This is a genomic window from Chitinivibrio alkaliphilus ACht1 (assembly GCF_000474745.1).
Lineage (GTDB): Bacteria > Fibrobacterota > Chitinivibrionia > Chitinivibrionales > Chitinivibrionaceae > Chitinivibrio > Chitinivibrio alkaliphilus.
Window position 1 is genome coordinate 57672 of sequence record NZ_ASJR01000001.1, and the last position, 57671, is coordinate 115342.

Here is a 57671-nt window from a genome sequence, read left to right on the forward strand (position 1 = left end):
ACAGCATCTTATAAATACGATTTTGAATTATACCCGCTTAAACAAAAAAGAAGTATTGTGTGAGAAAAGCACCCATGATATCACAGAAATTGTAAAAATCGTTACGCTTCTTACCTATGGCGCTGCAGCGGAGAAAAATATTGAGATAATCCTTGATGTAGACCCGCTTCTTCCCAATATTGTAGAAGTACCCTATGAAAATCTCTTACAGGTTCTTTCTCATCTTCTTGATAATGCTGTAAAGTTTACTCCAGAAGGCTTTGTTATGTTGAAAGTGCGGGGTAAAAAGCTAAAAAACAGAACCTGTGAATATGTTTTCTCTGTTGTAGACACTGGTATTGGAATTGATACGTCAAAAGAGCATTTGATATTCAATTCATTTACCCAAATTGACTCTTCATCCACTAAAAAATATGGAGGAAGTGGACTTGGCCTCTCCGTGGCAAAGCGCCTTACTGAGAAAATGCAGGGAACTCTTTCTTTTGTACGTAATCCGCGAAGGGGAGTCACGTTCTCGTGTACTCTGCAGCTTACCTACTTTGATACCAGTACGTACATCAATTTTCCACAAGAAATTGAAAACTGCCTTGTGCTCGGACAGTCAATTTTTGCACGATCTTTAACAAACACCTTACGCTTTTTTCAATTGGAAATTAATAGCATTACGGATCAGAAGGGGTTTAAGACCCATTTATGTAATAACATATACGATATGGCTCTCATTGATTATAATTATCTCTCAGAAGATGCTTTTGAAGAGATTTTGTCTCTGAAGGAAACGGATAAACAGAAATATCGCAATGTGCCCTTTGTGTTTGTGGCGCATTTGCAAAATTTTAATTATCTTAACAGGGTGCTTCGATCCCTTAAAAGCTGCTATGTTCTTGCAAAACCAATCACCTTATACTCCTTTCACAATTTGATTCATAATGCACCGAAAAATAAAACGTGTGAGAATATAAAAATACTCCTTGCAGATGATAGTTCTCTTATTCGTGACTTAACACGAGAGGTGTTGGAGCAGGCCTTTCCTCATGCAGATATCTATGAAGCCTGTGACGGGGCTGAGTTTGTGTCTCTGTTTAAGGAAACACGTCCCGATTTCTCATTTTTAGATATTCAAATGCCACGGGGAGATGGGTTTACAGTAATGAATGAAGTGGCTCCTTTACGTACTCCGGAGCAGCAGTTTTTTGCTCTTACAGCATATGAAGCAGGTTCTATCCGAGAAAAATGCACTTCCCTTGGCATCAAACATGTCTTAAAAAAGCCTCTGACCCTGAAAAAACTACAGGCCTTACGTGGCGAATATGAGAAGCATCGAATGATACTGTCGGATGACGGCCGAGAGGTCTATCATTTTAATAGAGCAACCTTGCTTAAACGACTTAGAAATAACCGTCTCCTGTATCATCAGATTATGGATACGTTTATCACCCAGTTTCAGCAGCAATGCCAAGAGATCCAACGAGCGGTACTTGCCAATGACCTCTGTCGGGCAAAGCAGATTGGACATGCCATGATTGGTGCTGCGGAAAGTCTTGAAATGCGACGTCTTGCAGCCCTATTACGCCAAGCAAACCAGAGTGAGAGCTGTGCCGATATGGAACGGCTTTGCTCCTTGGTTCAAGATGAGTATGACTTAGTTCGAAGCATCGTCCTGGAGGGAGAGTAACTCCTCCCATCGGCTCATGAGAGTGTGCAGTTCTTCTTTCTTTTTTGCGTAACTTTGGCTCATGCGGCCAAGATCTTTTCCTTCAGGGCTGACAAAGGCTGCCTCAAGCTCTTGAATCTCTTCCTCTACTGTATCAATTTGCTCTTCTGTTAAGGCCAGCTCGCGTTTTTGCTTAAACCCAAAACGTTTTTGCTTTGTTTTTTTTGCCACAGGAGATGATTTTTTCTGCTCTTTTCGGCGGTATTCTTCTTTCCAAAGGAGGTAGTCCGAATAACTCCCGGGAAAACCACTTATTAAGCCATCTCCTTCCATTACAAGAAGGTAGTCACAGAGTCGGTCGATAAAGTATCGGTCGTGAGAAATAATCAGGAGCACTCCGGGAAAATCAAGGAGGAAATTTTCCAGCACTGAAAGGGTTTCAATATCCAAATCATTTGTGGGTTCGTCAAGGATGAGGAAATTTGGATTTCTGATTAATACAGAGATCAGTTGGAGACGTCTCCGTTCTCCGCCGGATAAGAAGCCAATCTGTGTATGTTGTTGTTTTGGAGGGAAGAGAAATTGTTCTAAAAATTGACTTGCGGATATCTTTGTTCCGTCATGTTCGATATATTCTGCAATGGAACGGATGTATTTCAAGACACTTATGGAATCCGGCAGATGCGTATTAATTTGTTTAAAGATGCCAAAGGCTGTATGCATTCCTTGGTCTACCACACCGCTGTCGGGGGTAATGTCTCCGGTGAGAAGTTTGGTAAAGGTGGTTTTTCCTACGCCATTATTTCCCACAAGGGCAATTTTCTCACCTCCCTTGAAGGTATAACTGAAATTTTGGATAAGGGGTTGTGTGGGGGTGTACCCAAACTGTGCATTTTTGCAATTGACAATTTTTTTTCCGAGTTTTCGTCCTGAAGAGGAAAATGAGGCTTGGCTCTCCTGTGCAGCTTTGCCTGTTTTTAATTGTTCTTCTATGCGGGCAATGCGGGCTTTTTGTTTTGTACCACGTGCACTGGGAGAGCGGTGTAGCCACTGTATTTCTTGGGAGATACGTCCTTGTCTTTTTCGCTCTTTTCGTTGCTCATGGGCCAATTGCTCTTCTTTTTTTTCGAGATAGTAGGAGTAATTTCCTTCGTATGTATATATTCGCTGATCCCGAATTTCCCAAATATGAGTACAGACAGAGTCAAGAAAGTAGCGATCGTGCGTAACCATAATAAAGGGGTGGTGCCGTCGTTGCAAATACGATTCGAGCCAGAGAATTGTTTCAATATCAAGGTGGTTTGTCGGTTCATCCAGCATAAGGAGATTGGCATCGGAAAGAAGTCCCTGGGCAAGGGATATTTTCTTTATCATTCCACCGGAAAGTTCTTCCATGGTTCCTAAGAGACGGGTAATACCAAATTGGTGAAGAATAGAACGAACTTTTCCCTCAAAATCCCATGCGCCGTATTGATCCATCTGGGCAGAAAGCAGATCAAGACGCTCTTGTTTTTTTTCTGTCAACTTCTGGGCAATATCAAAGCTCACATATTCGTACTCTTTTAAAATATCGGTGTGCGGTAGGGAGAATGAGTGAAATATGTAGTCCAAAACAGTGTCCATAGGAGAAAAGTGAGGCATCTGCTCCATAAGAAAGGGGGTACAAATGCTGTTGTATACAAGGTCCCCTGAATCAACCTCTTTTTTTCCAGCAAGCGTTTTCAAGAAGTTGCTTTTCCCGCACCCATTCAGCCCCACAATACCAATACGTGCTGAGTCTTCTATGGAAAAAGAGGCAGTGTCAAGAAGGATTTTGTTTCCTGCCGAAAGGGTAATGGCATTTCCGCGTACATAATTCATACCGCATCTCTCTGAGTTGTCGTACCAGTAAGCTTCAATATACGTTGAGGTAGGAGGGTCTGAAAAGTGACGGTGCAGAATATCGAAATATACACCCTCTATCAGAGGATAAATTATATTTTCTCAGTAATTACCGAGGAGGACCTTTGAAATATATACTATGTATGGTGTGGGCACTGCTTCTCTGTGCTCAAATACTTTTTGCAAATGTTGGCCAGTCGTCCGTGGCGGTGTTGAACTTCCCCTGGGGGGCCCGTTCTACCGGTCTCGGTGAAACCTTTACGGGGATTGCCGATACGGAAGAGGCTCTTTTCTATAACCCTGCAGGGTTGGGTCAGGCTCCCTTGGCAAATGCGTGGGTCCATTATGATCAACACGATTTTGGCTACACTAAGATACATGGCGTTGGTTCGCAGCTATGGAGTGTGAACGAACATGGGGAAATACTTAGCTTTGTGGGTTCTTCCTGGAATCGGTATCATACTCATTTTGTTGATGATGGAGAAGAGCTTGAAGACGTTGTTGAGCGGTATCTTGATGTATCCGGTTCTGACCTGCGAGAGCGTGCAAAGGATATGGTTATCGCCAAAAATAATCTTCGTGATGAACTCCGTGATGAGCTCCATGCGGTTCTTGTGGAAGCAGGAGTGGATGGAAATGACGTAGATTCTTTAGTTGAGGTTCTCGTTCAGCTGCCCGCGCGGGAGCAGAATGAGACAGCTGTATTTGCAGAGTTAGCATACTACTTAGCAGATGATGATCTTCATACCCCGGGGGAAATTGTTGAGCTATTGCGGGCCCCCCTTGATATACGGGGACGATTTTCTCTCCGAATCCCCTATAATATAGGTCCTTCTGGAAGGGTTTATGATATTTTAGCACAGGAAAATGATGTTTTATGGGTTGCGACAGATGATGGGTTATGGCGGTTTTCCGCAGGGTGGACACAATATGGGAGTCTCGATGGAGTACCTTCGGAGACGGTCTATTCTTTGAACCAAGGAGAGAGTGGCGAAATATATATAGCTACTAAAGCTGGGCCTGCAAGATATATTGATGGAGATTTTTCCCGTATTGGAACGGGGGAAGAGGAGCATCTGTTGTCTCAGCCAGTTTATGCCATAGCTCGTGATGCTGAGGGGGTATGGTATTTTGCTCTGGAAGAGTCTCTTTTGGAGTATTATGATGATGAAGACTACACGTATATTGGCACAGAACAGGGCTTGTACGACTCTCGTGTGACGGCTTTGTTTATTGATTCTCGCGACCGTCTCTGGGTTGGGACCCGGGGTGGGGTTGTTCGTTTTGATGAAGAGGGGCGTCGTCGTTTCAATCTTGGTGAAAATACGGTTGTTAAAAGCTTTGGTGAAGAGGATAGTCATACACATTGGGTTGCCACAGATCGAGGAGCCTCACAAATTGTTGAAGAGGAACAGGAGTCCGGAAGCCCCGAGTATGTTATAACAATATTTCATGAACGCAACAGTTTACACTCTTCTCATATTACGGATGTTGTTATTGCACAAAATGGTGATATATGGTTAAGTACCGATAGTGGCATTGAGCGGTATCAACGTGGACAAATGCGTGCGTCTCTGTTCTTTGAGAATCTGCTCCCTTCCCTTGGTATTGATGATATGTGGCATGCGGCTGCAGCTGTTGTGTATCCTATTGGCGACTGGGGGTCGGTTGGGTTTTTCTGGAACCAACTCTATTTTGGAGAAATAGAAACAGGAGGGGTGAGTGGAACAGGTCAAGCAGGGTCGCAAGAGTCTGCCTTTGAGTTTGAGACAGGCCTTTCCTATGGGTTTCCCGTGACCTCTGATTTTTCCCTCGGTTTAAACTTGAAATATGCCTACAGTCGACTTGAACGAGATCGGGCAGAGGCTACAACTGTAGCTGTAGATGCAGGGTTACTCCGTCGTAATCTTTTTATCGATAATTTAGACTTGGGTTTTGTCTTGAAGAATATGGGACCTCCAGTCACATACTCTGAGAGCGAAGCTGCTGATCCTATTCCCTTTCTTGCTCGTTTAGGACTGAGCTACGCCCCCATAGATCGTCCCGGCTCCCGCTTAGTTGTAGCTGTGGATGCCAATAGAGAAATTGTCTATCGTGATGAAGATGGGGGGTATAATTTTATTCAGGCGATCTATTATGATCTTCTTCGTCGTGATGATGAAAAGTCATACATGGATAAGTTTCGTGAGATCATTTGGCACGGCGGTGTGGAGTACACTTATGCGGATTTTATCTCCTTTCGTTCTGGTATTCTGTATGATGATGCGGGGTCCCGTTCAGAGCTCTCTATTGGCATTGGCGCTGAGTTGAATAACATCCTTGCTGATATTTCGATTATTGTGAGTACCCTTGGGGACGACAATCAGGTCCGTGAAAATCAAACCCGATTTTCTGTTACCTACATCCCTTAATAGAATAAGGTCGTATCTATGCGATATTTCTGGTTTCTTTTTGTTCTTGTGTCCATAGCTGCTGGTGAGATAACCGTGGAAAGTCCGAGCTTTTCGCATCGTGAAGCAGCTCAGATTCAGCCGCAACGATCACACGCTAGCTCCGTGGTGCGGTCAGCTGCGTCACCAGATAGTGTAAAAATATACGCACTTTTGGTTGAGTTTCAGTCTGATAGCTCCTTAAGCACCACCGGTACCGGGCTTTTTGGATTTCGAACAGACAGTCTTCCCCTCACCCTTGCTGATGAAGAAGAGTTGGCATGGTATCGCTCCGATACGGTATATCGTTTTGATAATCTGCCACATAATGGACAGTATTTTCACGATCAACTTACCTTTGTACAAAATTATTTTGATCGGGTTTCTCAAGGTAATCTTCACGTTGATTTTGAACTCTTTCCTTCACAGGAACGCATGAGTTCTGAATATCCCGAGGCATTTCAAGTACCCTTACAGATGATGCGATATTCTCCGGGAGAGCCTCGTCCAGGTGAATCAGATCTTGAATTTTCGCGGCGTCGTACTACCAGCCTTCTCCGTTTTATTCGCGATGCTATTGTAGAAGCGGATACCACGGCGTCTCCTTTCTCATCCTTGGTGATGGATGATTCCGGTACTCTTTGGGAAGTTACTGAACAAGGGGATTCCACGAAGACATTTATCCTAATTTTTTACGCAGGGTCGAGTTATCTTACCGATGGAGCGGGAAATCCTCTTGCCTCGGACAGTCCATCAGATATGATTCACACCTTTATTAGTCGTGATTTTTTTGAAGAGTATTATTCGCCCGAAAATGACACGGTGTTTGCCGGTGCAGTGAGTGAAAAGGATGGAGTAGTGGGGCTTTCCGTACAGGGCCAGCATGAGGATATTCGTATCAGCGAAGTAATGATGAGCCCCGAAACGTCAAATCAAGATAGTTTAAACTGGGGGATTAACGGGATATTAGTGAATCAGCTTGCACGTCAACTTGGCGCTCCAACCCTTAATACTGCTGGATTTCCCGCTATTGGAGCTTTTGGAATTATGGATTATGCAGGGTATTCTGCAGGAAAAGGGTTTATTCCACCGTATCCTTCAGCCTTTACCCGCTATTTTATGGGGTGGGATACTCCGTTGCTTTTTGATGAGGGAGAAGAGCGTTTGGCTGCAGTCAGCGCCTCTGGAACATCCTCTGAACGGATGCTGAAGGTGCCCCTCAATGAGACAGAGTATTATCTTATTGAGAATCGGCAACGGAATCTTTCTACAAAAGACCCCTTTGTCTACGACACTACGGATAGTGAGGTGCATATCTCGTCAACAGTGGATAATTTCTATTTCGATAGTCTCGACCTCACCACTTCTACAACGGGAAGTAATACGATTATTGATGTTGATAATTTTGATATTGGGCTTCCCGGATCAGGTCTTTTGGTATGGCATGTAGATGAAAAAATTATTCAGGCCCGTCTTGAGGATGACCGTCTTAATATGGATTCTTCTTATCGTGCTGTTTCCCTAAAAGAAGCCGATGGTGTCATGGATATCGGTGTTGAGTTTGTTAATGCCTTGGGGCAACGAATTGATGATTATGGCGGTGCCGAAGACTTCTTTCCTCACTATAGTTCCCGAACATCCCGAGCTATCGGAAGTATGGGCCCCTTTACGGCTCCATCAACACGAACAAATGACGGTGGGCAAAGTTTCCTTGATCTCTCCTTTACTCCTGTTTCTCCACATGGACGGGAGCGATATTATTTGAGAAAAGGAAGTGATGACGGTTTTGATGGATATATTGTTGAAAACTTTATCGACACCTTTTTTACGGTCACTGCCGAGGTTGGTAAGACGATTCCTCAGTTTCACCGTTCTCGCCAAAAATCACTCGGTGCACGGGGCGCCCATGAATTTCTTCCGGGGAACTTCTTGGTTGATACAACAGGAACGGAAATTTTTCTTCTCGATACAACGGGAGTGTACTTTCTTCTCACCGCTTCTAATACCGTTGTTACAGATTCAGCACACCTGCATCATTTTGAATCAGTGGACGGTTCTCAAGATTCGATTTTCGTGAGCGGGGTGCTTCCTCGATCAATGCCGCACATGCCTTCTGCTCTTGATAGTACCGGAATCCTTATTCCTTCCGAAGAAACTCTTTACCTGTTTACTACGGGGGAGTATCCCTTTACTCTCGACTCTCTTGCTCTTCCTCTTTCTGCAACAACTGCTGTTTCTGTATCAGAATCTTCTTTTTGGGCTGTTGGAGGTGATGCGGGGGTTGTCCTTGGGTATAAGGATAGCTTGCTTACCTCTTTTATGCCCGAAGGTTTTGAAGCTCCTGTTGCGGCAGTGGCCTGTATTGATCTTTCCCAACCGCTCTTTGCCGGTATTGATACGCTGGGTAATATTGCCGTTATGGATACAGGGGGCGTTCGCGCAGAGTATTCCGTAGATAGTCGTGATATTCATCCGGGGCCTTTTGCTCTGGCAGCTGCTGATCTTGGTGCTGAAGAAGGTGTTGTTTTAGTTGTGACTGATCGTAAGAACGGGCTGTATATCACTCGTCTCTCCTCATCGCATTCGAGCTTCTCCCCAGACGCGTATGTCACTACGGATGCTCAACATTTCACGGACATCTATCGTGGCTATGCTGCACCTGACAATCCTTCACCTCCTGTGTTTGCTGATATTGATGGTACGGGAACACCGGACATTTTAGTGGGAGGAACAAATGGCGTATACGCCTTTGATCTTCGTGGTGTTCTGAAACGTGGGTGGCCAGCCATACTTGATGAGCGATTTTCTTCCGTACGACGTTCGATTACCACATCTCCCATAGTTGGAGCCCAAGGTGGATCAACACGTACTCTTTTTTCAACGGGAACGGGAGAGAATGTTACTACATATATCACCAAAATAGATTCGGTTCGTTCCTACGACTTTCATGGCGAGACGCAATATGCCTTGTATTTCACCACTGAAGATTCACGGGTGGATAGTAGCTTAGGGCATCGTCCCGGTTTTGTTGATACGGTTTTAACACAAAATGACTCCCTTGTTCCGGCAAATTTTGCTCCCGGTGGTATTATTGATTTTCGCGATCAACGGGGCGAACGTCTTGATACGGTGGTTACAACAAATGCAGGGCGTCAACGAACGTCCATATGGCCTGTTTCTATGGGTGGTGCTGCGCAAACCTCTCCTCTTATAACACGATTTACAGAGGATGAGACAAAAACAGATCTTGTTGCGGTAACGGAGTCTGGAACCTATGTGAGATGGTCCATGGATACAACCTACCTCAACTTTACCCAAGCATCGTGGCGAATGGTGGGAAATACTCCTGGGCGCTCCTTTTTTACGACGGCATCTCCAGCATCAACAGAAAAAGAAGAAGAACTTGATGGTTTTTATTCCTATCCAAATCCGCGTACCATACGTCGAGGAGAAGAGGCATCGGTGCGATTTCGCTACGACTTAGGAGCTTTTGCCGAGGATGTCCGTTTAACCATATTTACAATGGATGGCATGCCAGTATATCGTTCTGAAGACTTAACCGGGTACGCAGGAAGTAACGAGTATCTTCTTGCAGATCTTTCACCCTTTGGCTCTGCAGTATACCGTGCGATCCTTCGGGTCCGTTTTGATTCAGGTACAGAGGTTCGTTCTTCATGGAACATGGCAATTATTAGGGATGGTGCTGAATGAAATTTGCAATACTTCTATTTCTTTTTACAATAATTGTTTATGGGGAATCGCCGTGGGTGTATGCGCATAAGACTCTCTCTCTTGAAAATTTCTCTATTCACTACCCAAAAGAGTATGAACGGTATGCCCATGAAGTGGGGAAGATCCTTGAGGATATTTATCCTATTTTTACTGAAAAGTACGGTCTTGTACTTCCTAATAAGACCGATGTTATTATCAGTCGGGATAATCACAACTCCTGGGCCGCAGCAGTACAGAACACTATCAGTATCGGTGTTGAACCAATGGATTTTAATCTTCGGGGAACGTCCCAGTGGTTAGAAAATGTCGTGACCCACGAGTTTTCTCACATCGCTTCTATTAGTACAGGGTTTAAATTTCCTGCGTGGATGCCCTACATTCAAGCAGGTACATTCTCTCATCCGAATGAGCAAAATCAAGTGAACGGGCTCTATATATATCCTTCTGATATCCTCCCACCATGGTTTTTTGAAGGGATTGCTCAGTATGACAGTAAACTGTACGGGACGGAATCATGGGATAGCCACCGTGATATGATTCTTCGTGCAAAGATACGGGAAGATTCCCTCATGAGCTGGGATGACTTGTCGGTCTTTCGTGGAAGGGCAGATGCCTATGAAATGGTGTATAACCATGGGTTTTCTCTTGTTTCATATATTAATGAAATGTATGGCGATGGAAAAGTTCAGGCTATCCTGCGAGCTTCTTCACGGGTAGGGAGGGGCAATTTTGATCGATCTATTGAAGAGGTGTTGGGTATTTCAGGGCGTGAACTGTATGATGAATGGAAAAGTTCTTTGCAGAAACGGTATGAACAGCAAGTCGCTCAACTGGGAGATACCACGGAAGCTCGGGCCATTTCAAACCACGGATTCAATAATTTTTCCCCTCGTTTTAGCGAGGACGGCAGTCGTCTTTTCTATCTTTCAAATGCAGAAAGTGCGACCTTTGGCCAACAACTTTACAGCTATAATCTAGACTCATTTTATGAGATCTCCTACGACGACACTGTTCGGTCTCGCCTTGAAAATCATTTTGTGACCGGATCGTATGATATTCTTAATGATACCTTAGTTACATTTTCCAGTACACACTCGCCCCAGTCTCGAATTCCTCATTCTGAAGGAGGCGGGCGGTATCGAACATTGTATCGAGGGGGTATTTCTCCAACCGACAGTGCTGTCTCTCGCCAAAGACGGCGATCCTTGGTACAGATGAGTGAAAATGGTAATTTCACCGCTCCATCCTTTTCTCCCACTGGAGACACTGTGGCTGCGGCGTTTTCGCGTCGAGGCGTAGCAACCTTAGCTCTTTTGGATACGACGGGCTCTATTCTACGTGAAATTCCTGATTTTTTGGAAGATAATAATCCCATTACTGCTCTTTTTTCAACGCATTGGGCGCCGCAAAAAGATCGGATTGCCTTTGATTTTCTTGATCGTGAAAGCCGTTCCGTTGCCTGGTATGATCTTCGTAAAGATAGTTTGGTCGTGCTTGAGTCACCGGGAGTGGATGCGCGGGATCCGTTCTTTTCACATACAGGAGATGCTCTGTATTTTGCATCAGACCAAAGTGGGATTTTCAATATTTACCGACATTGTCTTGAGACGAATAGGACCGTTCAGGTAACGAATGTTACAACGGGCGCCTTTTCCCCCGCCGTAGATTCAGCCGAAAACCGCTTGGCCTATACTGGCTATACTGCTGGGGGGTATCACATCTTTTTGAAAGAGAGCCTTCCTGACTCTCTTTTTACAACGCCCTCATCGGCTCAGTTAGAGGATCGATCTCCCGCTTTTTCTCAAGATGATCTTTTCGACGCACAGAGAACTCTCTCTGGTTCGGTAGAACCATATCGCGCTTTACCTCGTCGTCCGCTTATTGTACCAACCCTCATGCATGAGAGTATTCTTTCCCGGGAAGATGATCTGAGCAGAGGTATTTCACACCTAAAATATGGCGTTGTCGCAAATATTCTGGATCCCTTGAGTTGGAATGATCAAGGAAATGCTTTTACCGCCTTTTACCTAACGGAATCGCTTTGGCAGCAATTTCGAAATGCAGTATTTTTTGATAGCTATAATCGATCAGATAATAAAAAAATAGCCTATGATCTCGGTCTTGCCTTTCATACAGGAATGTTTCCTGTAGATATGGACCTCTTTTTCTTCTTTCGGAATGTTCCCGCAACCAATGAGTTTGTTCATGATTACTCAGGCGAGGATGTTTTGGAAGAGAGTGATGTATCCATACAGCCAAGTATGCTGGAGCTAAAGCTTTCCCATGCCTTAGGTAATAGCTTTCGTGGAACCTTTTTTACCAGTTATCTGAATCAGAATAATCAAATAAACATTTCTCCTTTTGAAGATGGTAGTCAATATTTACGATTACAGGTGGGGAGTATTTTCCGGCAAGGCTTTCTTGTATCTCTTCTTCAGCAGCCCTATACGGAACGACGAGAGATTTCTCCCTATGGGCTTGCCCTCCGTCTCCAATATGATTACTCTCTTGGTAGATTTGTCGATGAAGAACGTATATTGACCATTGAAAATGGACGTATTCAATCGAACTTAAATAGATATAATTTCCATACCTTCAGTGGAGAGATGAAGTATGGGAGCCCCTCTTTTCTTCTTCCTGACTTTGACACGGAGATTAATGTCGGAGCAACCTATATACGTATTCCTCAAGGAACACGTGATCGGATTGATTCTCTTCGAGAGGGGGCAACCAGCAAGGATAATTATATTGGAGGATTTCCATCTTTCTTCCAACCCTCTCTGATTCTTCCAGGATATTCTCTTTCCTATCGGGCTGATTCAACTCTCTATGAGTTACGTGATGAATATGGGAATGTTACTGATACCATGGTGTATTATGAGGATAGTCTTCTCGTATCGGACAATATTATTCTTGATGCATCGTTGTCGTATCGTGTGCCGCTTTGGCCGGGGGAAACCATTGACCGTACACTTGGCTTTCTCTATTTTGACCGCCTCTTTGGTGGGGTTAATTTTGGGGGCGCCTTAACTGCGGAAAATGTTGAAGATCTTACGAATAAGTCACATAAAGATATTTTACTCTATTTTGGTACGGAGCTGCGCCTTCAAACCATTGCCTTTAATGGCTTTCCCCTGTCCATGTCATTTCGCTGGGACAGAGGACTTGATAAACCCGCGCCAGTTGGGGGAGATCGTTTTACCTTTATGTTTGGGTTTGCCTTTGATAATTGGAATATTATTGCAGAACCAGCCGGGCATCGTCATTTCGATGGGGTGCGTCATATTCCCACTGCAATGGGGCCGTGATGGCTTTGACCGTTTTTTTGCAAGGGGCCTTTCTTCTTTTTTTGCTGTATCTTGGTGCACGACTTCTAAGACCTAGAAAAGTGAGCCGTGGAGAACCACCGGCGTTTTTCTCCGTGATAATACCGTTTAAAAATGAAGCGAACAATTTGTATGCCCTTCTTAGCTCACTTGCGGAGCAGCGCTGTTCTATTCCATACGAGATTATCCTCGTGAATGACCACTCCAATGATGCCTACGAAACGGTGCTTACAGAGATTCGTGGTGCCTTTGCTGAGATCCCTCTCCGGGTATATCATGCCCCCGATCCATCAGAAGAGTGTACCTCAAAACAAAATGCCATGGAATACGGCGTTGCTTTTGCTGAGGGAGACTGGCTTATTTTCACAGATGCTGATATGGTATTTTTTCCGTCGTGGCTCGAACAGTACTATGCTGCTTGCTGTGAGAAAAAGAGTGATTTCTTTTTTGGTCGAACAGCCATGGTGGTCTCAAAGAATATTTTCTCCTGTCTTCAGGCCACGCAACTGGATCTACTCTTTGTTTCTGCATGGATACTGGCTCGTGCAGGTTTTGATAGCTCCTGTATGGGTAATAACATGGCTATTCGCAAGACCGTATATGATGAACTTGGTGGTCAACCAGGTTTAGGCTATTCCATGGTAGAAGATAAAAAACTTATGACCGTTCTTCGCAGACGGGGGTATGGTATATCTCCAACGCCTAATTTTTCTTCCTGTGCCTATACGTATCCTGAAAAAAGTATGAAGGGGATGTATTTGCAGCTTCTGAGATGGTTTAAGGGTGGGGGAAAAGAGTCACCTTTTTTATGCGGTCTTGGAGTGCTTTTGTTGAGCAATATGGGGGTTACCCTCTATGGATTCGTATCCGGAGACTTGTATTTTCCCATACTGCACGGTGCTGTGTGGGCAGTGCTTCTTTTTCTCTATTTCTACGCCGTGGTGGTCACCAAAATACACCTTTCTATACCAAATCTTCTCATTTACATACTCTGTTTTCCTGTGATATGCCTGTGTCTTGGGTGTTCCATGCCTTTTACTGGGGTGGTATGGAAGGGCGAAAAGGTTTCTTAGGAAGAACTCAATTGCTCTTCTATCAAGTGGGTATAATTTTTGCCTAAAGCGTATATTTTGGAGTGCAATTTTCGTGAAAACTCTTTTACCGTAGTGAACTCATTGGTACGTAAGGATTCTTTGAGCAATTCAAGACTTTTTGTATTAAGAATCTCATTGAGGCAGTGCTCAAACTCAACAGTGTTGTCTTTCCGTATTCGGTGTAGCGTATCCTGAATAGAAAGAAGCAGAAGTTTCTTAAGTTCCCGATTATGCACTTGCTGCGTAAAGATAGTGAGACGACGTGAAAAGTAGAGACCATTAAATATTTTCTTGGAACCGCTGTTTTTTGTATATAGTAATGTGAAAGGATTTGTCCAGAAGGGGCTTTTACAGCAACAACGGGAAGAGAAGCGTTATGGTGTATTACGGGGAATACATCGAGAGGCTTTTCTGGTACTGTTTCACGAAAGAAGCTGTCTGTATCTTCAAGGGCCGACTCACCCATGTCATCCGTGGGATGCACAACTTCATACAGTCCGTTTACCACGCGTTTATTATTTAAAATGAGCTCTTTTTCAATTTGGCTGGTAATTAGTTCTAGCTCTGCTTCTTTATGTTCAAGCTCTTCCTTTTTTGTCTGAAGTGTCTGAATACCTTCAGTACATTTTTGTATACCTCCACGTATCCGACGAAGCTCACGTTGAGACTGTTCTTGTTCATCCATGAGGTTTTTGCTATCTTCAGTTACAGAAAGAAGGGTAATTCGTTGATCACGAAGCAGGTCAATTTTGTTTTGATAATGTTCTATGAGCATCGATATGGTTTCATCACCTCCGCCATGATCACCCATGGACGACTTTAGTCTCCAAAGATGTCCCAGAGCATTTTTTGCATTTTTCTCTTCCTGCTCCAGCAAGTTTTCCGCAAGCTCATAGGCTGTCCGCGGAACCTCATCTTGCTCATCCTTATGAAAGGGGAAGATTCGCTCAGGCTGCTTTTGTGTATCAGATGTGATTGTATCCATAGGTACTCCTTTCCGAAAATTATACGGAAAAATCGCCAAACATGGCGTCAATGTATGATTTTGGATCAAAATCCTGCAGATCATGCAGGCCTTCGCCCACTCCAATTTTTTTTACGGGAATATTGAATGTTCGTGTGAGAGAAAGGGCTATTCCTCCCTTAGATGTCCCATCAAGTTTAGTGATGATGAAGCCAGTTATCTCAATGAGTTCATTAAACACCTCTGCTTGCTTGATGGCATTTTGACCGGTGGTTGCATCTACTACAAGGAATACTTCGTTGGGAGTCCATGGATTTGATTTTTTTAAGACGCGAACAATTTTTCCAAGCTCCTTCATGAGCTCTCCCTTATTGTGTAAGCGTCCCGCAGTATCAATAAGCATCACATCAGCACCACGTTTTTTGGCTGCTTCCATACTGTCATACACAACCGAAGCAGCATCAGCCCCTTCACCTTGAGTAATAATTTCACACTCGGCACGTTCGGCCCACAACTGTAACTGTTCAATGGCACCAGCACGAAACGTGTCTGCAGCGGAAAGGAGTACCCGACTGCCTCGTTGGCGATATTCATGGGCAAGCTTTCCAATGGTGGTGGTTTTTCCCACGCCATTTACCCCTATTACCAAGGTTGTCCAAGGTTTTGGAGGAAATTCGTCTGGCTCTTTTTGAATTGCCATATCAAGGGAGAGTAAATGTTTCAGGGTTTCATATGCCTCGGCACATCCAGTGATACCTTCTAGTTCAACTTCACTCCGAAGTTTGTCAAGTATCTCCATGGTGATATCAGCTCCAACATCTGCAGCGATGAGAGCGTCTTCGAGGGATTCGTAAAACTCCTCCGTGATCTTCGTATCGTGTTCCACGATTTCGGAGATTTGATTGCGGGTCTTACTTAACCCATCCTTTAGTCTGGCAAATAATTTCATATATACCTTACGAATAAAACTTTGGTATTACACCGGTCATGCCTGTGCCGTGAATCTCAGACAAGGTGACAGGATACACCTGGTTTTTCACCACATCCTCGTGGGAGGGCACCTTAACAGAAATATAATTACCGGTAACACCTTGTAATATACCTTTTTTTCACTGATAATGAACTCTGTTTTTCCCTGTTGCTTCTCTAAAAATTGAGTGCGAAGAGATTCCAAAATTTTTCGTATGTGGCGGCTTCGTTCTGTACTGATATGCGATGGTGGCGCATCGTTCATCTCTGCAGCTGCTGTCTGAGGACGAGGAGAGTAACGAAATACGTGTCCATATGAGATGCCGTATTCTTCCAGACGTGCGCACGTGTGAGAAAAGGCGTCGCTGCTTTCCCCAGGGTGACCAACGATAAAATCACCTCCAATGGAAAAATCGGGGAATTGGGTACAAAGTTTTGCCAGGGTTGGTTGCAGTGTCTCTACAGCCCGAACTGAGCGGTTCATTCTCTTAAGGACATCACTACTGAGGGATTGGAAGCTAATATGAAGATGATGGCAGAGGTTGTTATGTTCGGTAAAAAGAGCTATGAGGTCCGGGGTAATATCTTCGGGATTCATGGAACTAAGACGGATGCGGAGTGACGTATCAAGGCTCAGAAGGTTGTGAAGAATATCCAGATATTTCGCTGTTCCATCTCGGTACTGGCCTATGTGAGTACCCGTGAGGATAATTTCCCGATATCCAAGCCGTAGGGCATGCTTTGCTGTACGTAGAACCTCTGCAGCGGAAATGCTCCGTGCTGGTCCGCGCAAGCGCGGCACAATACAATAGCTGCACGCCTTATTACACCCTTCCTGTATTTTCAAAGAGAGGCGGGTTCTCTGAGCATTTTCCGGATGAGGAATCTGGAAAAACTGACTTACGGCACTTTTTTCCGAGAGAGTTCCCGTGAATGTTCCTCCCGTTTCCGATGTTACTACAGAAACAATATCTTTTTTTCGCGTATTATCTATGAGCCATGTAATGCCATGTACCCGGGGAAGATCCTGCCATTGTTGCGCAAGGCACCCCGTAAGGGCTATCTCTATGAAAGGATATTTTTCGTGTATTGATGCAATATAGCGACGTATTTTTTGTTCTGTCTGATTTGTAACAGAGCAGCCGTTAATAACAATAATATCAGCCTCTTCCGGTGTGGCTACCCGTGAATAACCATGAGAGAGGAATTCTGTGGCATAGGCGTTGGTTTCTTCGCTGTTTGTACGACAGCCGAAGGTTTTAAAGTAGAGCTGTTTCATTTATCGAAGAAACCTTTTGTTGAGTTCGTCAAGACTCATTTTGGTAATAGTGGGACGCCCATGGGGACAGATATGCGGGTTTTCTGCGGTGAAAAGGGCATTCATAAGACTACTCATTTCCTCCTGTCGCAGCTCCCGTCCAAATTTTATCGCTGCTCCACACGCATAGGATGCGGCAAAACGTTTGTGTAAAGAGGTAAGAATGGACGCATCCCGTTCTTCTTTGAAGGCGGTGAGCATTTCCTGTATTGCATCCTGTATCTCTGTTGATTTTACAAACCCCTGGGCGGGAACAGCAGAAACGGCAATACTGTTGCCTCCAAAATCTTGTATCGTGAATCCGGTCTTCTCAAAGTAATTGCGTAACTCCATCACCTGGTTCTTTTCTTCCGATGTCAAGGTAATGGTTACAGGAAACATGAGTTGCTGTGAATCGGTGCCGCCCTCATAGAGTTCACGGAGTATTTTTTCATATAGAATTCGTTCATGGGCAGCATGTTGGTCGATAATAATAACTCCCTCTTTTACGGGGGATAGTATGAATCGCTTGTGAATTTGAAAACAAGGGATTCCTTCCACTGCCTGTCCTCTGCCAAGGTACGAGTGGTCTTCGGTGGTATCATGGACACGAGAGAGGAAAGAAAGAGCCGTTTGTCCCTGCTCGGTTGCTTTTGGTCGAACCCCCTGACGAATTTCTCGTACGGATGATTGGCCCGGCTCCATAGAGGAAGAGGAAAAACTGTGCAGGGTTGTCTTGGTTTCATGCAGTTCGGGAACGGCTGTGGCAGAGCCAGAAGGAGCAGATTCAGAAGCTGCTGGGGTAAGCTCTTGGCGCAAGTGCGTGTTTACCTCTGTTTCTACCCCATGGTATACAAAGGAGAATAATTGTTGTTCTGCATCAAACTTAATCTCTGCCTTAGTGGGGTGGACGTTCACATCTATTTTTTCCGGGTTTATGTCAAGATAGCAAAACCAATTTGGTTTTAAATGACCTGATATAAACCGGGTAAATGCCTTTGTAACAGCATGGGATATAGACCTGTTATCCACCCGGCGAAGGTTTACAAAGAGTGATTGATACCGCGGACGGGCCTGTACCTTGTGTGGCGGGCTGATATAGAGATCTATGGCGTAATCCTCTTCTTCACGACTCACATGAATGAGGTCTTCGGCCAATTCGCGCCCCGCTATTTGGGCGATGCGTAAGAGGGGAGAGTCCACGGAAGGTGTGTCGTACCGCTTTTTTCCATTGATTGTGGCAGAAAAATGAATCGCAGGAAAGGCTAATACTACCTGTTCGATGGTTTTTACCACGGCCATGGTTTCAGAACGAATCGACTTGGAAAACTTTTTTCGAGCGGGAAGGTTGTAAAAGAGATCTCGGCATTCAATGGTGGTTCCCTTAAGATGTTCCGTGGGCGCCATGGGAGAAATGCCATTCTCGTCTACAGAGAGACGCCACCCCATGCCATCACCGATATTACTGCTCTGTATTTCAAAGCGGCTTACGGCGGAGATACTTGCCAAGGCTTCTCCGCGAAAGCCGAGGGTGGTAATACGATAGAGATCTTCCGATTTGCGTATTTTACTTGTGGCATGGCGTTGGATGGCCAGGGGTAATTCTTCTTGTGGAATGCCCATACCGTTATCAGTAATGACAATACGTGAAAGGCCACCCTCTTCAATAGTGATGGTTATACGTGTTGCACCGGCATCAATACTGTTTTCAAGAAGTTCTTTTACAATTGACGCGGGGCGCTCAATCACTTCACCGGCAGCAATCTGTTCCACCACATCCGGTGTAAGAAGGGAGATCTGTTTCATAGTATACCCGCACCTTAAATACTCACTCGTATCGTAAAATAGATTATTGCTGACGAGAGAGCAAATCTTCCGGTGAGTGCTTAAAACAGCGTGCGGAGAAAAAATGAGCAAGATCATCCTTGGATATATCGTGTGAAATAAGGTCTAAGACCACATCGGCAAGTTGCTCTTCATAGGTTTCATCACAGGTATATCCATTAAAAAAAAGAAAGGTGAGTGCTGAAAGCAGGGCGGTTCGTTTGTTTCCATCGAGAAAGGGATGATGATAGACGATTGATTGAATATAGGTTGCGGCCATGGAAAATATGTCCATCAGGTACGTACCTCCAAAGGTTACCTTTGGGGCATCCAGGATTGCCGCAAGCTCCCGTGCATCCCGCAGGGCCGCAGTACCCCCGGAACGTTCTACTTCGATGCGGTGGAGATAGAGTATCTCTTCTCGACATAAAAAGCGTATCATAGTTACCGGGCAAGTTTGTCAAGAGATTTACGGTACTTTAGGGAGAAAAGAGGGTAGAGGTTCTCAACGCGCTGATTTTTCTGCGATCCCTCAGAATGCTCCGGTACAAAGGCAAATCCCTGGGTTTTATGGAGAGAGTGTGCCTCTGCAGATAGGTCGTTTTTTGTTTCATACTACAAACCTCCTCTCATATCTTAAGATACTCCATGAGTTTTTTTGTCAACCTTCTTATGCAATGTAGCGTTCATATTCATCAGGCGTGAGGAGATGTTTTGACACATCTTCCATGGAGAATTCATCCAATATGTAAATCCACGATGTCTCTGTATCATCTGTGTTAATAAGGGCAGGATGTTCTTCAAGCTCTGCATGTATGCGATGAATGCGGCCGCTCAGGGGAGCGTGTACATCGCTTGTTGCCTTTTGAGACTCCACAGTGGCAACGGCTTCGCCTGCAGTTACGTTTTTTTTCTCTTCGGGAAGGTCTGCGTATTGAATCTCTCCAAGAGTTTCCAAGGCATGGGAGCTTATCCCTACACGGGCCAATGTGCCGTCTATTACAACCCATTCATGTTGTTTTGTATACCACAGTGTTTCCATTTATTCCTCCTTTTTTGAAGATCTGTCACGGAATCGCAGGCGTACTCGGAGACGCGTTGCGTCTTTTTGAATTGTTTCAAGATCATCTTGTAGTTGTGTAAGCATCACGGACATATCTTCAGCGCTCAGTATACTATCGAGATCATCTAAGGCCATATGGAATGATGAGAGGTTCTCCAGAAGTTCCTCGTCAATGCTCTGTGAGACTATCTGGGAAAGGTTGATCAGATCATCTGCTACTTGGGTTGTTCGGGGAAGCTGGTGTGCTGCATGGCGAGATATACTAGACATCTGTTGCTGTAAGAGGTTACTTTGTTCTGTGCCATGCGGAAGCATCTTCTCTGCGGCAATACTGACCTCATACAGAAAATGATCGATCTCAGAAAGAAGAGTGTCGAAGCGTGTTATGGCGGAGAGAAATCGCGGGGTGAGGACATCGTCTTCGGTGAAATAGTCATACAACGTTTCTACGGTATTTCGAAAGCGCAGGTAGGCCTCCATAAATTGGTAGATATTACCAAGAATATCCATCATACCCTCATAATATTCTCCCGTAAGGGTATCTTCCGGCGAAAGCCTTTGTGCAGTGGAAGGGCCGTTTATTAAGGTGACCGTTCGTTTGCCGAATATCCCCTGATCCTCTACGTAGACCTGGTATCCTTCGTATACCTTAAGCGGACGGAAGAGATCTACCGTGAGCAATGCCTTGGCATCTTCTGTAACGTCAATGGCTCTGATAGTTCCATAGCCGGAGCCGCGCACCGTGAGGGTATCGTCTATATTAAGTGTTCCCGTACGGGGTAGTTGTATAACCAAGGTACCGGCAGTGCGTTGTTCGTGAAACAGGAACATACCCACAAGCCATATGAGGAGAAGAAGAACAGTTGCGAAAACCGCATAGCCAATGCGTCGATATTTTCTTTCGGACATTTTTCTCCCGCACGGTTAAACTTTTTCTTTGAGATACCGAAAATATAAATAGAGAACATCCTCGGTGGTGTTGTACTGCCGCAGATGAGTACATTTTTCAATGGAGCGTGACCATGAAACAGGGATACAGTACGTACAAATCGGCCAGTGTGGAAACAGCGGACAAGGGGAAACTCATTGTTATTTGTTATGATGTTGCCATAAAAGAAGGCAAGCAAGCCCTGCTTCTTGATGATTCGTACAAAAATATTGAACAAAGGAATCGTCATCTATACAAGATGCAGGATGCCGTAACAGAGCTCCTTATTGCCTTAGATTTGAAGGTCGGTGAGGTGGCAAAAAATCTCTACAGCCTCTATGAATACATGTTGCATCGTATTACCACCGCTATCACAGATCGTGATAATGCCCCCGTAGAAGAAATTCTTGCCTACTTAACGGATTTGCGTGAGGCATGGAAAGTGGCCATTCAGGATGTGAAAAGTCAAGGAGGGATTGATAAGGTTCGACAGGAGTATAAGAAGAAAACCGTTGCCGCCCGAGGGTAGATAAATATATTTTAGGGCAACTTTTTTTTGGAGGCGTGGCCATGGCCGTATATAGGGAGTACTTTTCTGGTGCATCCGTCGATTTTCTGACCTCTGCAGCAGATCTTTCAGGCTGTCCCGCCCACGAAAGAACAGAATTTGCCTTATTTGGTCGCTCAAATGTGGGGAAGTCATCTTTTCTCAATCATATCTTCGAGTCAAAAAAATTGGTTCGTGTGTCTCGAGAGCCGGGAAAGACACGTCTGTTAAATTTCTTTTCCTTCACAGATGAGATCTCCTTTGTTGATCTTCCCGGGTACGGCTATGCCCGTGTGTCAAAAAAAGATCGAGCTGACTGGTCTGGAATGATTGCGTCGTACTGTGAGCAACGGGAAAATCTTGCAGGTCTTATTTGGCTTCTTGATTATCGACGTGAAAGGGGTACGACCATCGATCGTGAGGCAGCAAACTGGCTTGCCACTCTTGGTATACCGGTGTTTGTTGTGCTTACAAAGAGTGATAAGCTCAACAGAAAAGAGCGACAAAAAAAATCTGCGTTCTCTGAAAGAGGCTTTTGATTTTCCGCCCGGCATGCCTCTTTTACCCTACTCTGTTCGCAATGGTACGGCTTGTAGAGAAACATTTTGGAAACGCTTTTCAGCGTGGATTCATCCGGAGGAGTAGTGGACCGTAAAGTACTTCGTGTGTTTACTCTCATACAAATTCTGCTTGATACTACCTACCCCCTCAGTCTTGACGATATGGAGTTACGTCTTGAAGAGCGGGGAATTGCCCTGCCCAGCAGGCGGACCATATTTCGCGATTTACAGGATATTCAGCGGTTAGGCTATACAATCACCTCTTCACGGCGCGGGAGTCTGTATCAGATACAAAACAAGGCAGACTTTGCCGGCAGTTTTTTTACTCACGATATGGTGCAAGCCCTGCACATGGGCAAGGGGCTTTTTCGCTATTTTGAAGGAACCATATTTAAGGAAACCCTTGATCGCGCCATTTCTATGATTACCGCCTCCACCAACCCCTATGGCGATACTCCCCAAGAGATAGACCGGGGGTTTTCTGTGCAGCTGGGACCGTGTCGGGACTATCGAGATAAGCGCGATGTTGTTGATGAAGTAATTTCTGCTCTATATGGTGGGTATCGATTACGCATTACCTATGTAAAAATGGGGGAGGTTCCCAAGACATTCTCCCTTTCGCCCTATCGCATGATTATCTATCATGACTCCCTGTATCTGCTTGGCTTGAAAGAGGGGGACTCCTTTCTGAAAATATTTCATATTACTCGAATTGATGAGGCTGAACAGGAAGAGAGGGTTGCACATTTTGATCCCGCTCTTTTGGAAGAGTATGAGGACAAGGCGGTGCACTCCTTCGGTATCATGACTTATGGATCCAAAGAGCGGGTTCGTCTGCGCTTTGCTGCGGAGAGTGCATCCTTTATTTATGAACGCGTCTGGCATGAGTCACAGAAAATTGAAGAGACTAAGTCTGGAGATATTATTCTCACCATGGACGTTTTCTGCAATGATGAGCTTGTTACATGGGTCTTGGGATTGAGTGGGGCTCTTCGTGATATTGCTCCACCGTGCTTGAAAGAGATGGTACAACGTCGGTGTTACGACCTCTGTAACTTATAAAAAAGTTCATCCAGGGCTCTTTCGAAATCTGCAAGACTACCTCTGTTGTTGACGGTAAAATCAAAGGGGAATGTTCCCAGCGAGTCTTCGCTTGGATGGTTGGATATATGTTCCTTTTCAGGGATCTCACGCTCTATTCGTATGGTATGAATGGTACAGGTTTTACCAAGTTCTGTCTTGAGTACTTGGTACTCGTTGGGGAAACGAAAATCAGTAATGATGTATACCTCTTCCTTTCCGGCGGTGATCGCAGGAATAATCTGTCGAGGCCAAAAATCTGCATCCATGGCATCACGTACAAGGCGCGTTCCCACATCTTGTAGTATGAGACGGGTGGAATCGTTCTTTTCCTCATACCAATTTTTTTGATGAATCATAAGATTCTCTGCAATTTCCCGAATCACAGGGTCATCACTGCGGGAAACTATTTTGGTGAGCTCATTTTGGAGATAGGTGCTGTAGCGCTCAAAGGTGTGGCAACAAAGGTCTTTGAGACGTTTTGCAAAAAAAAGATGTGCCGTGGGAATACCTTGATTGATATAGCGTTGTTCCAGAAAAGATCCAGCATGGTTTTTACCACTGTTTATTTTTCCAGCAAGGAGAATTATCTGTTTCTTCATATATCTAATTCCTTTTGGGGCAAAATACATCTTGTACAGATGTTTCAGTATTTTTCGTACAGAAATGAGAGGGGCGGCAACTCTGGGAAAAAGTGAAAGAGGGAGTTGGTTTTTGTATGAAAGCTTCGGCCTGCGTAAGACAGGTTTCACGTTTTGTTCCGGGAGGATATACCCGCAAATCAACAGTAAAGACGGATATGGTATTGAGTAACTCGATGTAGGACGTATAGGAGAGGGCCTTTTCGCCATAGAGACAGCTGTATTCCTCAGGTGTTTTTTCTATGCGAATTTTTTCTCCCTCTATACCATGGAGAACGTGTGATATGGTGCATCCTGCGTTTTGGGGGGAGGTACACGGATGGAGGCAGCTACGGGAACGTGCTGCCAAACACGCGCGGCTTTCCAAGAGAAAATCTCGCGTAAGCAGAGGATGCCAGAGAGGTATTCCTGGAGGAGGACGCAAGGATGAGACATCATGTGGGGATATTTCACGAGAAGGAACAACGCCACAGAGAGAGAGGGAGTGTGAGAATAGCTCTATACCGTAAGAGTTGGTAATGTTTGCTCTGCTACCGAGGATTACTTCCTTACCAAGCATGGATGCTGCCAGGGCAATCCCCGTATTTTCACAAAAGATGCGTTTTTGGGGAATCTTTTCTAAGAACACGCAAGCTGCAGTATAATCATGGCCTATGAGTATCGCTGGAAAGATCGGGAGTACCCTCGGCGAAGATTGAAAAAAGGCAGTTATTTTTTCAGAGATACGTCGAGGGACATCGCAGAAGACCAGTTTCTTTTGTTTTGCAAGCCGTGTTGCTTCCTGTGGAGAGTCTGTGATATACGCAAGGCGAGCACGATGATTTTTCCGAACAGGGGGAAGTGGTGGTATGGGGATGGAAGGGCTTTTCCTACGGTATGTACGTTGGACGGAGTCGCGAATAGTATTACGGATTTGTTTGAGGTCACCCACGGGAAGAAAGGGGTGCTCAGGAAGATTCATTTCTCCTATGACAACGGAGATGCCTGAGGAGTGCAGGGTGTCCAAGTGGTGTTTCAGCGTTTTGCGAGTCAATGCACGATTTTGTGCCCTTTCGAGGGTTCGTTTTGATACACAGAACTCATTGGATGAATCTATCACAAAGCGACAACGCAGGGGATTTCCATATTCACCGGAAAGGTGTACGGTTACACGTCGTTTCTTCTGTTCAATTTCTGTTATTTTCTGTTTGCGTGTATGAGCTGAAATGTCAGGAGGAGTAAAAAAGACATTCTGTGTTCGTTGAATTTTGCGGACCAGTTTATTTGTTATCGTAAAGGTATAGGTGTTATTCCTATGAACGTTATTAATAATGCCAGTACACACAAATTCACCTTTTGTAGTAAAAAGGGTGCAAAGCGCCCCTTTCGGAAGTATCCCCGTGGACAGGTGTAGTGTTTTCGTGTCTGCATGATATGCGCATACCGTACCACCTTCCTGTTGTGCCGCAGAACCGTCATGAGGAGAAAACATCTCTGGAGAGATGGCCCCTCGTGCATAGGCGTCGGTGAAGGTTCGGTTGAATACTCTATGCAGACGTGGATCATCCCCTTCAGATGTATCCCCTACACCGATGTTTCGAAGGTGCTCTCTCCATGCAGAGACAATCGTCCACACATAGGACGCATCTTTAATTCTTCCTTCAATTTTTACACTACCAGCTCCTATTTCAAGGAGTTTTGCTCCATGAGCAAAGAGAGAATTATCACGAAGATTAAAGGGGCGAAGGCCTTGCGAGTTTTCTGTACGTGTGTATTGACGGCGACATGGTTGCACACAGTCACCGCGGTTTCCCGCGTGTCCATACAAACTCATACTAAAATAGCACTGACCGGAGAAGGATGTGCATAGGGCTCCATGGACAAATATTTCAGGAACAATATGATGGCTGTGGCATGTCTTACAAAGGGAGTGCGCTTCTTCAAGCGAGAGTTCGCGGGAGAGATTGATCTGACCAATGCCGTGACGGCTGAGAAAGTGAATCTGTCCTTCATTATGTGTTGTCATTTGGGTTGAACTATGTATGGCGTCTGGAGAAAGGTTTTCTTTTAAAATACGAAGAAGGCCCCAATCTTGGATAATAACCGCGGAAAGCCCCATTTCAAAACACTTCTTGAGGAGATTCACGGCTGGGTGTATCTCATGATCGAGAAGAAGAGTATTCATGGTAAGGTAGGTACGAACCCCATGACGATGGGCTAATTCGAGTAGATCCGGCATCTCCTTAAGGGAAATGTTTTTTGCACGACTTCGTGCACTAAAGGCGGGGAGACCAAAAAATATAGCGTCTGCACCGGCAGCAATGGCTGCCTTAAATGATTCCGCATCACCCGCAGGGGCGAGTAGTTCCGGCAATGGTGCTGATTGAGCCATGTATATCCCAGGGAAAAGAAAAAATATATTATCTCTTCAACAGAGGAAAATAATTTTCGCCTTGCTATAATTGCATATATATTACATGTGTATTATAAGGTTTTGTAGACAGGAGTGATAATGGCTGTATTTAAAGACAATTCGGAGTCCATTGGTAATACCCCCTTGGTTGAACTTACTCATCTTACCAAGGGAGCATATGCACGGGTGCTTGCAAAAATAGAGGGGCGAAACCCCGCATTTTCTGTAAAATGCCGTGTAGGGGCAAATATGGTATGGGATGCAGAAAAAAAGGGGGTTCTTGTTCCGGGAGGAACCATCGTAGAACCAACCAGTGGGAATACGGGTATTGCCCTGGCATTTGTTGCGGCAGCACGGGGATATCGCCTTATTCTTACCATGCCGGATACCATGAGTATTGAGCGGCGCCGGGTTCTTGCTGCCTTTGGGGCCGAGGTCATTCTTACGCCGGGGCATCTCGGTATGAAAGGAGCCATAGAGCGTGCTGAAGAAATTGTGGCAGAAGGAGAAAACTTCTTTCTTCCACAGCAGTTCAAAAACCCGGCAAATCCCGAAATCCATTTTACTACAACCGGCCCTGAAATATGGCGTGACACCGATGGTACTATTGATATTTTTGTTGCAGGGGTTGGTACGGGAGGTACTATTAGCGGCGTTTCTCGATATATCAAAGAGGTGCAGCAAAAAAAGATCCTCTCCATTGCCGTAGAACCTGAAGAGAGCCCGGTTATATCTCAAACTATAGAGGGAATCCCTCTCAAGCCAGGCCCTCATAAGATACAGGGTATTGGTGCGGGATTTATTCCCGATACGCTTGATCTGTCATGTATCGATGGAGTTGAAACCGTTTCAGGAGATGCGGCGTATGAAACTGCACGACGTCTTGCCCGGGAGGAAGGACTTCTCTCTGGTATTTCCTGTGGTGCCGCAGTTTCTGTAGCACTTCGTTTGGCCCAACGTGCGGAAAATGCTGGTAAAACCATTGTTACGGTTCTTCCCGATGCGGGAGAGCGATATCTAAGCACGCCCTTATTTTCACCCCCCGCATAAGAAGGGTCGTCTATTTACTGCCCCTCTTGTCAAAACTGTGATTCCATGGTATATTACTATGTAATTACAGTTGTACCAAGGGGGAGCCGTGTCGTCCTTTCGTCTATGCGTCATTCCTGCCCGTGGCGGGAGCAAACGTATTCCCGGAAAAAACAGCAAGCACTTTTGTGGTAAGCCCGTGATCGCCTATTCGATTGAAGCGGCACAGAAAAGTGAGTGTTTTGATCGTATAATTGTCTCAACGGATAGTGAAAAAATCGGGGCGCTTGCCCGGGAGTATGGTGCTGACGTTCCCTTTATGCGCCCTGCTCATATTGCTGACGATTTTACTCCCACCCGACCAGTTATTCAACATGCAATCAAAGAGATAGAAGCCTCTGGGGTAGCTGTGAGCCACGTCTGTTGTGTATATCCCACGGCTCCTTTTATTCGTGCTGAGGATATACGCCGTGGTTTTGAGGAGTTACTTGCGCGTAAAGGGGATTTTGCTTTTTCTGTTACCTCTTTTCCGTACCCGGTGCAACGGGCTCTCTCTATCACCCCGGATACGTTTACCACCATGTTGTGGCCAGAGCATGCACAAAGTCGTTCGCAAGATCTTACTGAGGCATATCACGATGCGGGGCAGTTTTACTGGGGAACTGTTTCCGCCTTTCTCTCTGACACTCCGACTTTTGAAGGGCGTTCAATTCCTATTATTCTACCGAGACATCGTGTGCAAGATCTTGATACCCCTGAAGACTGGAAACGAGCCACCGTAATGTATCGAACGCTCATGAAGGAAGAGACGGAGTGATTCTTTTCTTCTGCACAGCTTCTTCAACCCACGGTATGGGGCATTTAATGCGGTGTCGCTCCCTTGCTATGGGGTGTAAAGAACGTGCCCTTTCATGCGGCATGATTGGACCGTCTCTCTCGTGGCAAAACAAGAACGACCGCGATCTATTCGATATATGGATTGCACGCTCATCTTGGCGCGGAGACCGTGAAGAGGCTGATAGCCTCTGTGCCTTGGCAGTGCAGTATGGGGCATCCTTTCTTGTGATCGATGACTATACTCCGGGGGAAGAGTTTCAAAAAATAGTACATAATTTCTCTCTGCCGTGGCTACAGTTTGATTATTCCGGAAATGTGTCTCTGTGGGGAGATTATATTGTTAATGCAAGTTTAGGCGCCCATGATCTTCCCTATAGGGCTGTTATACAAAATCCCGCAGCAAAATTATTTCTTGGTCCTGACTTCGCTCTTCTCCGTCCGGAATTTCGGTGTACTGATGTTCAAAAAAAGGGGCAAAACATACTTGTTTCTTTTGGTGGCGGTGATGATCGTGGGGCAGTTCTCTTTGTGGTACAAGCACTTCTTCCAGTACTGTCGGGAGAGGAACAAATCTATATCCTTTCGGGAGCGCAAAACCCTCGTAATACTGAAATTCAGCGGTGGATTTCTCACAACGGTAGGGGGCGGGTTGAGTTTTTCTGTAATCCCCCATATGTGGCCAACCTTTTTACAGCATGTCGTATGGCTGTGTTGGCTGGCGGGACAACAACCTATGAGGCGGCCTGCTGCAAACTCCCCATGATACTTGTCTCCATAGCTGAAAATCAGGTTCGCCAAGCACGGGCATGGCATAATTCTGGAGGTGCAAGGTATCTTGGTTCCTTTCCAAATGTGACCAAAGAAGCCGTGCAGAACGCGTATATGCAGCTCTCTCAATCTTCCTCGTATGTAGACCGAATATGCTCTGCCCTTTCGTGTGTTGACGGGGGCGGAGCGCAGCGTCTTGCCAAAATCATAGATGAAAGGAGTCATGATGTCCACAAACCTCTCACCTCACGCCGTGTTGATAACCGAACGACTTCGTATGCGTCCCATGACAGAGCATGATACTGATCTGGTCGTTGCTTGGCGGAATCAAGAACGAATCAAGGATATTCTTGAATACCCTCCGGATAGTGATCTTACAGCGGAACAGCACCGTGATTGGTTTTTTAAAACCAGAAATACTCGTATAGACTATGTGCTTTGTCTTCGATCATGCCACACTCCCATAGGAGTGTGGTCGCTTAAAAAGAGCGGAGAAGAACGTTTTGGATATGCATGTGAGCAGGGCCGCTACATTGGTGATACGGCCTTTCTTGGAAAGGGGTATGCCCGAGAAGCATCGGTGGCGTGGATGTGGTTTGCCTTCACCCTCCTAAAGCTTGATGCCATTGTGTCACTTCATAAGATTGATAATCTTGCGCCACAGCATATCAACGCATCCTTTGGCTTTGAGTACTTTTCATCAGCTGCCTATTCAGAACGATTTACCACTATGGTCCTGCATCGCCATGTGTGGAATCAAAATTGTTCCACCTATGCAACTCCAACTATTGAACGTCCTGAAGAAATTTTTACAAACAAGGAGGTGTAGTGGCTGTACGTATCGTTGCGGAACTTTCGGCGAACCACCAAAATGATTTTTCCATAGCTGCAAAAACGATTCGCGCCATGGCTCATGCTGGTGCTGATGCCATTAAGGTGCAAACCTATCGACCTGAAAGTCTTACCCTAAACAGTCAAGATGGTTATTTTGCTCCCCGTAAAGAGGGGTTATGGAAGGGATATACCCCATGGGAACTCTACTCAATAGCCGCCATGCCCTATGAGTGGCAACCCAAATTGCAGGCTCTTACGGAAGAACTCGGCATGACCTTTTTCTCCTCTCCCTTTGATAGACATGGTGTTGATTTTCTCGAGTCTCTGGACTGTCCCATGTATAAGATCGCCTCCTTGGAGATAAATCATCTTCCCCTTATTGAGTATGTTGCCAGTATGGGTAAACCTGTCTTAATCTCAACGGGGGCTGCAGATGAGCATGATATTGAAGCTGCTCTTGCAGCATGTCGTCGTCAAGGAAATGAGGATGTTACCTTGTTACAATGTACTTCGCACTATCCAGCCACTCGAGGCGAAGCAAATCTTCGCACGATTCCTGATATGAAACAACGCTTTGGTGTTTCCGTTGGGGTCTCAGACCATACCTTGGGGGCCTGTGTTCCCGCGGCGGCGGTTGCTCTGGGGGCAGAAGTTGTTGAAAAACACTGTACTCTTAATCGATCACACGGCGGACCTGATGCTCCTTTTTCTCTTGAGCCCAATGAGTTTGCTGAGATGGTGCGGGTTGTGCGAAATACTGAGGAAGCTCTTGGAACAGTGTCCTATGCAGTAGATGAAAAAGATCGTGTGCGTCGACGTTCTCTTTTTGCAACGCAGGATATTGCTAGGGGAGAACGCTTTCGTGAAGATAATATAGCTGTTCTCCGGCCGGGGCACGGAATACCGCCGCGTTTCTACCATGGTATTCTGGGAACACAGGCTCAAGAAGAAATTAAGAGAGGTACTCCTCTTCGCATGGAGCATATTACTCTTTAGTTTTTCTTGGAATCATCGCATGTTCTTCTAGATTCTTACCACCTCTTTAAAACACTACATATATTATATGGTATGTAGTAAATAATAAGGAGGAGCTATGAATCTCGTACGTATAAAATTGACCATATTCATCATATGCAGTATCATTCCCATGGCCATAGCGTCAGATTTTGCCGGAGGATCCGGTACAGAAGATGATCCCTATCTGATTGAAAACAGTGCTCATCTCAATGCCGTGCCAGATTCTTCTGATTCCCATTTCAGACAGGAGAGTGATATAGAATTTGATCCTGCCGATTTTCAGTCCGGCGGGGAATTTTATAATGATGGTAAAGGATGGGAACCCATTGAAGACTTCCTCGGAACCTATGACGGCAATGGCTATTCGATCTCTAATATTCGTATTGCCCGTCATGATGAGAATCGGGTGGGCCTCTTTGCAAACGTGTATGAGGGGACACTGAAAAATATCACCATTGTTAATGGGGAGATATCGGGGGATGAGTCCGTGGGAGGGCTTGCCGGGGAAATTAATAGTTCTCTGGTGGAAAATTGCTCTTTTTCGGGCAGTGTGACGGGAGATGATGAGGATATTGGCGGATTGGTGGGATACAGCAGCAACAGTCAGGTGATACACTCCTATACCACAGGGGCAGTATTCAGTACCGGAGAAGTGGTTGGCGGATTAATTGGCGGGGTTAATAACAACAGTGAGGTGGAGTATTCCGGCAGTTCTGTTCAGGTTAATTCTGATGGAGATAGAATCGGCGGTTTAATCGGGAGTAATTCCGGTGAAGTATTTCGTAGCTACAGTACAGGAGATGTAATGGGAGATGGAAGACGTGTCGGCGGGTTTGTCGGTAATAATAGCGGAACTATCAGACAATCCTCCGCTACAGGAGGTGTTTCGGGTGATGGTGAGCGTATCGGCGGGTTTGTTGGTAATCATACAGGTACCATCGAGGAGTCTTATAGTACGGGGGAGGTTTCAGGGGATGAAAGGGTAGGAGGATTTGTCGGTCGAAGCTCCGGAGATATTTCTTCTTCATATAGTAGGGCAACGGTCCTTGGACGATATTCGGTTGGCGGTTTTGCGGGATATTCCGCATCATCGAATATACAAAACAGTTACAGTACGGGTCCAGTTTCTGTATCAAGCCGTGATAGTGGCGGTTTTGTTGGACAGGAGTTTACCTCAACGGTGGAAGGATCATTTTGGGATATGGAGACCTCTGGACAGGATTCTTCTGCTGCGGGAACGGGAAAGACCACGGAAGAGCTTACAAATACAGAAACTTTTACCGATGCCGGATGGGATTTTGACTCTATATGGGGCAGGGATGAAAAGATGAATGATGGATATCCCTACCTGTTATGGCAACGTATTCCTCCATCCATTATATCCTGGCCCACGGTGGATACGGCCTATTACGGAGCAACTATGGATGATCTTACCCTTTCGGGGGGAGAGGCCGACGTAGACGGGGAATTTCTTTTTTACGATACTACGGATGAACGCCTTCCCCTGGGTGAATCGGAACATACCCTTTTGTTTCTTCCCCATGATGAAGAGACGTATCTATCTGTGGATACACTCATATCAGTACAGGTGGATCCGGCACCAGTAACGGTTTCCGCAGAGCGTCTCAGCAAAGTATATGGCGATGATGATCCACCCCTTACCTACACAGTGGAGGGGCTGCTGGATGATGATGAATTGACGGGCGAGCTTACCCGTGAGTCCGGAGAGGATGTAGGTACCTATGTGATAAATCAAGGAAGTTTGTCCGTAGAAGAGTACTACTCCCTGTCATTTTCCGCGGGTATATTTGAGATTACCCCTCGTCCTGTCAATGTGCAGGCAGATACGCTGAGCAAAATATATGGTGAGGATGATCCGGATCTTTCCTATACGGCGGATGGACTCCTTGGTGAGGACACTCTCACCGGTCACCTGGAACGTGAGTCCGGAGAAGATGTGGGCGAGTATTCTGTTCTTCAGGGATCTCTTTCTTCGGGTGAGAACTATAGTATGACCTTCGGGGAAGGTTTCTTCCGTATTCATCCCCGTGAACTGATCATTCGTGCTGATGATAGTACCATAGAAGAAGGTGGGGATGAACCCGAAGAGTATCCCGTATCCTATGAGGGGTTTGCCTTTGATGATGATGAATCTGTGGTTACGGGGTTGATTGTGGTGCGTGTCCCCGGGGATACCGTGGGAACCTATGCGATTGTTCCCTCAGGAGCAGAGGCGGACAACTACACTATCACCTTTGAAAATGGAGTTTTTACCATTACGGAGTCCACCGATATAATCTATGAGGATGAAGTAGCCCATGGAGGTGCATCCCGCGGTGTCTATTTTGGAGAAACCCCCGTATCCCTCTGGGATGAGACCGTAGATATCTTTGTGGTGACGGGTGATGCTGCACAGGTCAGTATTACCATCTATGACATGGTTGGAAACGTCATAGATCGTCAGGAAGCCCCTGCGCAGACACGTGAGGCCGGACGATTTACGTGGGATCTGCGAAATCGCCGGGGTATGCGTGTTTCTGCCGGGTCGTATGCGGTAATTGCCACGGTGGAATATGATAACGGTACAGTAGAGCGCTACCGGGGTGTCCTCGGGGTACGTGAGTAGTAGTTTCCAGGTGTTGTTATTTATACAAAGGGAGGTCGGTAGGCCTCCCTTTTTTAGTGTGACCGTACTTGATCTTGTCCTATCCACGCAGATTTTGATTTGAAGTATGATCCTGATGAACTAGGGCATGGCGTTGCTTTTTCACGAGTATAGTTGCTGAATTAGAAAAGCCGGTCACCACAGAACGAGGATTGAGTGTGAGTTGTATATAGCCTGTATGCTCTTTTTTATAATAGAGCATATCCGCTTGCCGTAGTCAAATCACGTCTTTTCTTTGGATGATATCTGGGAGAACTAGGGGATACGTGTGATCATATTAAGATCAAAAAACAGTGCAAGGGCTTGCCATTCTGTATGGGGAAAGCGTAAGCCCCCTTCTTCTTCCCCATATTTTGCCCGCAGACGTTTTGCCAAATCGATATTGAGATTCAGGACACCTAAGCCACGCATGCCCCAGTTTTCAAAAACCCGCTTGCTTATTTCACGAAAAGAGATGATCTGCATGGTATCGTGGCGGGTATCCTTATTGATACGACAAAAGGTTTCATTGAGGGGGAAAAAGGGGCCTTCAAGAATTTGGAGAAAGTGCGTCTCCGATGCAAGGAGAACCCCACTGATGTTATTTTCCGCGTTTCGTTCTCTACTTTCATTCATAATACTTTCAACAGCATCCCTGGTAAGCTGTGTGGTCATGCGACTTTTGTAGATTACACGATACATAGGGAGAACCTCCTTAAAAATGGGTTAGGCACAGGGAAAATTCATTTGTCTGCTTCGTTCATATAGCAAAAGAGACGCAGCAACCGACACATTGAGAGATTCTACTTTTGGATCCATCGGTATGGAGAGACGGCTATTGCATATCTTTTGCAGATAGGGAGGGATACCGCGATGTTCTCCGCCGGTAATAAGTACGGTTGGTTTTGAGAGATTTATCTGGTCAATACGGGTCTCTCCGCCACTTTCTGCACCAACAATTTGTACTCCTGCTTGTTGAAGTAGTTCGAGGGTTTTCAGCAAGTGGGCCGGCTTTATAATGCGCATATGATCGATGGTGCCGGCGGATGTTTTTGCTGCGGTTCCATTGAGTCCAACCGTACCCTTTCGTTCGAGGAGTATGGCGGAGACACCAAAGGCGGTTGCCGTACGGATAATAGCACCAAAATTTCCTGGATCTTCGAGAGAAGCAGGCACGAGAAAGAGAGGTGTTTCTTCTTTTTCTAAAATATCTTCAATGGTAGATTCTGGATCATAAGATCGCACCGTTTTATACGCAACAACCCCTTGATGACTTCCTCTGGGGACCATTTTATCCAATTTTGTTGCGGGAATATTCGCATAGGGGAGCTTCTCCTTTTTTACTCGTTTCATGAGAGAAAATAGAGCTCCTTGTTTATTTTTATCAGTAAAGTATATCTTATCAATGGTTTGAGGAGAACCATGTACCAGCTCGGTTACCGCATGAATACCAAACACTTGTCGTTCCGGCTGATTAATCTCTTTTTTCTTCTGCATAGGTATAATCTTTCCTAAAGGGTTTCGTTTCAAAATATATTTATCGAAGCTGATAATCTGCAATAATTTTAGACTGTATGCATATGGGTATTTTTCTTCTTATTCTTCTCTGTGTGACTGTGGTTTTGCTTATCTGGCCGCATACGCTACATGTAGAGCGTAGGGACGGTGCAGGATACATCAAAATTCGTTTATTTCTTTTTACCTATCGATACGCCAATGGTGAGTGGTCTGGCTGTTTTATACGGGATAGGCGCAGATACAGTAGAAAAAAGAAAAGAGTACCGCTTCTGTGTCGAAAAAAGCTAATGCTGAATCTCCTGTCTCATGGTCTACCGATCAAGAGACCTCTTTCCATGAAGCTACGGACACACAGCACCGGAAAATTGATGAGCCCCAGCATACCAGAAAGACTACGCAAGAACGCAAAACGCATACTCGTTATGATCGGCCTCCACGCTTGTGGAATAGAATATATCGTATTTTGGTAAAAATTGCACAGAAAGCTCGTGATATTTCTGTCTTGGTATATATGGTATGGAAGGACGCTCGGCAGATGCATCCCATGGTGAAACCCTTTATATGGTTTGGAAAAACAACGGTGATGCGAATATGTGGAATTATTCGTCCCACCACGGCATATCTCCATTGTTCAGGGGGAGTGGAAGATCCCTATGAAACAGCGCGAATATCAGTCTTGGTTACTGGAGCGGCAGCGCATCTTCATTCGCGATTCCCCTATCGAGTCTCCTTTACTCCTCGGTTTGACCATGGACAGGAGTGGCATGTTGAAGGGGCTTGTACTTGTAGATTCTGCCTAGGACAGCTCTTTCTCTTTGGGGGTCTCACGGTGATTTCCTTTCCCTATCTTGCCACATATCGGCTCTGGCGGTATGTAGGACGAAAGAAACAGAAGGAGGATATATGATTTGGGTTGTGGGTGCTACGGGCTTGGTGGGCTCAGAGCTTGTGCGACAGTGTCGGAATAGAAATATACCCGTATTGACAGATCGGATTGATATCCGTACTATGGACGCCGTATCTTCCTTTGGACGAGACAAGTCAATAAGGACAATTATTAACTGTGCCGCCGTAACAAATGTTGATGCGGCAGAAGAAGAGAGAAGGAGGGCGTGGGAAACAAATTGCTGCGGTGCAGAGAATCTTGCCTGCCTGGCCCGTGAAAAGAACGCCCTCTTCATTCATCTATCTACAGATTATGTATTTTCAGGAACCTATGGGGTTGCCTTGCACGAAGAGGATCAGCCCAATCCCTGTAATTATTATGGAGAAACAAAGTTGGCAGGGGAGAGGGCTATAGCTCAGCAGAGAGGGCGGTATTATATTGTGCGTACTTCCTGGGTATACGGTATGGCAAAGAATGGTTTTATTCGCTCTATTGTAGCAAAAGCAGCTGCAGGTACTGCCTACGCGGTGAATACTCAGTGGGGAGGAGCAACCAACGCTGCAGACCTTTGTGATGCCCTGCTGCACATTGTAAAGACCCCCGATGCTCCTTACGGAATCTATCACGTGTGTAATCCCGGAGCGGTAACACGGTACATGCTTGCAGAAATGGGGTGCGGTTTTGCCCGTGAGGCCGGACTGATAGATCACTACGAACCGATTATCCCCGTTGGGGATGACTACTTTTCGGTTCGGGCGCCTCGCCCCTCGTGGTCGTATCTATCACCACACCGTTTTGAAAAAGCGTTTTCGCATCCTATCCCATCTTGCCAAGATTCCTTGAAACAATTTATGTATGAGTTGTGTGAAGCGGGGAAGAAATTGTAGGGAGAGAATGATTTCTGTGCGTAAGAAATCATATACACACGTAATAGTTCAGGAATTATATTAGAGGTCGCAAGTTATACTTTATGGAGGTTTAGAAATTATGCCACTTATTGAATCAGTACAGGCACGGGAAATCCTTGATTCTCGAGGAAATCCAACAATTGAAGTAGATGTGTTCCTTGAGTCCGGTGTTATGGGCCGCGCTGCTGTTCCTTCCGGAGCATCTACGGGCGAACATGAGGCTCTTGAACTTCGTGATGGTGATAAGAGCAGATACCTTGGAAAGGGTGTTCTTGAAGCTGTAAAAAATGTAAATGAAAAGATCGGTCCTGAGCTTGAGGGTGAAAATTCTCTTGATCAACGTGGTATTGACAAAATGATGTTGGCCCTTGATGGCACTCCTACCAAGAAAAATCTTGGGGCGAATGCAATTCTTGGGGTTTCCCTTGCGACAGCAAAGGCAGCAGCAAATTTTCTTGATATTCCTCTATATCGCTATATCGGTGGAACAAACACGGTTACACTGCCCGTTCCCATGATGAATATTATCAACGGCGGTTCTCACTCAGATGCTCCTATTGCATTTCAGGAGTTTATGATTCGCCCCGTGGGAGCAACGTCCTTCCGTGAGGGGCTTCGCATGGGTGCAGAGGTGTTCCATAGCTTAAAGAGTGTATTGAAAGAACGTAAGTTGAGCACAGCCGTTGGTGATGAAGGTGGTTTTGCTCCGGAGCTTGATGGTACCGAAGATGCCCTTGAGTCTATTATGAAAGCCGTTAAAAATGCAGGATATACCCCCGGTCGAAAAGAAGATGGTGGAGATGTGTCTATTGCTCTTGACTGTGCCTCTTCAGAGTTCTTTGAAAATGGAAAATACAACTATGCTAAGTTTGAGGGTGAAAATGGCGCTGTGCTTTCCTCCGAGGAGCAGGCAGAGTATCTTTCACAGCTTATCGAAAAATACCCCATTGATTCCATCGAAGACGGTATGGATGAAAATGATTGGGATGGCTGGAAAAAAGTTACGGAGAAAGTCGGTGATAAGTGTCAACTTGTTGGGGACGATCTCTTTGTAACTAACGTTGAGTTCCTTAAGAAAGGTATTGATACAGGGTGTGCAAACTCCATCCTTATCAAGGTTAATCAGATCGGTACTCTTTCTGAAACGCTTGATGCTATAGAAATGGCACATCGTGCAGGATATACTTCTGTAACGTCTCACCGTTCCGGTGAAACAGCAGATGATACCATTGCTGATATTGCCGTGGCGACAAATTCTGGACAGATTAAGACTGGTTCTCTAAGTCGTTCAGATCGTATGTCAAAATATAATCAGCTTCTTCGTATTGAAGAAGAACTTGGTGATCTTGCTGTGTACGGATGGAACGCCTAAGATAATTGTTACTTTTGGGAGGACTGCCAAGGCAGTTCTCCTTTTTTTTCACACTCACGAGCGCAAAAATGGAATATATTCTTTATATAAGTGATAGTACGACAGAAGTTCATCCTGTAGAGTCGGTCCTTGAGTCTCTGCCCTTTTCCTGTGTTACTGCATCAAGTTTTGATGAAGGGTGTCGTATTATTAACACTCAGAAGGGCGTTTGTTTTGCTGTTGTTATTTCCCATGCTCTTACGAAAGATTTTGCCGGAAATTTCATTCTACCTGAGTGTATAAAAAAACAATCTCTTCCTATCATTTTGTATCAGATACCTGATACCCCGACGGCGGGGGTGATTGGAAAAAACAATATTGTTGCTTCCATTACTATTGAGGATGAGAATCACCAAGAGCTGCTCAAAACAACCATAGAAGAGCTTCAGCGAAATATGCATACTAAGGCAATTGTTGTGGATGATGATCCTTTCTTCCGCAAATTAATTTGTGATATGCTCCGGTTAAAGCTTTATGATGTTATTGGGGTATCCGTTCCCTCTGAGGCAATTGCTGCTCTAGAAGAGTATCCCGATACAAAACTTCTCATAACTGATTACTCAATGAAGGAAATGAATGGGTGTGAACTGACACGACATATTCGTAAAATGTATGGTCGCGAAGAGCTCGTCATTGTTGGTATTTCTGCGTACAGCGATTCAGATACACCGGGAAATTTTATAAAAAGTGGGGCAAATGATTTTCTGGTGAAACAAAGTCTTTTTGCTGAAGAGTTTTATTGCCGCATTAGTATGGCCATAGCCAACATTCACTACATTTCTCGCATTCGAAACAATGCAACCCATGATGAGTTGACAGGATTGTACAACCGGGCCTATTTTTTTGAAACCGGTCAAACCCTGGTGTCAAATAGTATTCGTAATCATATCACGCTTCTTTGTGTCACCATCGGAGTAGCAAATTATTCCTATCTTCTGCAGGAGTTTGGTACTGCATCGGTTGATTTTGCTATTTACCGCCTTGGAGAAAAACTCAATGCACGGTTTCGTTCTTCCGATATTCTCGCCCGCATTTCACAAAATACCTTCGCTCTTCTTGCGGTAAATTTTCAGCAAAGCTCCATTGAGTCTGTCTTCTCAAAATATATTCGTTCCATGGAGAACGAACCTATTCATCTCCCGCAACAGGGAGAAAAAATTACCCTTCGTTTAAAAATCGGTGCAGCACGAGTAGAAGAGGCAGATACTATTCAAATACTTCTCGCACGATCACAAAGGGCACTTTCTACAGCACATGAAACAGGTAATCCTTCACTCATTATTCATTAATACTGTCGAAGGTCTTTCACGAAAGATTTCTTCCGTGAAAGACTGAGATACTTATTTAAACTCAGAAATACTAGTAAAATCAAGGGTTGCAAAAAGATCATTCAAGGTTTCCGCACGACGTATGTGAACTACTGACCCATCACTGCGAAGAAGCAGTTCAGCAGATCGGAGTTTTCCATTGTAGTTAAATCCCATGGCGTGACCGTGCGCGCCCGCATCGTGAATGGCGAGAAAATCTCCCCGTTCAATGGGAGGAAGCTTCCGATCAAGGGCAAACTTATCATTATTTTCACAAAGTGACCCAGCAACATCGTACACCTCTGTGGCTTCAGCTGTTTCTTTTCCAAGCACCGTGATATGGTGATATGCTTCGTACATTCCGGGGCGCATAAGGTTTGCCATAGTTGCATCTACACCAACAAAGGTTTTATAGGTGTTTTTTATGTGGCGAACCTTTGTAACAAGATACCCGTAGGGACCGGTTATCATCCGACCACATTCCATATAAATTTTGAGCGGAGAAAGGCCTTTGCCGGTAATTAAGGTTTCGTATTCCTTTCGGATTCCTTCGCCAACGGTTTCAAGATTTACTGGCCTTTCTTCGGGAGTATAGGGGATGCCAATACCACCGCCAAGGTTTACAAATTCAAAGGTAATACCCAAGGATTCTGTCAGTTCACCGATCACTTCAAAGAGTAAGCGCGCTGTTTCTACAAAATACTGCTCATCAAGCTCATTTGATGCAACCATGGTATGCAAACCAAAGCGCGTAATGCCCTTATCCCTACACGCCGCAAATCCTTCAAAAAGCTGTTCACGGGTAAAGCCGTATTTTGCATCTGTTGGATTTCCAATAATGTCATTACCACTTTTCAACTCTCCCGGGTTGTAACGAAAGCACACAAGGTCAGGAAGCTTTCCTACGGTATTCTCGTAATAGTCAAGATGAGAGATATCATCAAAATTAATGATTGCTCCGAGCTCTGCTGCGCGTTTAAACTCACCAGCTGGCGTATCATTTGACGTAAACATGATCTCTTCACCGACGCTACCCACGCGTTCTGAGAGTTCAAGCTCCGCTAAAGACGAGCAGTCGAAACCAACGTTCTTCTTTTGTAAAAGCTTCATTAAGTACGGGTTTGGAGCTGCCTTTACTGCATAATACTCCTTGAAATCCGCCCAAGAGAAGGCTTTTTGGAAGCGATCAAGATTCTCAATAATTCCCTGTTCATCATATATATGAAAAGGGGTTGGATGGGTTTTTGCAATTTCTGCAATCTGTTCCCGGGTAAAGGGAAGTTTTTCTTGTGGCATACTGCCTCTTTTGATTTTTGGTATAGTATGTCACAAAATATGTTACCGCGAGGTATTACTGTTAGACTTGTTTACAATATGGTCGTATCGCCGCAAGAGCATCATGGTTTGAAGACAGTATTTTACTGGTTCGTATTGTATCATGAGGACTATACCAATAAAAGGCATCGTGCACTGTGAGTGTAATGGTGCCGTGAAGATATCGACATTTGAAGAAGTGTATAAAAAAATCCCCTACACGTGTTTGGGCGATCACGTGTTCAGGCATAATATCTATGGAGAGCTCCTCACGTATTTCTCGTATTAGGCATTGGCGGAGTCGCTCTCCTGGCTCGCATTTTCCTCCGGGGAATTCCCAAAAACCGCCGTGCTGTTCACCGGAGGCTCGTTTCGTAAGAAGAACCTTCCCGTTGTATACAATAACTGCAGCGCAGACCTTACGCACGAATATCCTGAATTATTTTCTCCGTGAGTGGATCGGGTGCTAGGCCCAGCTCCTGAAGCAATTCCTCCTGTGTACCTTGATCAATAAATCGATCAGGATATCCATAGGAAAGGAGTTTTGGCACATGGGATAGGGCACCACGGTGAGCTCCTTGCTGTAAAACCTGAAGTAGTTGCGCTCCCGCACCATTTATTAGAGAATTGTTTTCCAGGGTAATAACGGTATCATAGGCAGAAAAAAGTGAGTAGAGTCTATCATGTGGAAGGGGCTTTACACAGCGAAGACTTGTAACATCAGAAAGAATCCCAGCTGAATGGAGTTTTTCCTGTACGGCACAGGCCGTTGGAAGGAAATCGCCTACGGGGAGCAATAACACTTTTGCTCCGGGGAGTGTTTTCACTTGTTGAGGTAGAAACTCTTTTTTTCCCTGAGGTGCATATGCAGGTGGTGCAGCAGGAGTTGTGCCGCGTGGATAGCGAATAAAAACAGGGCCCTCTATTTCATAAAGCGCGCTGTATAGCATATCTTTCAGATCTTCTGCTGAAGAGGGGGTAAGGATGGTACAGTTGGGGATGGTGGTTAAATAGGAAAGGTCAAAGGCGCCATGATGTGTTGGCCCATCGGCTCCCACTAGCCCCGCACGGTCTATGGCAAAGACAACGTTGAGCTTCTCTAAGGCAATATCATGAATAATTTGATCAAAGGCACGTTGCAGAAAAGAAGAGTAGAGGGCAAAAACCGGTTTTTGTCCAGCCAAGGCTAAGCCTGCACTGAAGGTTGCTCCGTGTTGTTCTGCAATTCCCACATCAATAAGTTGCTGTGGGAGTTCCTTTTCAAACGTCTCAAGTCCTGTTCCGTTAGGCATTGCGGCGGTAATGGCAAGGACACGAGCATCCTTTCTTGCTATCTCAAGGAGTGTACTGCCGAAAATGGAGCTCCATGATGGGGTCTTTTGCGAACTTTCTTTGCGTACTTCACCGCTCTCTATATCAAAGGAGCCAATACCATGAAATTTCGTCGCATTTATCTCAGCTGGTTCATACCCTTTTCCTTTTTTGGTAAGGGTGTGTATGAGAAGCGGTCCTTTGTTTTCATCTCGTGCGTAGGTCAAAACATGAAAAAGTTCTTCGAAGTTATGCCCATCAATGGGGCCCAGATATTTAATACCCATATCCTCAAAGAGTTTGCCTGGGGTAAAGGCTTTTTTTAAGTTGTCGTCAATACTGTGGCCGAGGTGTTGTAGTTTCTTTCCCAGAGATGCCGGAATCTGATCAAGGGTATTCCAAATATTTGATTTGAGACGTGTATACCGTTTGTCCGTAATGATTTTTGTAAGGTAAGTAGACATGCCACCTACATTGGGAGCGATAGACATCTCATTATCATTCAGAATTACAATCATATTGGTATTGCTGTGGCCAAGATTATTAAGCCCTTCGTAGGCAAGACCACCGGTCATAGCTCCATCGCCGATTACACTGACAATGTTATGTGTTTCCTTACGAAGGTCGCGGGCAAAGGCCATCCCCAAGGAGGCAGATATTGAGGTTGAAGCATGTCCCACCGTTAAGGCATCGTGAGGACTTTCTGTGATATGGGGAAACCCGCTTATTCCATTATACTGCCGGAGGGTGAAAAATTGCTCTTTTCGCCCTGTGATAATTTTATGAGTATAAGCTTGATGTCCCACATCCCAGATAAACTTATCTTTTGGGCTATCAAAGAGATAGTGCAGGGCAAGGGTTAGTTCCACAACTCCGAGACTTGGAGCGATATGTCCACCAGTTTTACTTACGGAATGTATCAGAAATTCGCGAATTTCAGTAGCTAGAGCTGGAAGATCTTTGGTGGATAGTTCTTTGAGATCCTGTGGAGATGTTATTGTATCGAGTAAACTCATAGTGATTTCCTTTTGGAGTAACCAAGGTATACTGTAAAATAATTCCTGCTGTTGGTTGGATAAAGGAATGGCTGTTTTTACTTGTAAATTATAAAAAAACAGTATACTGTGTAGTATGTATCGGTATTATTGGAGCAGGTATGATTACGGTTCTTGCCAGTATTTCTCATAAAAATATCCGTGAGGGGTTACAAAAGACTTTTTCTCGCACAAAGGCGGAATTTATCACGTGCCGACGACCATATGCTTCTATTGTAAAGGCACGTCAATATACTCCCGATGTGATTATTATTGAAATCCTGGAATGTACTCAAGACGAACTTTCCATAATTCGCCTCATACGAAAACATCCTGAGATCTGTCATACGCCCCTGTTGGTATTTGGCCCTGCTTGTTCTGAACAATGCCGTGTAGGTATGGAAAAAATGGGAGTAACAACCTATGTTGCAGCCCCCATCTCCGTAAAAAAAATACTCCTTGCAGTGCAAGTTGTTCTTCGAGAAACCATGACCACAGCATCAAAAAAAAAGAATGGAGAGAATCCCACACAGGATGTTACTGCAGAAATGACGGCCCAGCTTTTTGATCCTCAGGTGCTCCCCACAAAAAAAATAGCACTCATGGTTTCCCATATTGATTCTCTGGTTGCCTTCCCGACAACCTTTGCGTCTGTCTTGCGGCTCACAGAAGATAACTCAAGTAGTGCAAGTCAGTTAGGTCGAGCTATTGAAAGTGATTCTTCAGTTGCAGCCGAGATTCTCCGTTTAGCAAACTCAGTGTATTATGCTGCGCGAAATAGACGCATTGATTCTCTACGCCAAGCGATTGTGCGTATTGGCTTTTCTCAAACAAAAACAGCTGTTCTTTCCATGTCTGTGTTAAAACATTTTAATAGTAGATCTCCCAGTACCGGGTTTAGTTACAGAGAGTTTTGGTTTCACTCCCTTGCTGTGGCTATTATCGCAGAGAAGCTCGCAAAAAAAATTTCCGGTATCCGTAGTGACGAAGCCTTTGCCCTTGGTTTACTCCATGGACTCGGTGCTTTGATGATGAATGAGTATCTTCCCACTACTTTTCAAAAAATACTTGATGGAGCTACGGAAGAAGGATCACCATTCACGTACTACCAAGATAGCACCATGTCGGTAAATCACCTCGATTTGCTTGCCTATCTTTTTACTATTTGGAAATTACCGAACTCCTTTAGTTCAGCAATCCGTATTTTTGACCGGTTGCACAACACTGCTTCCGATGTACAGAAAAACAGCCTTGCAGTAACCATATCCCTTGCAAAATCTATGGCATACGGTTTTGATATCGGCTATACAACCGATTGTTCTGTGCACCACTTTGAGTATGGTCTTCTCCATACCTTCGGTATTCATAAGGGGATTACGGACACCTTTATCCACACTCTATATTCAGAGCTCAATCTCTATAACAGCATTGTTAATATTGACGATCGGACCTACCCCCGAAGAAATAAGCCAGTTCATGAGACAGAAAAAATATCCCTGCTATGTTGTTTTTCCGGCGAATTTATGTGGTCAGCGCTCTATGAATATATCCGCCAATCAGACCGATATTCCATACGCCATTGTGAGGATGTACAAACTTTAGAACAGGTTCTTTCTGAGCAAGATGCTGAATACATCGCTCTTTTTCCAGCGTATACGAAAGATATGAAAAAGCAACTGCAGCTCTGTGATGCCAGGGGCGTTCGTGGGTTAGTTATGGACGTCTCCAAAACCCTGCGCTCTATTGACTTTGAAACGTGTATTATTGCTGAATATCCCGTTGATTTGCGCAATGTTCACATGGTGTTACAGGCGCTTAATATGAATAGTGTGAGTAATGACATGAGTGATCGGGCCATAAAATATCTTCTTCCGCTTACCAAGGGTCCCGTCACTCATGAAAAGCGGAATGCTTTGGTAGTATATCGTTCTACCCAAGGATATACCAAGTTGTATCACCATATAAAGCGCTATGATTGGCCAAGCTTTAATAAGTTCATCTATGGACACAAGGCGCTTCAATATGCAAAAGATTCCTCTGCAAAGGTGACTCATTACTTTCTGGAATGGAAAGCTCCTTTTACTGAATGCGCAGAGAGCCTCCAAGAGCTTAAAAAACACACTGGCTCACAGAATGCACAGTATATTGTGTTTTATGAAGGAGTGGGGGAAGAGTCTTCGCAAGACCTTCACCTTCTTAGTACGATCTCAGACATAACTCTCGTCAATTTGGCAGATGAGTCAGATTGTGCTTCCTTACATACCATTCTTTCATAGAATATATCAAGGCACGTAGAGCTGCTGCCCATTATCGTCGGTAATAATTTGATTCATGGAATCATCCGGTTTCTTCGATGAGGATGCAAGGGGAACTTCTTGTGTTGGACGTGAACGTGCATCACGCGGCTGAATATTTTCGATAAAGTTCTTTTCAAATTCATCCAGCTCAAGAGGAGATTCATCCTGTACCGGTGGCTTTGGGCTGCTTTTTTTAGGAACTTTCCCCTTCGGGGCCACTGATGGGGAAGGAGATTTCTGCTGTTTTTCTTTTACCGAGGTAGTTTGTTTTTTCCTAGTATTTTGGTACTGTTGTGAGTGCTCTTTTTTGTCAGGGGTGTCCTGTTTTTTTCCCAGTATAGAGGAATAATCAGCTGCAAAATTTCCAAACAGATGGGTTACTTTTTCAGCTTGAGTTACCCGTTTTGCTAAATCACGAATCTGAAGATTCGTATCTGAGACATATTCGCGGAGTTTATTATCGAGTTCTTCTGAAATATGCCCTACCCGTGTATCAATAAGGGATGATTTATTTTCAATGGTTTTAGCCATGCTGTCGATTTTTTCGTTAATAATTTCAGAGTTCATAGACTTTAACTGGGCAAGCTCTTTTTTAAGGATCATCACATCCTCTTTACCGCGAGTTGCTTCCTGCATCAACTCTCGTTTTACCTGAGAAAGCTCTTTCTCAAACTCTTCCTTGAAAGAGGATATGCTGTTCAATACTTCTGTTTTTACTCCACGAATACCAGCATGTAATTCTTTTATCTCATCGTCCATGAGGGAATCAACGAACTGTGAAAGGACTTCTTTCATCTTTGCCTTATTTTCCGACATACAAACTACTCCTCATTAAAACAGGGGGATGACTGTATAGGCATAATAATAGTACAAAAAGGACAGCTTGGCAGATATAAATTGATCTGCCTGCACAAAAAAGGACGGTCCATTTTATTCCGTGTATTTAGGAGATGCGCAGACTATCAATGGCGTTTTGGTAGGAACGCTGTTTAAAAATGTAACTGCCGGCGACAAGTACATCAGCTCCTTGTTCGACACAAAGCCGTCCTGTCTTATCCGTAATTCCCCCATCGACTTCAATATGAATAGGATGATTCATCTTGTCAACCAAGGCTTTTACCGCGGAGATCTTCTCCAGCACTTCCGGGAGAAATGATTGCCCGCCGAATCCTGCATAGACTGACATAAGAAGAACAAGGTCAATTTTGTCTAAGTAGTCCGTGAATGTTGATATGGGGATATCTGGGTTGACAGACACACCAGCTTTGCATCCTAAGGAAGCGATCTTGTCAAGGGTTTCAGGTAGGTCCTGACAGGCGTTTGCATGAACTGTTATGTAGTGTGCACCGGCAGCAGCAAAGGCTTCAAGATATCGTTCCGGCTGAGTAACCATGAGATGTACATCCAACGGTTTATCCGTGAGTGTATGCACTTTTTCGATAATCATTGGCCCAAAACTGATGTTGGGCACAAACATACCATCCATGACATCGCAGTGGATCCAATCTGCGCCAGCATTATCTATGTCGTGGATATCCTTTGAAAGATGCGCAAAGTCTGCTGAGAGAATGGAAGGTGAAATAAGGGGGGACCTCACGATGGTACTCCTGAGTAAAGATTATGTTGTTTGATATATTTTTGCACAGCCGGGTGAAGCAGCCCCGTACATGTATAGCCTTGTGCACAGTAGGTACGAAGTGTTGTTGAACTGATACCCCAAAAGGGTGAGGGAACTGAATGAATCTTTTGTACCGGTAGGTGCTGTGGAGTAGACATGGCATAGCCCGGACGTTCAACCACGGCGAGGTGTGCAAGCTTTAAAATTTTTTCGTAAGAACGCCACCGAGGAAAATTTGAAAGATTATCTGAGCCGATAATAAAGAAGATTTCTTGGGGCATGCGTTCTTCCCGTATTTCACAGATTGTGTCAACGCTGTAGGAAACGCCAGCCCGCGCACCTTCTTTGTCCCAGAGCTCAAAGGAGGGGTATTCCTTGATGGCAGCTGCTACAAGATTGCATCTATGCGCAAAGGATGTTTGCAAACTTTCTTTCTGGAAGGCATGGTTCTTGGTGGGAATAAAGAGTACTCGGTGAAGATCCAGATATTCTTGCACAAGATGCGCCATGGAAATATGACCTGCATGGGGCGGGTTAAAACTTCCTCCAAGAAGAGCAATTCGTTCTTTCAAGACACTTACTCTCTCTTTTTCTCTAACATTTCCTTGAGGGCCTGTACCTTCTTCTCATCGTACGATGTGGCTTGGAGACGTTCAATGTATACTTCCGCCTCAGCATAGCGTTGCCCGTAAATAAGGCTCCGAGCTAAGGAATCAGTCACTTCATTGATACGTTTTGTCTCAGGAAAGCTTTTTAGAATGTCTTCATAGTACACAACCGCTGAGTTGTATCGATCAATAATTGTATAAAAATGTGCATTGTTCATGGCTTTTTCTACAAATTTTTCGTAGATACTGTCTAAGTATGTCTGAGCAGAATCTGCGTACGGACTGTTTGGGTATGTCGCGACAAATCGATTGAATCGTTGCTGCGCACGCCGAAGAATTGCGATGTCTCGTTCGACAATAGGTGCTTCATAGTAGAGAGCCAAACCGAGCTTAAAAAGCGCCTCTTCCCGCAGGGGAGATTGAGAAAACCGAGCAAGCACTTCTTCATACTCAATAGATGCCTCCCGGTAATTTCCAAGGGCGAATTTTGTATGTCCTGCCATGAGATAGAGAGAGTCACGACGCTCAATATCAGCAGCGCAATTTCGTATCACATCATCAAAAAGGGTGTTGGCACGACGATAACTTTCTCCATGATAGCGTTCTAAACCATCAACATACTTTTGCTGACATCGTGTTAGTTCAAGAGCATCTTCCTGTGCTAAAAGCAGAGCCGGAAAAAGAAGTAGTGTACATAGACTCAGTCGTGCTGTTATTTTCATATCACCTCGCTTAAACATTACTCGTAAAAATAGATTTTTGTTATATATTATGCTAGTACTTTTGTATTTAGTATATCCCTGACATTTATTATTCATCGGGAATTTCTATGCCGAATCAGTTTATTATTCATCAACTTCGTGTTCCAGCAGACTACAGCTATGATGATCTTTTGCGACGACTTTCACGGAAAATACGTATTCCCCGACGCTTTATTGAGCACGTGAAAATAACATCACGCTCCATAGATGCTCGAAAAAATCCTACCTACGTACTCTCCCTTGTCTTTTCCTTAGTACCGTCATACAATAAAACGACGTCCCGTCTTCAACAGTATCATCCACCCAGTCGACTCCATATACCCGCTATTCCTCCGGCAGAGAAGCCACCCATTGTTATCGGTGCTGGCCCTGCGGGGCTTGCCGCAGCCTATGTATTAGCGGAGGCAGGGACATGCCCCGTAATATTGGAACAGGGACCAAATGCAGAGGTGCGACAGAAAGATATTCTTCAATTTTGGAAAGAGGGAATATTGAACCCTTACTCAAATATGCTGTTCGGGAGGGGGAGCTGGCCTTTTTCAGATGGAAAGCTTACGTGTCGTAGTAAGAATCGGAGAGAAGTTGCTTTCTTTCTTGATCTGCTCATAGATGCAGGAGCTCCTCCATCTATTCGTGTTGATACACATCCCCATATTGGTACAGATGTCCTTATGAAAATCATTCCTCGAATTCGCAAAAAAATAGAACAGCGAGGCGGTGTCTTTCTATTTAACACCGCCCTCAAGGATATGCGTATTGTAGATAATCGTCTTATTTACATTGACACCGCAGAAAAAACATATCCTGTTGATACGCTGTTCCTTGCGACCGGACATAGTGCACGAGATGTGTATTCTCTCTTACACGAAAAAGGGGTTCCCCTTGGAAAGAAGGGGATAGCCATGGGGGTACGAGCAGAACTTCCTCAATCCTTGCTTAATACCACTCTTTATAAAGCAAAAACGCCCGTCTTTGGCCCCGCAGAATTCAGGGTTCGTCGCCGATCAGAAAAAACAGATCGTTCTGTATACAGCTTTTGCATGTGCCCCGGCGGTGTTGTCGTATCGTGTGCCTCATCAGCAGGCAAAATAACTACCAACGGAATGAGCTATTCAAAACGCAACTTATATTGGGGAAATGCAGCGTTTCTGGTTCCACTTTCTCACGAAGAGTATGGGGGAGATGCCCAGGATGTTCTTGCGGGAATACGATTTCAGGAACGATGGGAAGCGAAAGCCTTTGTAGCTGGGGGCAAAACCTACGCTCTCCCTGGATCGACCCTTGCCGACTTTCTAGAAAATAGAGCTCCCACAACACTTCCCCCGTCTCCATCTGCATTCAGAGTCACCCCGGCAAATCTTCGGACATTACTCCCCTCTCTTGTACAAGAGGCGCTTTGTGAAACTTTGCCAGGCTTCCTCCATTCACTTGGGCAGGATGATTTCTCCCAGGTAATTCTCTATGGGGTTGAAACGCGAAGTTCTTCACCTGTACAGATCTTACGCAACAGTACTGGTGAATCACGTGGGGTTGATAACCTCTACCCCTTGGGTGAAGGAGCAGGATATGCCGGAGGTATTGTGAGTAGCGGGGTTGATGGAATACGTAGGGCCTTACAATTTCTCGAGAGGCGGGAACAACAGGAAGCTGTCCCCGCTAATATTGATTAATGGTGAAAGAGCCGGGTTCCTGTAAAACACATGGTCATATCATATTCGTTACACGCATCGATAACAGCATCATCCCGCACCGATCCACCAGGCTGAATGACATATGAAACGCCACTTCTGCTAGCCCGGTCGATATTGTCACGAAAGGGAAAAAAGGCATCTGACCCCAGGACGACCCCGGATATTCCATCAAGAATTTTCCGCTTTTCCTTTTCAGAAAAAACCGGTGGTGGGGTAATAAACTGCTCGTTCCACCGCTTCATCTCTGCCGGACTTATATCTTTTTCAAGATAAAGGTCTATGGCGTTGTTCATTCCAGCCCGGTTCATATTTTCACTAAATGCAAGACTTTGCACCTGCTCGGATTGGCGTAAAAACCATTTGTCGGCCTTTTCTCCAGCAAGGCGCGTACAGTGAACTCGGCTCTGTTGCCCCGCTCCAATACCAATTACCTGCCCTTTGTATACATATACAACAGAATTTGATTGGGTATATTTGAGCACGATGGCAGCAAGCTTCATATCGCGAACAATATCATGGGGTAAATCTTTTTTCACCGTGACTATGTGAGAAAACCACGAATCGTCGGGAAGAGCGGTGTTGCGTTTTTGTTCAAGGGTAATACCAAAGAGCTCCCGTTTTTCCTGTTCAGGTGCCTCGTAGGTTGGGTCAATCTCTATAATGTTGTAGGATCCTTTTCGTTTTTCTTGTAAAATGGCACGGGCTTCTTCAGAATATCCCGGAGCTATGATACCGTCACTTACCTCTTTTTTAATAAGTTCTGCTGTGGCTTTGTCGCACGGGTCGCTCAAGGCGATCCAATCGCCAAAACTTGACATGCGATCAGCACCTCGTGCTTTTGCATATGCTTCTGCTAAGGGTGAAAGTTCAAGGGAGTCAACAAAAAGAGCTTTTTTCTCTGTGTCGGAAAGAGTCCCCGCCACCGCAGCGCCAGCGGGACTTACGTGTTTAAAAGAGGCTGCTGCGGGCAGGTGAGCGACTTGACGCAACTCCCGTACCAGCTGCCATGCATTAAGGGCATCGCAAAAATTAATGTACCCAGGAGACCCATTGAGTATGCGAAATGGCAATGTGCCCGAGGGGGTGTATACAGCTGCTGGTTTTTGATGTGGATTGCATCCATAACGAAGTTCCATTGTCTCTCCAATACCGTTAAATTTACCTCTGCAAAATATATCATAGAGAGGTTTGCCGAAAGAGCGATTGTTCTTTATGTTCCGGCGTGCCATGGTGTATATTTCTTGTTTCTAGAAAAAAGAGGTTCTATGCAGTTTCACCAGTATCTCCGGCAACTAAAACCTTCTCTTGTATTTCAGTATTTCCTCCCTGATACACAGGTGCGGATATTGTCAGAAGAGGTATACAAACGCATTGAAGAACGACATTGTTCGGCGAAGTCTGTGCAGGAGAGCATAGAGAAATTTGCCCCAGAGATGGAGCAAGAGTTTCTTGCAATTTACTGCAGTGGAGGAAAACTCGCACCACAGGATCAGCTAAAGACCGCTCTTCTCCAAACATTCCTTGTGTGCGAAGGAGTTCGAGGAACTCATACATGGTTGTTCCCTTTTGAGGATCTACGTCACCGAGTAGCTGAATATTATACTGCTTGCCAGGATATTCCCGCGCCGCAAAAAAACATAGGGTTGCGTGTTTCTGGAGACTGCGCAATATTAGGTGGACTTGCATTTCAAGGCGCCATTCAGCAAAAAAAGATGGAGCATATACGAAGCGATTTCGAGAACTTTTTGTACAATTTACCTCCTTGGGAAGATGGGCAAAAGAAGTAGGACCAAAGCTCTGTGAACCACTTATGGAAATGGCGGTAGATTTGCTTTGTGCCATGGGGTATTTAGAGAAAAAGCGAAGTTTGGTTTACCTTAATAATGACAAGAGTATTCCAACAGAAAGCAACGCTCTCTCTATGGCGCCAAAAGTGCTCTTTGGTGATATGGAGATGCTTGATGCTCTTGCACAGCATCGTGCCAGTCTACGGTGTTCTTGCATACCACCTCCCATCATAGCGTCCTTGGTGTTTCTGCAGTGGCTTGGAAGAGTGAACCTTTCTTTTTCCAAGGGACGCATATATATATATCCGCTCCAAACTGAACAGCAACGCTCTCATGCCACTCCCATGGCGGGGCATATCCTTCCAGACTTTTCTCTCGTGATTCCTCCCGATATTCAAGCAGAATCACTCTTGTTTTTTTGTAAAATTGGACAACTGCATCATTTTGATGTGGTCTTTCATGGCACGATACGCCGTGACACCATAGAGTATGCCTTGAGAAAGGGGATTTCTCCAGAGATTATTGAAGAGTTTCTTCGTAGCTGGAACGCCACAGAAAATATCATGCACACTGTACAAGATTGGGTATCAACATTTCACCGCTCTTTTATGCATGGTGATTTTCTGGGGGTCACCGACTCCGCAGCGGAGCGGTTGCTTGGAGAAAAAAGCATTGCCCCCCATCTTCGAGAAATACGTGGATACCGTTTTTTTATATTCCTCCAGATAAACGCGAAATGGTTCGCAAACGACTTGAACATCATGGATATGATACATCGTGCTCCTTTGCAAGCGATGATTTAGATCAAGAGCCCCTTGGTGCGGTTGAAAAACACGCCCCTGTCCAAGAATCGGTGCAGTTTCAGTTTGACCCCGATGTGAAAGGTGTGGAGGGGCGTGAAAATAAGGGAAGCATTTATAACGGTGAATTAAAAGGCCGTTCTCCCCGCGAAATTATACGTCTTGTGAAATATGCTAAAATGATGGAGCTTCCTCTCGTATTGGTATATCGTGAAGGCTTGTCCCGTGGAATTGATCAGGTTGTTCGTCCTGTAGAATACGCTTCTCCACAAGACTCGTTTTTTGAAGCATCAGATGAAAGAGGGAGCGTAAGACGTTTTTATATAAGCAAAATAGAAAAATTTGGAGTTGTTGAAGATGAGCTTTGAGCATAGTGAATTTGTTCATTTACATACCCATAGTGAGTATAGTTTCCTCGATGGAGCCATACGTATTGATGACCTTGTTCAAAAGGCGGCAGAACAAAAAGCTCCAGCCACAGCCCTCACAGATCATGGCGGGTTATTTGGTGCTCTTGAGTTTTATAAAAAAAGCATGAATGCCGGTATTAAACCAATCCTTGGATTTGAGGCATATGTTGCTCCCCGTGGGAGAAAAGAGCGGAGCAAAGACCGCTACCATTTAATTCTTCTGGCTGAGTCAAACAAGGGATGGGAAAACATAATGAAGCTCTCCAGCGTGGGGTATACGGAAGGGTTTTATTACAAACCGCGCATAGACTATGAAGTGTTACGGGAATATTCCGAGGGTATAATTGCTACCTCAGCATGCATCGGTGGAGAAATTGCTCAAGGGATACTTCGAGGAGAGCGAGAAACCGCCCTCAACAGTATTGATACATATCTTGATATTTTCGGTGCGGATAATTTCTTCATCGAATTGCAGGATCACGGCATGGATGATGAACATATTGTTATGGAGCAGCTTATTGATATGGCGGGTGAAAAGGGAGTACCTTTGATAGTCGCCAATGATGCGCATTACTTAACAAAAGAAGATGCTGATCCACACGATGTTTTGCTTTGTATGCAAACAAATGCGCGGTATACTGAGGAAAACCGGTTTCGCTTTCCCACAGAGGAGTTTTATGTAAAAGACCCAGAGGAGATGCGCGAGCTTTTTCCCGATATTCCGGAAGCGATGACCAATACAGTTCGCATTGCTGAGCGATGTAGTGTAGACCCGTTTCACAAGCCAAAACTACCCAGCACTGGTATCCCTGAGTCATACTCTGATGAAGGAGCATATTTAAAAGATTTGGCCTATACGGGGGCAGAACAGATTTATGGTGAGCTCACTCCAACCATTGAAGAGCGCCTTGATTTTGAACTCGATATTATTATATCAATGGGCTTTCCCGGATACTTTCTGATTGTACGTGACTTTCTTCTCTGGGCTGACAAGCATGGGATAATGCGTGGGTGTCGGGGCTCTGCTGCCGGTTCTCTTGTGGGAAGGTGTATTGGTATCACCAATGTGGATCCCTTAAAATATGATTTGATTTTTGAACGGTTCCTTAATCCGGAGCGTATCAGCATGCCTGATGTGGATGCGGATATTGCTGATTCTGAACGAGGACGGGTAATTCAATATTGTGTCGATAAATATGGTAGTGAGGCTGTCAGTCAGATCATTAATTTCGGTAGAATGAAGGCAAAAAATGCCGTAAAAGATGTCGCTCGTGTTATGGGAATTCCTCCCACGGATTCACAAATGTTGTCGAACATGGTAAGTGAGTCAACTATTTCAGAATCAATAGATAAGAATGGCGAATTAAAGGATTTGTTACAAAAAAACAGTTTGTATGATAAGGTGTTTGCCTATGCACAAAAACTGGAAGGGTTGGCGCGACAACCGGGGATGCATGCCGGGGGGGTAATTATCGCTCCGGGGGATATACCGCAATGGTCTCCTGTATATAAGCAGGCCGCTGAAGGAACCATGCCCATGACCCAATTTGACATGGGATTTGTAGAGGATACGGGGCTTATAAAAATGGATATCTTGGGCCTGCGCACCTTGTCGGTTATTCAGGAGACGGTGAATCTTATTAAGGATTTTCACGGAGTGGAAATCGATATCTGGAATGATATCGTTGATGGAGACGAGAAAACCTATGCTGAGATTTTCCACACGGGGGAGACCGTTGAGATCTTTCAGTTTGAATCACCGGGAATGCGCAAACACTTAAAAAAATTGCGTGCTACCTCCATCGAAGATCTTATTGCCATGACCTCCCTGTTTCGTCCCGGGCCCATGGAAAATATTGATAGTTTTATTCGAAGAAAACATGGGAAAGAGAAGATAGAGTACCCACATCCTATGCTAAAGTCGATCCTTGATGTAACCTACGGAATTATCGTATATCAAGAACAGGTAATGCGCATAGCTCAACAAATGGGGCAGTTTACCTTAGGTCAGGCCGATATTCTCCGTAAGGCCATGGGGAAAAAGAAGCTTGATGTTATGGAGGAGATGAAAAAAGATTTTCTTAAGGGGGCAGAAAATCAGAAAATTGATCTAAAAAAGGCCGAAGCAGTGTGGGACCTCATGGCGAAATTTGCCAAATACGGTTTTAATAAGGCCCACGCGTGTGTATATGCTCATGTGTCATATCAAGCAGCATACCTTAAAGCTCACTATCCCTGTGAGTATATGGCGGCGGTTATGACCTCACGCTTGGGAGATCAAAAGAAGTTTGTATCTGCCACAGAGGAAGCTCGTCGTCTTGGTATTGAGGTTCTTCCACCAAATATCAATGTATCGACACCAAACTGCAGTGTTCAAAACGGGAAGATCTCAATAGGTTTGCGTGCTATTGCCAATGTGGGGAAAGCCTCAACGGCCATCGTGGAAGAACGCGAAAAGAGGGGAGGGTACCAAGATCTCTTTGATCTCTGTTGCCGAGTAAACTTACATGATGTGAGTAAAAAAGCCCTGGAATCTCTCGTTTGGGCCGGTGCCATGGATTGTTTTGGAGAACACCGATCAACCCTGTGTAATACCATTTCTATTGCGGTAGATTATGGAAAAAAACAACAGGAGGAGAGTGCCAGCGGACAAACCAATCTCTTTGGAGAATCCACGGCGGCTCTTCCTGTTCCTGCCGTACAGCACCTTGATGAGTGGGAGCATTTTGACTTGCTTAATAAGGAAAAGGAGGTGATGAATTTTTATGTAAGCGGGCACCCCCTTGAACATTTTAAAGATGAAATTCGGGGATTTTCCACCATGGATTTTTCAGAAGAAACCGTTGCCCGTCTTCGACATAAACAAAGTGTCTTAGCTGGCGGAGTTATTACAGGGGTAAAGAAGTTCAACTCTCGTAAAGATGGAAGCCCCATGGCCTTCATGTCCTTTGAAGACTTGGTTGGTGAAGGAGAACTCTTTTTTCCACCTAAAATGTATGAATTGCATAGCCATCTCTGTAACGCAGAAGAGATGGTTTTGGTTCGCGGAACTGTTGAAAAAGAACATGTTCAAGAAGATTCCGTGGATAAAATAAAGTGTAAGATTGTTGCAAATAAGGTAATGCCCTTAGATGAAGCTCGTACGGCAATTACCAAGGCGGTACGTATCCATATAACCACGAGTGGCCTTGAACGAACCCATTTAGAAGAAATCCTGGAAACCTGTAAGAAACATGGAGGTGGCTGTATTGTTCTTATACATCTTCATACAGGTGATGGGAATGAGTACGTGATCCGTACAAAGAATCTTCTTGTTTCTTCATCACGAACATGTTGTGCAGCTCTCAGAAAACTTGCGGCTGTAGATGATGTTGTGTTGAGTCAACGAACAAAATAATCCCTATCAGGAGGGCAGTATGTTGTGTGAAACCGTCCATACGATTCCCGATAATCGAAGAAATAAAAAACGAACTATTCTTGTGATGGGCATAACCGCAGTTACTATGATTGCCGAAGTAACCATGGGTATTATGTCTGGATCCATGGCACTTCTCTCTGATGGTATCCATACGGGAACCCATACCTTGGCATTTCTTTTTACGTTACTTGCGTACTCCTTTGCGGAACGACACGGAAAAAATCATCGATTTACCTTTGGTACGGGCAAAGTTGGCGTTCTTGCAGGATATACCTCCGCCATTGCTCTCATTATAACAGCATTACTCATGGTGAAGGAGTCCATACATCGTCTTATATCTCCACAGGAGATACTCTTTCGTGATGCTCTGATTGTGGCAGTGATTGGCTTAACCATTAACGTGATTAGTGCCTGTATTCTTTCTGATACCCATGATCATCACCATGGTCATGACCACAGTCACGATCATCATCACGACCACAACCTTCGTGCCGCTTATTTACATGTGATAACCGATGCTCTCACCTCTCTACTTGCCATTTTTGCCTTAACCGCTGGGATGCTGGGCGGTTTTGTATGGCTTGACCCTGCCGTGGGTATTGTTGGGGCAGGTGTTATTCTGCATTGGGCTGTGGGATTATTAACAAGTACAGGAAAGATACTACTGGATTATACTGAAGATGAGGCATCTCTGCAAAGAACCCGTGACATTTTCTCTCAACAGGGGGTTGCTGAAATTCGGGATTTCCATGTATGGAGAGTCTCTCCACACCAGCGTTTTCTTATGGCCACCGTGAAGGGGACTCATATTACAAAGGAGCAATTGCTGAATGAATTACGCCATAGTGATGATTATGCACACATCACCATTGACATTGTACAATGAGTGGTGCTGAGCAGGCATTATCACAGTGTCGTAGAGGCTGTAATGCAAGAATGTTTTGCACGCCTGAATAGTGTATCCGCGAGAACAATTGAGAAGAGAGTGCTCGGGGCGATTTCTGTAGGAACTCCCGAGGTCCATAAAATATATTAGGATGACTTTTTTTGAGGAGGCGCCGTGTTAAAACATATTGTAATGT

Annotated in this window: 47 protein-coding genes (2 of these 47 cut by a window edge); 26 read left to right on the forward strand and 21 right to left on the reverse strand. The window is 44.9% G+C overall.

Translation table 11 applies throughout. The features are described 5' to 3' along the window. Positions 1–1675, forward strand: the 3' portion of a protein-coding gene (locus CALK_RS00250; protein ID WP_022635623.1) for a response regulator. It extends 593 nt beyond the left edge of the window; 1675 of the gene's 2268 nt are visible here — the last part of the coding sequence; its start codon lies beyond the left edge, outside the window; it ends in the stop codon at positions 1673–1675. Here CALK_RS00250 and abc-f read toward each other — a convergent pair. Then, positions 1643–3514, reverse strand: coding sequence for a ribosomal protection-like ABC-F family protein (gene abc-f / locus CALK_RS00255; protein WP_022635624.1), 1872 nt, complete (start codon positions 3512–3514; stop codon positions 1643–1645). The genes CALK_RS00250 and abc-f overlap by 33 nt on opposite strands. A 146-nt stretch (positions 3515–3660) precedes the next feature. Here abc-f and CALK_RS00260 point away from each other — a divergent pair, with 146 nt between their 5' ends. Genes CALK_RS00260 through CALK_RS00275 form a run of 4 tightly spaced genes read left to right on the forward strand, consistent with a single transcriptional unit; the run spans position 3661 to position 14095 of the window. Continuing rightward, the gene (locus CALK_RS00260; protein WP_022635625.1) at positions 3661–5946 is read left to right on the forward strand and encodes a PorV/PorQ family protein; all 2286 of its coding nucleotides are present in this window, start codon (positions 3661–3663) and stop codon (positions 5944–5946) included. Positions 5947–5964: 18 nt separating this feature from the next. Next, the gene (locus CALK_RS00265) at positions 5965–9675 is read left to right on the forward strand and encodes a hypothetical protein (RefSeq protein ID WP_022635626.1); all 3711 of its coding nucleotides are present in this window, start codon (positions 5965–5967) and stop codon (positions 9673–9675) included. After that, positions 9672–13004 (forward strand): TolB-like translocation protein, encoded by a 3333-nt coding sequence (locus CALK_RS00270; RefSeq protein ID WP_022635627.1) that lies wholly within the window; start codon positions 9672–9674, stop codon positions 13002–13004. The genes CALK_RS00265 and CALK_RS00270 overlap by 4 nt, the downstream gene beginning before the upstream one ends. Beyond that, positions 13004–14095 (forward strand): glycosyltransferase, encoded by a 1092-nt coding sequence (locus CALK_RS00275; protein ID WP_022635628.1) that lies wholly within the window; start codon positions 13004–13006, stop codon positions 14093–14095. Before CALK_RS00270 ends, CALK_RS00275 begins: the two co-directional genes overlap by 1 nt. A gap of 85 nt (positions 14096–14180) precedes the next feature. Here CALK_RS00275 and CALK_RS00280 read toward each other — a convergent pair whose 3' ends face one another. The 7 genes from CALK_RS00280 to CALK_RS00310 form a co-directional block, all read right to left on the reverse strand. After that, entirely contained in the window at positions 14181–15101 is a 921-nt protein-coding gene (locus CALK_RS00280; RefSeq protein WP_022635629.1) for a hypothetical protein, read from the reverse strand. Between the two features lie 19 nt (positions 15102–15120). Further along, the gene (gene ftsY / locus CALK_RS00285) at positions 15121–16029 is read right to left on the reverse strand and encodes a signal recognition particle-docking protein FtsY (RefSeq protein ID WP_022635630.1); all 909 of its coding nucleotides are present in this window, start codon (positions 16027–16029) and stop codon (positions 15121–15123) included. Positions 16030–16116: 87 nt separating this feature from the next. Next, positions 16117–17328, reverse strand: a complete 1212-nt coding sequence (locus tag CALK_RS11810; protein WP_022635631.1) for a MiaB/RimO family radical SAM methylthiotransferase — start codon at positions 17326–17328, stop codon at positions 16117–16119. Beyond that, on the reverse strand, positions 17329–19152 hold the full coding sequence (mutL, locus tag CALK_RS00295) for a DNA mismatch repair endonuclease MutL (protein ID WP_022635632.1): 1824 nt from the start codon (positions 19150–19152) through the stop codon (positions 17329–17331). Between the two features lie 43 nt (positions 19153–19195). Then, positions 19196–19612 carry a type II toxin-antitoxin system death-on-curing family toxin gene (locus CALK_RS00300; RefSeq protein WP_022635633.1) on the reverse strand — a complete coding sequence of 139 codons (417 nt, stop codon included), beginning with the start codon at positions 19610–19612 and terminating at the stop codon, positions 19196–19198. Positions 19613–19840: 228 nt separating this feature from the next. Beyond that, complete coding sequence (locus tag CALK_RS00305; protein WP_022635634.1) at positions 19841–20212, reverse strand: glycine cleavage system protein H; 372 nt, start codon at positions 20210–20212, stop codon at positions 19841–19843. Next, a complete protein-coding gene (locus tag CALK_RS00310; protein WP_022635635.1) occupies positions 20213–21142 on the reverse strand; it encodes an Mce/MlaD family protein in 930 nt (309 codons plus the stop codon). A 113-nt stretch (positions 21143–21255) separates the two neighbouring features. On the opposite strand from CALK_RS00310, the gene fliS reads away from it, so the two are divergent. The 3 genes from fliS (at position 21256) to CALK_RS00325 (ending at position 23330) form a co-directional block, all read left to right on the forward strand. After that, on the forward strand, positions 21256–21690 hold the full coding sequence (gene fliS / locus CALK_RS00315; protein ID WP_022635636.1) for a flagellar export chaperone FliS: 435 nt from the start codon (positions 21256–21258) through the stop codon (positions 21688–21690). 41 nt (positions 21691–21731) lie between these two features. Beyond that, positions 21732–22247, forward strand: a complete 516-nt coding sequence (gene yihA / locus CALK_RS00320) for a ribosome biogenesis GTP-binding protein YihA/YsxC (RefSeq protein ID WP_022635637.1) — start codon at positions 21732–21734, stop codon at positions 22245–22247. 105 nt (positions 22248–22352) lie between these two features. Then, entirely contained in the window at positions 22353–23330 is a 978-nt protein-coding gene (locus CALK_RS00325) for a helix-turn-helix transcriptional regulator (protein WP_022635638.1), read from the forward strand. On the opposite strand, the gene CALK_RS00330 is transcribed toward CALK_RS00325, so the two are convergent. After that, positions 23309–23950 carry a deoxynucleotide monophosphate kinase family protein gene (locus CALK_RS00330; protein ID WP_022635639.1) on the reverse strand — a complete coding sequence of 214 codons (642 nt, stop codon included), beginning with the start codon at positions 23948–23950 and terminating at the stop codon, positions 23309–23311. The two genes, CALK_RS00325 and CALK_RS00330, sit on opposite strands and share 22 nt — an antisense overlap. A gap of 4 nt (positions 23951–23954) precedes the next feature. After that, positions 23955–26360, reverse strand: a complete 2406-nt coding sequence (locus CALK_RS00335) for a peptidase U32 family protein (protein WP_022635640.1) — start codon at positions 26358–26360, stop codon at positions 23955–23957. A 120-nt stretch (positions 26361–26480) separates the two neighbouring features. On the opposite strand from CALK_RS00335, the gene cysK reads away from it, so the two are divergent. From cysK to CALK_RS00365, 6 genes are all read left to right on the forward strand, one after another. Beyond that, positions 26481–27431, forward strand: coding sequence for a cysteine synthase A (gene cysK / locus CALK_RS00340; RefSeq protein ID WP_022635641.1), 951 nt, complete (start codon positions 26481–26483; stop codon positions 27429–27431). Between the two features lie 88 nt (positions 27432–27519). Next, positions 27520–28227 carry a pseudaminic acid cytidylyltransferase gene (pseF, locus tag CALK_RS00345; protein ID WP_022635642.1) on the forward strand — a complete coding sequence of 236 codons (708 nt, stop codon included), beginning with the start codon at positions 27520–27522 and terminating at the stop codon, positions 28225–28227. Next, positions 28224–29315, forward strand: coding sequence for a PseG/SpsG family protein (locus tag CALK_RS00350; RefSeq protein WP_022635643.1), 1092 nt, complete (start codon positions 28224–28226; stop codon positions 29313–29315). The genes pseF and CALK_RS00350 overlap by 4 nt, the downstream gene beginning before the upstream one ends. Next, positions 29242–29844 carry a GNAT family N-acetyltransferase gene (locus CALK_RS00355; RefSeq protein WP_162146681.1) on the forward strand — a complete coding sequence of 201 codons (603 nt, stop codon included), beginning with the start codon at positions 29242–29244 and terminating at the stop codon, positions 29842–29844. Before CALK_RS00350 ends, CALK_RS00355 begins: the two co-directional genes overlap by 74 nt. Continuing rightward, positions 29844–30845 carry a pseudaminic acid synthase gene (pseI, locus tag CALK_RS00360; RefSeq protein WP_022635645.1) on the forward strand — a complete coding sequence of 334 codons (1002 nt, stop codon included), beginning with the start codon at positions 29844–29846 and terminating at the stop codon, positions 30843–30845. Before CALK_RS00355 ends, pseI begins: the two co-directional genes overlap by 1 nt. A 97-nt stretch (positions 30846–30942) precedes the next feature. Next, positions 30943–33492 carry an MBG domain-containing protein gene (locus CALK_RS00365; RefSeq protein ID WP_022635646.1) on the forward strand — a complete coding sequence of 850 codons (2550 nt, stop codon included), beginning with the start codon at positions 30943–30945 and terminating at the stop codon, positions 33490–33492. 79 nt (positions 33493–33571) lie between these two features. On the opposite strand, the gene CALK_RS12735 is transcribed toward CALK_RS00365, so the two are convergent. The 3 genes from CALK_RS12735 to rlmB are packed head-to-tail and all read right to left on the reverse strand — an operon-like array spanning position 33572 to position 35007. Then, positions 33572–33733, reverse strand: coding sequence for a hypothetical protein (locus tag CALK_RS12735; protein ID WP_022635647.1), 162 nt, complete (start codon positions 33731–33733; stop codon positions 33572–33574). Positions 33734–33786: 53 nt separating this feature from the next. Continuing rightward, positions 33787–34212 (reverse strand): BLUF domain-containing protein, encoded by a 426-nt coding sequence (locus CALK_RS00370; protein ID WP_022635648.1) that lies wholly within the window; start codon positions 34210–34212, stop codon positions 33787–33789. Between the two features lie 24 nt (positions 34213–34236). Beyond that, entirely contained in the window at positions 34237–35007 is a 771-nt protein-coding gene (gene rlmB / locus CALK_RS00375; RefSeq protein ID WP_022635649.1) for a 23S rRNA (guanosine(2251)-2'-O)-methyltransferase RlmB, read from the reverse strand. Positions 35008–35299: 292 nt separating this feature from the next. Between rlmB and CALK_RS00380 the strand changes: the two genes are divergently transcribed. The 4 genes from CALK_RS00380 to CALK_RS00395 all read left to right on the forward strand — a co-directional run bounded on the left by CALK_RS00380 (position 35300) and on the right by CALK_RS00395 (position 39522). Continuing rightward, positions 35300–35935, forward strand: coding sequence for a hypothetical protein (locus CALK_RS00380; protein WP_022635650.1), 636 nt, complete (start codon positions 35300–35302; stop codon positions 35933–35935). Then, a complete protein-coding gene (locus tag CALK_RS00385; protein WP_022635651.1) occupies positions 35932–36801 on the forward strand; it encodes an SDR family oxidoreductase in 870 nt (289 codons plus the stop codon). The genes CALK_RS00380 and CALK_RS00385 overlap by 4 nt, the downstream gene beginning before the upstream one ends. A 100-nt stretch (positions 36802–36901) precedes the next feature. Beyond that, positions 36902–38194 (forward strand): phosphopyruvate hydratase, encoded by a 1293-nt coding sequence (gene eno / locus CALK_RS00390; protein WP_022635652.1) that lies wholly within the window; start codon positions 36902–36904, stop codon positions 38192–38194. 68 nt (positions 38195–38262) lie between these two features. Next, positions 38263–39522 carry a GGDEF domain-containing response regulator gene (locus CALK_RS00395; protein ID WP_022635653.1) on the forward strand — a complete coding sequence of 420 codons (1260 nt, stop codon included), beginning with the start codon at positions 38263–38265 and terminating at the stop codon, positions 39520–39522. A gap of 51 nt (positions 39523–39573) precedes the next feature. Here the strand turns inward: CALK_RS00395 and CALK_RS00400 are convergent, their stop codons facing one another. The 3 genes from CALK_RS00400 to dxs all read right to left on the reverse strand — a co-directional run bounded on the left by CALK_RS00400 (position 39574) and on the right by dxs (position 43181). Next, entirely contained in the window at positions 39574–40836 is a 1263-nt protein-coding gene (locus CALK_RS00400) for a diaminopimelate decarboxylase family protein (RefSeq protein WP_022635654.1), read from the reverse strand. 61 nt (positions 40837–40897) lie between these two features. Further along, on the reverse strand, positions 40898–41281 hold the full coding sequence (locus CALK_RS00405) for a (deoxy)nucleoside triphosphate pyrophosphohydrolase (protein WP_022635655.1): 384 nt from the start codon (positions 41279–41281) through the stop codon (positions 40898–40900). Then, positions 41274–43181 carry a 1-deoxy-D-xylulose-5-phosphate synthase gene (gene dxs / locus CALK_RS00410; RefSeq protein WP_022635656.1) on the reverse strand — a complete coding sequence of 636 codons (1908 nt, stop codon included), beginning with the start codon at positions 43179–43181 and terminating at the stop codon, positions 41274–41276. Before dxs ends, CALK_RS00405 begins: the two co-directional genes overlap by 8 nt. A gap of 140 nt (positions 43182–43321) precedes the next feature. Here dxs and CALK_RS00415 point away from each other — a divergent pair, with 140 nt between their 5' ends. Next, positions 43322–45475 (forward strand): HDOD domain-containing protein, encoded by a 2154-nt coding sequence (locus CALK_RS00415; protein ID WP_022635657.1) that lies wholly within the window; start codon positions 43322–43324, stop codon positions 45473–45475. A gap of 6 nt (positions 45476–45481) precedes the next feature. Here CALK_RS00415 and CALK_RS00420 read toward each other — a convergent pair whose 3' ends face one another. From CALK_RS00420 to CALK_RS00435, 4 genes are all read right to left on the reverse strand, one after another. Further along, positions 45482–46312, reverse strand: a complete 831-nt coding sequence (locus CALK_RS00420; RefSeq protein WP_022635658.1) for a hypothetical protein — start codon at positions 46310–46312, stop codon at positions 45482–45484. Positions 46313–46439: 127 nt separating this feature from the next. Then, on the reverse strand, positions 46440–47093 hold the full coding sequence (gene rpe, locus CALK_RS00425) for a ribulose-phosphate 3-epimerase (protein ID WP_022635659.1): 654 nt from the start codon (positions 47091–47093) through the stop codon (positions 46440–46442). Next, positions 47090–47686 carry a nicotinate (nicotinamide) nucleotide adenylyltransferase gene (gene nadD / locus CALK_RS00430; RefSeq protein ID WP_022635660.1) on the reverse strand — a complete coding sequence of 199 codons (597 nt, stop codon included), beginning with the start codon at positions 47684–47686 and terminating at the stop codon, positions 47090–47092. The genes rpe and nadD overlap by 4 nt, the downstream gene beginning before the upstream one ends. A gap of 5 nt (positions 47687–47691) precedes the next feature. Next, the gene (locus CALK_RS00435) at positions 47692–48444 is read right to left on the reverse strand and encodes an outer membrane protein assembly factor BamD (RefSeq protein WP_022635661.1); all 753 of its coding nucleotides are present in this window, start codon (positions 48442–48444) and stop codon (positions 47692–47694) included. Between the two features lie 107 nt (positions 48445–48551). On the opposite strand from CALK_RS00435, the gene CALK_RS00440 reads away from it, so the two are divergent. Further along, positions 48552–50153 (forward strand): NAD(P)/FAD-dependent oxidoreductase, encoded by a 1602-nt coding sequence (locus CALK_RS00440; RefSeq protein WP_022635662.1) that lies wholly within the window; start codon positions 48552–48554, stop codon positions 50151–50153. Here the strand turns inward: CALK_RS00440 and CALK_RS00445 are convergent. Next, positions 50150–51310, reverse strand: a complete 1161-nt coding sequence (locus CALK_RS00445; protein WP_034636009.1) for a phosphoribosylaminoimidazolecarboxamide formyltransferase — start codon at positions 51308–51310, stop codon at positions 50150–50152. The two genes, CALK_RS00440 and CALK_RS00445, sit on opposite strands and share 4 nt — an antisense overlap. Before the next feature lie 129 nt (positions 51311–51439). Here CALK_RS00445 and CALK_RS00450 point away from each other — a divergent pair, with 129 nt between their 5' ends. From CALK_RS00450 to CALK_RS00475, 6 genes are all read left to right on the forward strand, one after another. After that, entirely contained in the window at positions 51440–51961 is a 522-nt protein-coding gene (locus tag CALK_RS00450) for a hypothetical protein (RefSeq protein WP_022635664.1), read from the forward strand. A 23-nt stretch (positions 51962–51984) separates the two neighbouring features. After that, the gene (locus tag CALK_RS00455; protein WP_022635665.1) at positions 51985–52764 is read left to right on the forward strand and encodes a hypothetical protein; all 780 of its coding nucleotides are present in this window, start codon (positions 51985–51987) and stop codon (positions 52762–52764) included. Then, a complete protein-coding gene (locus tag CALK_RS00460; RefSeq protein ID WP_022635666.1) occupies positions 52698–53129 on the forward strand; it encodes a hypothetical protein in 432 nt (143 codons plus the stop codon). The genes CALK_RS00455 and CALK_RS00460 overlap by 67 nt, the downstream gene beginning before the upstream one ends. Beyond that, positions 53119–56568, forward strand: a complete 3450-nt coding sequence (gene dnaE, locus CALK_RS00465; protein WP_022635667.1) for a DNA polymerase III subunit alpha — start codon at positions 53119–53121, stop codon at positions 56566–56568. Before CALK_RS00460 ends, dnaE begins: the two co-directional genes overlap by 11 nt. A 19-nt stretch (positions 56569–56587) precedes the next feature. Further along, on the forward strand, positions 56588–57475 hold the full coding sequence (gene dmeF, locus CALK_RS00470; RefSeq protein ID WP_022635668.1) for a CDF family Co(II)/Ni(II) efflux transporter DmeF: 888 nt from the start codon (positions 56588–56590) through the stop codon (positions 57473–57475). 174 nt (positions 57476–57649) lie between these two features. Then, positions 57650–57671 carry the beginning of a Dabb family protein gene (locus tag CALK_RS00475; RefSeq protein WP_022635669.1) on the forward strand. Its footprint extends 269 nt past the window's final position, so only the first 22 of its 291 coding nucleotides appear in the window; it begins with the start codon at positions 57650–57652; its stop codon lies beyond the right edge, outside the window.

What these genes read in the sequence shown, in the direction of transcription:
- abc-f (WP_022635624.1), bottom strand. Translation starts at nt 3,514, where the DNA reads ATGAATTATGTACGCGGAAATGCCATTACCCTTTCGGCAGGAAACAAA.
- CALK_RS00265 (WP_022635626.1), top strand. Translation starts at nt 5,965, where the DNA reads ATGCGATATTTCTGGTTTCTTTTTGTTCTTGTGTCCATAGCTGCTGGT.
- CALK_RS00270 (WP_022635627.1), top strand. Translation starts at nt 9,672, where the DNA reads ATGAAATTTGCAATACTTCTATTTCTTTTTACAATAATTGTTTATGGG.
- CALK_RS00275 (WP_022635628.1), top strand. Translation starts at nt 13,004, where the DNA reads ATGGCTTTGACCGTTTTTTTGCAAGGGGCCTTTCTTCTTTTTTTGCTG.
- CALK_RS00280 (WP_022635629.1), bottom strand. Translation starts at nt 15,101, where the DNA reads ATGGATACAATCACATCTGATACACAAAAGCAGCCTGAGCGAATCTTC.
- ftsY (WP_022635630.1), bottom strand. Translation starts at nt 16,029, where the DNA reads ATGAAATTATTTGCCAGACTAAAGGATGGGTTAAGTAAGACCCGCAAT.
- CALK_RS11810 (WP_022635631.1), bottom strand. Translation starts at nt 17,328, where the DNA reads ATGAAACAGCTCTACTTTAAAACCTTCGGCTGTCGTACAAACAGCGAA.
- mutL (WP_022635632.1), bottom strand. Translation starts at nt 19,152, where the DNA reads ATGAAACAGATCTCCCTTCTTACACCGGATGTGGTGGAACAGATTGCT.
- CALK_RS00300 (WP_022635633.1), bottom strand. Translation starts at nt 19,612, where the DNA reads ATGATACGCTTTTTATGTCGAGAAGAGATACTCTATCTCCACCGCATC.
- CALK_RS00305 (WP_022635634.1), bottom strand. Translation starts at nt 20,212, where the DNA reads ATGGAAACACTGTGGTATACAAAACAACATGAATGGGTTGTAATAGAC.
- CALK_RS00310 (WP_022635635.1), bottom strand. Translation starts at nt 21,142, where the DNA reads ATGTCCGAAAGAAAATATCGACGCATTGGCTATGCGGTTTTCGCAACT.
- fliS (WP_022635636.1), top strand. Translation starts at nt 21,256, where the DNA reads ATGAAACAGGGATACAGTACGTACAAATCGGCCAGTGTGGAAACAGCG.
- yihA (WP_022635637.1), top strand. Translation starts at nt 21,732, where the DNA reads ATGGCCGTATATAGGGAGTACTTTTCTGGTGCATCCGTCGATTTTCTG.
- CALK_RS00330 (WP_022635639.1), bottom strand. Translation starts at nt 23,950, where the DNA reads ATGAAGAAACAGATAATTCTCCTTGCTGGAAAAATAAACAGTGGTAAA.
- CALK_RS00335 (WP_022635640.1), bottom strand. Translation starts at nt 26,360, where the DNA reads ATGGCTCAATCAGCACCATTGCCGGAACTACTCGCCCCTGCGGGTGAT.
- cysK (WP_022635641.1), top strand. Translation starts at nt 26,481, where the DNA reads ATGGCTGTATTTAAAGACAATTCGGAGTCCATTGGTAATACCCCCTTG.
- CALK_RS00355 (WP_162146681.1), top strand. Translation starts at nt 29,242, where the DNA reads ATGTCCACAAACCTCTCACCTCACGCCGTGTTGATAACCGAACGACTT.
- CALK_RS00365 (WP_022635646.1), top strand. Translation starts at nt 30,943, where the DNA reads ATGAATCTCGTACGTATAAAATTGACCATATTCATCATATGCAGTATC.
- CALK_RS12735 (WP_022635647.1), bottom strand. Translation starts at nt 33,733, where the DNA reads ATGCTCTATTATAAAAAAGAGCATACAGGCTATATACAACTCACACTC.
- CALK_RS00370 (WP_022635648.1), bottom strand. Translation starts at nt 34,212, where the DNA reads ATGTATCGTGTAATCTACAAAAGTCGCATGACCACACAGCTTACCAGG.
- rlmB (WP_022635649.1), bottom strand. Translation starts at nt 35,007, where the DNA reads ATGCAGAAGAAAAAAGAGATTAATCAGCCGGAACGACAAGTGTTTGGT.
- CALK_RS00385 (WP_022635651.1), top strand. Translation starts at nt 35,932, where the DNA reads ATGATTTGGGTTGTGGGTGCTACGGGCTTGGTGGGCTCAGAGCTTGTG.
- eno (WP_022635652.1), top strand. Translation starts at nt 36,902, where the DNA reads ATGCCACTTATTGAATCAGTACAGGCACGGGAAATCCTTGATTCTCGA.
- CALK_RS00395 (WP_022635653.1), top strand. Translation starts at nt 38,263, where the DNA reads ATGGAATATATTCTTTATATAAGTGATAGTACGACAGAAGTTCATCCT.
- CALK_RS00400 (WP_022635654.1), bottom strand. Translation starts at nt 40,836, where the DNA reads ATGCCACAAGAAAAACTTCCCTTTACCCGGGAACAGATTGCAGAAATT.
- dxs (WP_022635656.1), bottom strand. Translation starts at nt 43,181, where the DNA reads ATGAGTTTACTCGATACAATAACATCTCCACAGGATCTCAAAGAACTA.
- CALK_RS00415 (WP_022635657.1), top strand. Translation starts at nt 43,322, where the DNA reads ATGATTACGGTTCTTGCCAGTATTTCTCATAAAAATATCCGTGAGGGG.
- CALK_RS00420 (WP_022635658.1), bottom strand. Translation starts at nt 46,312, where the DNA reads ATGTCGGAAAATAAGGCAAAGATGAAAGAAGTCCTTTCACAGTTCGTT.
- CALK_RS00435 (WP_022635661.1), bottom strand. Translation starts at nt 48,444, where the DNA reads ATGAAAATAACAGCACGACTGAGTCTATGTACACTACTTCTTTTTCCG.
- CALK_RS00440 (WP_022635662.1), top strand. Translation starts at nt 48,552, where the DNA reads ATGCCGAATCAGTTTATTATTCATCAACTTCGTGTTCCAGCAGACTAC.
- CALK_RS00445 (WP_034636009.1), bottom strand. Translation starts at nt 51,310, where the DNA reads ATGGAACTTCGTTATGGATGCAATCCACATCAAAAACCAGCAGCTGTA.
- CALK_RS00450 (WP_022635664.1), top strand. Translation starts at nt 51,440, where the DNA reads ATGCAGTTTCACCAGTATCTCCGGCAACTAAAACCTTCTCTTGTATTT.
- CALK_RS00455 (WP_022635665.1), top strand. Translation starts at nt 51,985, where the DNA reads ATGGAAATGGCGGTAGATTTGCTTTGTGCCATGGGGTATTTAGAGAAA.
- CALK_RS00460 (WP_022635666.1), top strand. Translation starts at nt 52,698, where the DNA reads ATGGTTCGCAAACGACTTGAACATCATGGATATGATACATCGTGCTCC.
- dnaE (WP_022635667.1), top strand. Translation starts at nt 53,119, where the DNA reads ATGAGCTTTGAGCATAGTGAATTTGTTCATTTACATACCCATAGTGAG.
- dmeF (WP_022635668.1), top strand. Translation starts at nt 56,588, where the DNA reads ATGTTGTGTGAAACCGTCCATACGATTCCCGATAATCGAAGAAATAAA.